At 43.5% G+C, this 52,729-nt stretch carries 55 protein-coding genes, 1 tRNA gene and 2 pseudogenes; 36 read left to right on the top strand and 22 right to left on the bottom strand.

Annotated features, from left to right (window positions below):
* The 11 genes from NT178_10085 to rpoC all read left to right on the top strand — a co-directional run.
* The coding region (locus NT178_10085; GenBank protein ID MCX5812876.1) for an elongation factor Tu at positions 1-121 on the top strand (121 nt) is incomplete at its 5' end.
* Positions 122-133: 12 nt separating this feature from the next.
* Complete coding sequence (gene rpmG / locus NT178_10080; protein MCX5812875.1) at positions 134-283, top strand: 50S ribosomal protein L33; 150 nt, start codon at positions 134-136, stop codon at positions 281-283.
* Between the two features lie 2 nt (positions 284-285).
* A tRNA-Trp gene (locus tag NT178_10075) sits at positions 286-359 on the top strand.
* Positions 360-376: 17 nt separating this feature from the next.
* Positions 377-580, top strand: coding sequence for a preprotein translocase subunit SecE (gene secE, locus NT178_10070; GenBank protein MCX5812874.1), 204 nt, complete (start codon positions 377-379; stop codon positions 578-580).
* A 31-nt stretch (positions 581-611) separates the two neighbouring features.
* Complete coding sequence (nusG, locus tag NT178_10065) at positions 612-1,145, top strand: transcription termination/antitermination protein NusG (GenBank protein MCX5812873.1); 534 nt, start codon at positions 612-614, stop codon at positions 1,143-1,145.
* Between the two features lie 12 nt (positions 1,146-1,157).
* The gene (gene rplK, locus NT178_10060; GenBank protein MCX5812872.1) at positions 1,158-1,586 is read left to right on the top strand and encodes a 50S ribosomal protein L11; all 429 of its coding nucleotides are present in this window, start codon (positions 1,158-1,160) and stop codon (positions 1,584-1,586) included.
* Positions 1,587-1,681: 95 nt separating this feature from the next.
* Complete coding sequence (gene rplA / locus NT178_10055; GenBank protein MCX5812871.1) at positions 1,682-2,386, top strand: 50S ribosomal protein L1; 705 nt, start codon at positions 1,682-1,684, stop codon at positions 2,384-2,386.
* A 116-nt stretch (positions 2,387-2,502) separates the two neighbouring features.
* On the top strand, positions 2,503-3,024 hold the full coding sequence (gene rplJ / locus NT178_10050; GenBank protein ID MCX5812870.1) for a 50S ribosomal protein L10: 522 nt from the start codon (positions 2,503-2,505) through the stop codon (positions 3,022-3,024).
* 14 nt (positions 3,025-3,038) lie between these two features.
* The gene (gene rplL, locus NT178_10045; GenBank protein MCX5812869.1) at positions 3,039-3,428 is read left to right on the top strand and encodes a 50S ribosomal protein L7/L12; all 390 of its coding nucleotides are present in this window, start codon (positions 3,039-3,041) and stop codon (positions 3,426-3,428) included.
* Between the two features lie 90 nt (positions 3,429-3,518).
* Positions 3,519-7,637 carry a DNA-directed RNA polymerase subunit beta gene (rpoB, locus tag NT178_10040; protein MCX5812868.1) on the top strand — a complete coding sequence of 1,373 codons (4,119 nt, stop codon included), beginning with the start codon at positions 3,519-3,521 and terminating at the stop codon, positions 7,635-7,637.
* A 100-nt stretch (positions 7,638-7,737) separates the two neighbouring features.
* Entirely contained in the window at positions 7,738-11,940 is a 4,203-nt protein-coding gene (rpoC, locus tag NT178_10035; protein MCX5812867.1) for a DNA-directed RNA polymerase subunit beta', read from the top strand.
* Here rpoC and ybgF read toward each other — a convergent pair.
* The 3 genes from ybgF to NT178_10020 are packed head-to-tail and all read right to left on the bottom strand — an operon-like array spanning position 11,917 to position 14,702.
* Positions 11,917-12,789, bottom strand: coding sequence for a tol-pal system protein YbgF (ybgF, locus tag NT178_10030; protein ID MCX5812866.1), 873 nt, complete (start codon positions 12,787-12,789; stop codon positions 11,917-11,919). The two genes, rpoC and ybgF, sit on opposite strands and share 24 nt — an antisense overlap.
* Positions 12,790-12,792: 3 nt before the next feature.
* Positions 12,793-13,353: a peptidoglycan-associated lipoprotein Pal gene (gene pal, locus NT178_10025; protein ID MCX5812865.1), complete on the bottom strand. Its 561-nt coding sequence runs from the start codon at positions 13,351-13,353 to the stop codon at positions 12,793-12,795.
* Positions 13,354-13,412: 59 nt separating this feature from the next.
* Positions 13,413-14,702 carry a TolB family protein gene (locus NT178_10020; GenBank protein ID MCX5812864.1) on the bottom strand — a complete coding sequence of 430 codons (1,290 nt, stop codon included), beginning with the start codon at positions 14,700-14,702 and terminating at the stop codon, positions 13,413-13,415.
* A gap of 301 nt (positions 14,703-15,003) precedes the next feature.
* Between NT178_10020 and NT178_10015 the strand changes: the two genes are divergently transcribed.
* From NT178_10015 to NT178_09995, 5 genes are all read left to right on the top strand, one after another.
* Entirely contained in the window at positions 15,004-15,684 is a 681-nt protein-coding gene (locus NT178_10015; protein MCX5812863.1) for a septal ring lytic transglycosylase RlpA family protein, read from the top strand.
* A gap of 49 nt (positions 15,685-15,733) precedes the next feature.
* Complete coding sequence (locus NT178_10010; GenBank protein MCX5812862.1) at positions 15,734-16,951, top strand: MFS transporter; 1,218 nt, start codon at positions 15,734-15,736, stop codon at positions 16,949-16,951.
* A gap of 97 nt (positions 16,952-17,048) precedes the next feature.
* Positions 17,049-17,441: a DUF948 domain-containing protein gene (locus tag NT178_10005; protein MCX5812861.1), complete on the top strand. Its 393-nt coding sequence runs from the start codon at positions 17,049-17,051 to the stop codon at positions 17,439-17,441.
* 19 nt (positions 17,442-17,460) lie between these two features.
* Positions 17,461-17,769 carry a YtxH domain-containing protein gene (locus tag NT178_10000; protein ID MCX5812860.1) on the top strand — a complete coding sequence of 103 codons (309 nt, stop codon included), beginning with the start codon at positions 17,461-17,463 and terminating at the stop codon, positions 17,767-17,769.
* A 29-nt stretch (positions 17,770-17,798) separates the two neighbouring features.
* Positions 17,799-18,824 carry an AI-2E family transporter gene (locus tag NT178_09995; protein ID MCX5812859.1) on the top strand — a complete coding sequence of 342 codons (1,026 nt, stop codon included), beginning with the start codon at positions 17,799-17,801 and terminating at the stop codon, positions 18,822-18,824.
* Between the two features lie 40 nt (positions 18,825-18,864).
* On the opposite strand, the gene rpoD is transcribed toward NT178_09995, so the two are convergent.
* The gene (rpoD, locus tag NT178_09990; GenBank protein ID MCX5812858.1) at positions 18,865-20,379 is read right to left on the bottom strand and encodes an RNA polymerase sigma factor RpoD; all 1,515 of its coding nucleotides are present in this window, start codon (positions 20,377-20,379) and stop codon (positions 18,865-18,867) included.
* Between the two features lie 195 nt (positions 20,380-20,574).
* Between rpoD and NT178_09985 the strand changes: the two genes are divergently transcribed.
* From NT178_09985 to NT178_09975, 3 genes are all read left to right on the top strand, one after another.
* Positions 20,575-21,021, top strand: coding sequence for a universal stress protein (locus NT178_09985; protein ID MCX5812857.1), 447 nt, complete (start codon positions 20,575-20,577; stop codon positions 21,019-21,021).
* 70 nt (positions 21,022-21,091) lie between these two features.
* Positions 21,092-21,982 (top strand): ParB/RepB/Spo0J family partition protein, encoded by an 891-nt coding sequence (locus NT178_09980; GenBank protein MCX5812856.1) that lies wholly within the window; start codon positions 21,092-21,094, stop codon positions 21,980-21,982.
* Positions 21,983-22,063: 81 nt separating this feature from the next.
* The gene (locus NT178_09975) at positions 22,064-22,270 is read left to right on the top strand and encodes a hypothetical protein (GenBank protein MCX5812855.1); all 207 of its coding nucleotides are present in this window, start codon (positions 22,064-22,066) and stop codon (positions 22,268-22,270) included.
* 324 nt (positions 22,271-22,594) lie between these two features.
* Here the strand turns inward: NT178_09975 and NT178_09970 are convergent, their stop codons facing one another.
* The 16 genes from NT178_09970 to cysK all read right to left on the bottom strand — a co-directional run bounded on the left by NT178_09970 (position 22,595) and on the right by cysK (position 38,048).
* Positions 22,595-23,611, bottom strand: a complete 1,017-nt coding sequence (locus NT178_09970; GenBank protein MCX5812854.1) for a TRAP transporter substrate-binding protein — start codon at positions 23,609-23,611, stop codon at positions 22,595-22,597.
* Positions 23,612-23,696: 85 nt separating this feature from the next.
* Positions 23,697-24,998: a TRAP transporter large permease gene (locus tag NT178_09965; GenBank protein MCX5812853.1), complete on the bottom strand. Its 1,302-nt coding sequence runs from the start codon at positions 24,996-24,998 to the stop codon at positions 23,697-23,699.
* Complete coding sequence (locus NT178_09960; protein MCX5812852.1) at positions 24,991-25,473, bottom strand: TRAP transporter small permease; 483 nt, start codon at positions 25,471-25,473, stop codon at positions 24,991-24,993. The genes NT178_09965 and NT178_09960 overlap by 8 nt, the downstream gene beginning before the upstream one ends.
* A gap of 433 nt (positions 25,474-25,906) precedes the next feature.
* Positions 25,907-26,059 carry a hypothetical protein gene (locus NT178_09955; protein ID MCX5812851.1) on the bottom strand — a complete coding sequence of 51 codons (153 nt, stop codon included), beginning with the start codon at positions 26,057-26,059 and terminating at the stop codon, positions 25,907-25,909.
* A complete protein-coding gene (gene radA, locus NT178_09950; protein MCX5812850.1) occupies positions 26,043-27,362 on the bottom strand; it encodes a DNA repair protein RadA in 1,320 nt (439 codons plus the stop codon). The genes NT178_09955 and radA overlap by 17 nt, the downstream gene beginning before the upstream one ends.
* Before the next feature lies 1 nt (position 27,363).
* Positions 27,364-28,155 (bottom strand): sugar phosphate isomerase/epimerase, encoded by a 792-nt coding sequence (locus tag NT178_09945; protein MCX5812849.1) that lies wholly within the window; start codon positions 28,153-28,155, stop codon positions 27,364-27,366.
* Positions 28,152-29,324: a Xaa-Pro peptidase family protein gene (locus NT178_09940; protein MCX5812848.1), complete on the bottom strand. Its 1,173-nt coding sequence runs from the start codon at positions 29,322-29,324 to the stop codon at positions 28,152-28,154. Before NT178_09940 ends, NT178_09945 begins: the two co-directional genes overlap by 4 nt.
* A 4-nt stretch (positions 29,325-29,328) precedes the next feature.
* Positions 29,329-30,099, bottom strand: coding sequence for an enoyl-CoA hydratase/isomerase family protein (locus NT178_09935; GenBank protein ID MCX5812847.1), 771 nt, complete (start codon positions 30,097-30,099; stop codon positions 29,329-29,331).
* A gap of 169 nt (positions 30,100-30,268) precedes the next feature.
* A complete protein-coding gene (gene oah / locus NT178_09930; GenBank protein MCX5812846.1) occupies positions 30,269-31,417 on the bottom strand; it encodes a 6-oxocyclohex-1-ene-1-carbonyl-CoA hydratase in 1,149 nt (382 codons plus the stop codon).
* 28 nt (positions 31,418-31,445) lie between these two features.
* The gene (gene had, locus NT178_09925) at positions 31,446-32,555 is read right to left on the bottom strand and encodes a 6-hydroxycyclohex-1-ene-1-carbonyl-CoA dehydrogenase (GenBank protein MCX5812845.1); all 1,110 of its coding nucleotides are present in this window, start codon (positions 32,553-32,555) and stop codon (positions 31,446-31,448) included.
* Between the two features lie 50 nt (positions 32,556-32,605).
* Positions 32,606-33,358, bottom strand: a complete 753-nt coding sequence (locus NT178_09920; protein ID MCX5812844.1) for a 3-oxoacyl-ACP reductase FabG — start codon at positions 33,356-33,358, stop codon at positions 32,606-32,608.
* Positions 33,359-33,639: 281 nt separating this feature from the next.
* Positions 33,640-33,816: a hypothetical protein gene (locus tag NT178_09915; protein MCX5812843.1), complete on the bottom strand. Its 177-nt coding sequence runs from the start codon at positions 33,814-33,816 to the stop codon at positions 33,640-33,642.
* A gap of 270 nt (positions 33,817-34,086) precedes the next feature.
* Positions 34,087-34,749, bottom strand: coding sequence for an MBL fold metallo-hydrolase (locus tag NT178_09910; GenBank protein MCX5812842.1), 663 nt, complete (start codon positions 34,747-34,749; stop codon positions 34,087-34,089).
* Positions 34,749-35,756 (bottom strand): 7-cyano-7-deazaguanine synthase, encoded by a 1,008-nt coding sequence (locus NT178_09905; GenBank protein MCX5812841.1) that lies wholly within the window; start codon positions 35,754-35,756, stop codon positions 34,749-34,751. The genes NT178_09910 and NT178_09905 overlap by 1 nt, the downstream gene beginning before the upstream one ends.
* Before the next feature lie 117 nt (positions 35,757-35,873).
* Positions 35,874-37,100 (bottom strand): homocysteine biosynthesis protein, encoded by a 1,227-nt coding sequence (locus NT178_09900; protein MCX5812840.1) that lies wholly within the window; start codon positions 37,098-37,100, stop codon positions 35,874-35,876.
* A gap of 15 nt (positions 37,101-37,115) precedes the next feature.
* Positions 37,116-38,048, bottom strand: coding sequence for a cysteine synthase A (gene cysK / locus NT178_09895; protein MCX5812839.1), 933 nt, complete (start codon positions 38,046-38,048; stop codon positions 37,116-37,118).
* 340 nt (positions 38,049-38,388) lie between these two features.
* Between cysK and NT178_09890 the strand changes: the two genes are divergently transcribed.
* The 7 genes and pseudogenes from NT178_09890 (at position 38,389) to NT178_09860 (ending at position 44,149) form a co-directional block, all read left to right on the top strand.
* Complete coding sequence (locus NT178_09890; protein MCX5812838.1) at positions 38,389-40,167, top strand: PAS domain S-box protein; 1,779 nt, start codon at positions 38,389-38,391, stop codon at positions 40,165-40,167.
* A gap of 129 nt (positions 40,168-40,296) precedes the next feature.
* Positions 40,297-40,491: a hypothetical protein gene (locus NT178_09885; protein ID MCX5812837.1), complete on the top strand. Its 195-nt coding sequence runs from the start codon at positions 40,297-40,299 to the stop codon at positions 40,489-40,491.
* Between the two features lie 45 nt (positions 40,492-40,536).
* A complete protein-coding gene (locus NT178_09880; protein MCX5812836.1) occupies positions 40,537-41,073 on the top strand; it encodes a flagellar brake domain-containing protein in 537 nt (178 codons plus the stop codon).
* Between the two features lie 8 nt (positions 41,074-41,081).
* Positions 41,082-41,222, top strand: a complete 141-nt coding sequence (locus NT178_09875; protein MCX5812835.1) for a hypothetical protein — start codon at positions 41,082-41,084, stop codon at positions 41,220-41,222.
* Between the two features lie 54 nt (positions 41,223-41,276).
* Positions 41,277-43,184 (top strand): PAS domain S-box protein, encoded by a 1,908-nt coding sequence (locus tag NT178_09870; protein ID MCX5812834.1) that lies wholly within the window; start codon positions 41,277-41,279, stop codon positions 43,182-43,184.
* A gap of 38 nt (positions 43,185-43,222) precedes the next feature.
* The gene (locus NT178_09865; GenBank protein MCX5812833.1) at positions 43,223-43,885 is read left to right on the top strand and encodes a response regulator; all 663 of its coding nucleotides are present in this window, start codon (positions 43,223-43,225) and stop codon (positions 43,883-43,885) included.
* Positions 43,886-44,020: 135 nt separating this feature from the next.
* A pseudogene (locus tag NT178_09860) lies at positions 44,021-44,149 on the top strand (toxin-antitoxin system HicB family antitoxin).
* A 35-nt stretch (positions 44,150-44,184) separates the two neighbouring features.
* Here NT178_09860 and NT178_09855 read toward each other — a convergent pair.
* The gene (locus tag NT178_09855; protein ID MCX5812832.1) at positions 44,185-44,589 is read right to left on the bottom strand and encodes a hypothetical protein; all 405 of its coding nucleotides are present in this window, start codon (positions 44,587-44,589) and stop codon (positions 44,185-44,187) included.
* 577 nt (positions 44,590-45,166) lie between these two features.
* Positions 45,167-45,487 (bottom strand): helix-turn-helix transcriptional regulator, encoded by a 321-nt coding sequence (locus NT178_09850; protein ID MCX5812831.1) that lies wholly within the window; start codon positions 45,485-45,487, stop codon positions 45,167-45,169.
* Positions 45,488-45,829: 342 nt separating this feature from the next.
* Here NT178_09850 and NT178_09845 point away from each other — a divergent pair, with 342 nt between their 5' ends.
* From NT178_09845 to NT178_09800, 10 genes and pseudogenes are all read left to right on the top strand, one after another.
* Positions 45,830-46,375 carry an arginine decarboxylase, pyruvoyl-dependent gene (locus NT178_09845; protein ID MCX5812830.1) on the top strand — a complete coding sequence of 182 codons (546 nt, stop codon included), beginning with the start codon at positions 45,830-45,832 and terminating at the stop codon, positions 46,373-46,375.
* 20 nt (positions 46,376-46,395) lie between these two features.
* The gene (locus NT178_09840; protein MCX5812829.1) at positions 46,396-47,640 is read left to right on the top strand and encodes a saccharopine dehydrogenase NADP-binding domain-containing protein; all 1,245 of its coding nucleotides are present in this window, start codon (positions 46,396-46,398) and stop codon (positions 47,638-47,640) included.
* Between the two features lies 1 nt (position 47,641).
* Positions 47,642-48,127 (top strand): SET domain-containing protein-lysine N-methyltransferase, encoded by a 486-nt coding sequence (locus NT178_09835; GenBank protein ID MCX5812828.1) that lies wholly within the window; start codon positions 47,642-47,644, stop codon positions 48,125-48,127.
* Positions 48,111-48,641 carry an SET domain-containing protein-lysine N-methyltransferase gene (locus NT178_09830; protein ID MCX5812827.1) on the top strand — a complete coding sequence of 177 codons (531 nt, stop codon included), beginning with the start codon at positions 48,111-48,113 and terminating at the stop codon, positions 48,639-48,641. Before NT178_09835 ends, NT178_09830 begins: the two co-directional genes overlap by 17 nt.
* A gap of 16 nt (positions 48,642-48,657) precedes the next feature.
* Positions 48,658-49,215 carry an SET domain-containing protein gene (locus NT178_09825; GenBank protein ID MCX5812826.1) on the top strand — a complete coding sequence of 186 codons (558 nt, stop codon included), beginning with the start codon at positions 48,658-48,660 and terminating at the stop codon, positions 49,213-49,215.
* Between the two features lie 90 nt (positions 49,216-49,305).
* On the top strand, positions 49,306-50,112 hold the full coding sequence (locus NT178_09820; GenBank protein ID MCX5812825.1) for an EamA family transporter: 807 nt from the start codon (positions 49,306-49,308) through the stop codon (positions 50,110-50,112).
* A gap of 29 nt (positions 50,113-50,141) precedes the next feature.
* The gene (locus tag NT178_09815; protein MCX5812824.1) at positions 50,142-50,729 is read left to right on the top strand and encodes a hypothetical protein; all 588 of its coding nucleotides are present in this window, start codon (positions 50,142-50,144) and stop codon (positions 50,727-50,729) included.
* 129 nt (positions 50,730-50,858) lie between these two features.
* The gene (locus NT178_09810; GenBank protein MCX5812823.1) at positions 50,859-51,767 is read left to right on the top strand and encodes a hypothetical protein; all 909 of its coding nucleotides are present in this window, start codon (positions 50,859-50,861) and stop codon (positions 51,765-51,767) included.
* A 443-nt stretch (positions 51,768-52,210) separates the two neighbouring features.
* A pseudogene (locus NT178_09805) lies at positions 52,211-52,366 on the top strand (IS3 family transposase).
* Between the two features lie 25 nt (positions 52,367-52,391).
* Positions 52,392-52,729: hypothetical protein (locus NT178_09800; GenBank protein ID MCX5812822.1), on the top strand; the 338-nt coding region annotated here is incomplete at its 3' end.

The following is a 52,729-nucleotide window of genomic DNA, read 5'->3' as shown; positions in this document are numbered from 1 at the left end:
TAATGTAACTATCATTGTTGAGCTTGTTACCCCCATTGCCCTTGAGAAGGAACTCCGTTTTGCTATCAGGGAAGGTGGAAAGACTGTCGGAGCCGGTGTTGTCACTGAGATTATAGAGTAGAGGGGAAAAAAAATGAGGCAACTGGTAATACTTGCATGTTCGGATTGTAAGAACAGGAATTATACAACAACAAGGAATAAACAAAAGACGCCTGATAAGCTTGAAATGAAAAAATATTGCAAGTCTTGTAAGAAACATACATCACACAGAGAGACAAAATAAGAAGGCCAGTAGCTCTAACGGATAGAGCACCGGACTCCAAATCCGGGTGTTGGGGGTTCGAATCCCTCCTGGCCTGTAAATTATGGAGATTTTATGGATGTCAAAGCTAAAGTGGACGGTATCAAGGAATACTTCAGAGAAGTTTATATGGAAGCTAAAAGGGTTACATGGCCGTCGAAAAAAGATGCTGTAAAAGGGACTTATGTAGTTTTGATAACAGTTGCAATTGCGGCTATATTTCTTGGTATTGTCGATGTAGGATTGGCAAAGATTATACAGGTGTTGCTGCGTGGATAATCAAGATAAAAAAATGGAAGTGGAAGAGATAATGGAAAAGAAGTGGTACGTTGTACATACATATTCCGGTTATGAACAGAAAGTGAGAGAAGGCCTGGAAGAGAACATACGGAACGGTAAAATGGAGTTATATTTTGGAGAGATTATTGTACCATCAGAGATTATTATGGAGAGGGTTAAAGGACAGGTTAAGAAGTCTCAGAGGACGGTTTTCCCCGGATATATTATTGTAAATATGGTAATGAACAACGATACATGGTATCTTGTGAGAAATACGCCAAAAGTAACCGGTTTTGTAGGATATGACAAGATGAATCCACCACCTTTACCTGAAAATGAGGTGAATGAAATCCTCAGCGCCATTCAGGAAGGCAAGGGTAAGATTAAGCCGAAAATCAGATTTGAAAAAGGCGACGGCGTTAAGGTAACCGAAGGACCTTTTACAAATTTTACAGGTAGCGTAGAGGAGATAAAACCCGAAAAAGGTAAGGTAAAAGTGCTACTCAATATTTTTGGGAGAACAACCCCGGTTGAGTTGGATTTTATTCAGATAGAGAAAATATAAAGGAGCTGTGAGATGGCAAAAAAAGTTGTGGCTATGGTGAAGTTACAGTTACAGGCAGGTCAGGCGACTCCATCACCACCTGTAGGGCCAGCCCTTGGTCAGCATGGTGTAAATATAATGGAATTCTGTAAGGCATTTAACGAAAGGACTAAATCCCAGGAAGGAACTATTATACCGGCATCGATAACCATTTTTTCTGACAGGACTTTTAGCTTTATTACAAAAACACCTCCTGCCACGTTCCTTATAAAAAGGGCGGCTAAATTGGCTAAAGGAGCCCATAATCCAAAAAAAGAAACGGCTGGAACCATAGCAAAGTCGCAGATAAAAGAGATTGCCCAGTTGAAGATGCAGGATCTGAATGCAAAGGATATTGACGGCGCAATAAAGATTATTGAAGGCAGTTCGAGAAGCATGGGAATAGAGGTTGTGGAAGGATAACGAAGCAGGCGAAAGGCATAAGGCAAAAGGCTAAAGGATTAAACCCTTTGCCCTTTTCCATTAGCTCTTAGCCTAAGATAGAAGGAGTAATGTAAATGGCAAAAGTAGGGAAAAAATATTCAGAGGCACGGAAAAACATAGATAGAGAAAAAAAATATGATATGGATGAAGCCCTTGAACTGCTTCCACAGATTTCTTTTGCAAAGTTTGACGAGACTGTTGAGTTGGCTTGTCGACTCGGCGTCGATCCTAGACATGCCGACCAGATGGTCAGAGGGAGCGTTGCACTCCCTAACGGACTTGGAAAAGAAGTGAAAATAGTTGTTTTTGCAAAGGGCCAAAAGGAGAAGGAAGCAGAGGAAGCCGGTGCAGATTTTATTGGCGCAGAGGATTTGATTGAAAAGATTCAAAAAGGATGGCTGGGTTTTGATAAGGCTGTTGCTACCCCGGATATGATGGGAGCGGTTAGTAAGCTTGGCAAGATACTTGGTCCGAGGGGTCTTATGCCCAATCCGAAAGTAGGGACAGTGACTTTTGATATAGCTAAGACCGTAAAGGAAATGAAAGCAGGAAGAGTGGAATTCAGAGTAGATAAAGCAGGGAATCTCCACGTTCCGGTCGGTAAACTCGGTTTTGGAAAAGAGAAGATAATGGAAAATATTAATTCACTCATCGAAGCTGTTATCAGATTAAAACCACCTTCAAGCAAAGGAGCTTACTTTAAGGGGTTGGCCGTTTGCACAACAATGAGCCCAGGTATAAAAATAGATCCTGCCTATGTGAGGAACTTGACTAAATAGGGAAAGAGTCAGAGAAAGCAGGTGCAAATATGTTAAACGATTACGGCCTGCTGAGACTTTACATTATTTGTCTCCCTGACTTTCCATACATTCTATGAAAGGAGGGATGAAAACCATTGGAAAGAACAAAGAAAAAGAAGGTAGTTGAGGAATTAGGGGCTAAACTCAACCGGATGAATTCCATGTTTATTGCGGAATACAGCGGCTTAAAAGTGTCCCAGATGACAAAGCTCCGAAAAGAGCTGAGAAACGTGGGTGTAGAATTTAGTGTTGTAAAAAACACGCTTTTAAATATTGCATCCGAAGGAACAAGAGCGCAAGCCCTGAAAGACAAATTTTCAGGTCCGAATGCAATTGTATGCATTTATAAGGACCCGGTGAGTGCAGCGAAGACAATAGTTAGTTTTTTGAAAGAGATGCCCCAGCTGAAGTTGAAAGCAGGCTTTCTTGGAGAACAGGTAATAAGACCTGAAGACATTCTGAAGCTTGCTACACTGCCGTCGAGAGAAGTACTTATAGCGAAGCTTCTGGGTTTACTGCAAGGTGTGCCTCAGAGATTCGTGTATGTGCTTTCCGGTAATTTGAATAAACTTATGATAACCTTGAATGCAATTAAAACTAAAAAAGAACAAGCCTGAAGGAGGAATATTAAATGAGCGTTACAAAAGAAGATGTTATACAGTTTATCGAAAACATGACAGTCCTTGAACTCTCTGATTTTATAAAGGTCCTGGAAGAGAAGTTTGGCGTTTCAGCGGCAATGCCGATGATGGCGGCTGCCCCGGCAGGCGGAGGCCAGGCTGCTGCTGCGGAACCGGTAGAAGAACAGACAGAGTTTAACGTTATACTCACAGGATATGAAGCAGAGAAGAAGATACAGGTAATAAAAGTTGTAAGGGCTATTACAAGCCTTGGACTGAAAGAAGCAAAAGACCTTGTCGAAGGCGCCCCAAAACCTGTTAAAGAAGGTGTTTCAAAAGATGAAGCTGCAAATATCAAGAAACAGCTTGAAGAAGTGAGCGCACAGGTAAAAGTAGAGTAATATCGTTAGTATAGAGCATAGAGCAAAGAGCTGAAATTTTCAGCCCTCTGCTCTATGCTCTACGCTAAAAAACAAGGAGTGAATGAAAATATGAGGCAGACTTTCCATAATAGGATATTCAGGAAGAACTACGGTAAGATAAAAGAAGTTCTCGATATTCCCAACCTGATTGAAACCCAGCTTGATTCCTATGAGATTTTTTTACAAAAGGATATTCGGCCGGATAAAAGAGAGAACATGGGACTGCAGGCGGTTTTCAACAGCGTGTTTCCCATAAAAGACTCGCATGAGACTACGACACTCGAATTTGTAAAATACGAAATAGGTGACCCAAAGAATTCAGAAGAGGAATGTATCTTTCGGAGTGTAACATATGCAGCGCCTATGAGAGTTGCTATACGTCTTGTAGTATGGAATGTTGATCCTGATACAAAAATCCGGGATATACGGGCAGTGAAGGAACAGGATGTATATTTCGGTGAGATCCCTCTTATGACCGAAAGAGGAACTTTTATTATAAATGGCACGGAAAGGGTTGTAGTAAGCCAGTTGCACAGATCGCCCGGTGTTTATTTTGATTGTGATCAGGCAAAGTCAACCCTGGGGGGAAGCCTTTCATACAGCGCACGGATAATTCCATACAGAGGCTCCTGGTTAGACTTTGAGTTTGATCATAAGGAGCTTGTTTATGTGAGAATAGATAAGAAGAAAAAGATGTATGTCACGCTGTTTTTAAAAGCGCTTGGATATACCGAAAAAGAGATACTTGATTATTATTATGATAAAGAAACGGTTGTTATAAAGAACGGAAGGTTGTATAAACAAACGCTGCTTGCACTTCTTATAGGGCAGAAAGCGCCTTCCGATATTCTTAATGAAGAGACAAAAGAAGTCATTGTAAAAAAGCATAAAAAAATTACTAAAGCAGTTATTAAAAAAATGGAGTCTGCCAATATAAAAGAAATACCGGTTGAAGAAGGTGATATAATCGGCAAAACTACATCGGAAAATGTTATAGACCCTAAAACAAAAGAGATTTTAATTTCGATAAATAGAGAGATTACAAACGATGATATTGAAAAGATAATAAGCAAAAAAGTGAACAGTTTTGATATCCTTTTTATCGATAATCTGAATGTAAGCGCCTCCTTAAGTAAAACATTACGTGAGGACAGCGTGAATACCAAGGATGAGGCGCTGCTTGGGATATACAGGAAGCTCAGGCCGGGAGATCCTCCTACAACAGAATTTGCTGAAGCCCTTATCCACAATATGTTCTTCAGTCCCGAAAGATATGACCTTTCAAAAGTCGGCAGACTCAAAATCAATCACAGACTTAACCTTGGTATCCCTCTGGAAGAAACGGTTTTAAGGAAAGAAGATATCCTTGAGGTTGTGGGGCATTTACTCAGGCTTAAAGATGCCAGGGGCCCCGGAGACGACATAGATCATCTTGGAAACAGAAGGGTAAGGACAGTGGGAGAGCTTCTTGAAAATCAGTTCAGGATGGGGCTTGTGCGGATGGAAAGAGCTATTAAGGAGAGACTTACATTTCCGGAGATGGAGACATTGATGCCGCATGATCTGGTAAATCCAAAACCTGTTGCGAGTGCGGTAAAAGACTTCTTTTCAAGCAGTCAACTTTCCCAGTTTATGGATCAAACGAATCCACTCAGCGAGATTACACACAAACGTAGATTGAGCGCCCTTGGACCAGGAGGCTTAACTCGTGAAAGGGCGGGGTTTGAGGTCAGGGATGTTCACCCTACACATTATGGAAGAATATGCCCCGTTGAGACTCCTGAAGGTCCGAATATCGGCTTGATAGCCTCACTTTCTACATATGCAAAGGTCAATACCTTCGGGTTTATAGAGACACCATACAGGGAAGTGGTCAACGGCAGGGTAACAAATAAAGTTAAATATCTGAGCGCACTCGAAGAGGAACCGTACTATGTTGCGCAGGCAAACGCACCCATTGATAAGGAGGGAAGGTTTACCGCAGATCTTATAACTGCTCAGAAGGGCGGGGGATTCTATTTGGTAAGCCCGGAAGAGGTAAATTTTATGGATGTCTCCCCGAAGCAGCTTGTAAGCGTCTCCGCATCGCTAATCCCCTTCCTGGAGCATGATGACGCAAACCGTGCGCTTATGGGTTCAAACATGCAGCGGCAGGCAGTGCCGTTGGTTATTACAGAGGCGCCGATTGTTGGAACAGGCATGGAAAAGGTTGTGGGCAGGGATTCGAGAGTGACTATAACAGCAAGGTCTGCCGGTATTGTAAAAAGTGTAGATGCAAACAGGATCATTGTCCAATATGAGGAAAAAGACAAAAATGAAGAACCGACTGTTAAGATAGATGTATACAATCTTCTGAAATTCAGGAGATCAAACCAGGATACCTGTATAAACCAGAGAGCAATTGTGAATGAAGGTGACTATGTAAGCAAGGGAGATGTACTTGCGGACGGGCCTTCTACAGACAGAGGGGAGCTTGCCCTTGGAAAGAATGTGCTGGTAGCGTTCATGCCGTGGAGGGGGTATAATTATGAAGACTCGGTGCTTGTGAATGAACGGCTTGTCAAGGAAGATTTATTTACCTCTATCCATGTTGAGGAGTTGGAGTGTGTTGTAAGGGATACAAAACTTGGTAAGGAAGAGGTTACGAGAGATATACCGAGCATAGGAGATGAAGTCCTTAAAGATCTTGATGAGAGCGGTATTGTAAGAGTTGGTGCAACGGTAAAACCAGGGGATATCCTTGTAGGTAAGGTTACCCCAAAGGGGGAAACCCAGCTTACGCCGGAAGAAAAGCTTCTGCGTGCAATATTCGGTGAAAAAGCAGGCGATGTGAAAGATACATCGCTCAGGGTACCGCATGGCATCGAAGGTATAGTCATTGATGTGAAGGTGCTTTCGAGGAGGGGTATTGATAAGGACGACCGGAGCAGGCTTATAGAAGACATAGAAATATCAAACATTTTAAAGGATCAGGAAGAGCAGGTAAAGATTATTCTGGAGAGTACACAGGAGAAACTGGAGAGCATATTCCTCGGAAAAAAAGCCCCTGTTGATATAAAGGATGATAAGGGGAAGATAGTTATCAAGAAAGGCGAAGTGCTGAATGTAGGAAAAATAGGTTATATGAGCCTTCATAAACTTCAGAGCATTGATTTTGGCGATGATGAACTGGAGGCAAAGATTTCTAAAATTCTTGACAGCAAGGAAAACCAGATTGAGATTATTAAACTTTACTATGAAGACAAGATAAACAAGATTAAGAAAGGCGATGAACTGTCCCCAGGCGTTATCAAAACGATCAAAGTATATGTAGTTATGAAAAGGAAGATCGCTGTGGGTGATAAAATATCAGGCCGTCACGGGAACAAAGGGATTGTATCGATAATTCTCCCTGAAGAAGATATGCCCTTTACGGAAGACGGGACACCGATTGACCTTGTTCTTAATCCTCTTGGTGTTCCATCCCGTATGAATGCAGGACAGATATTGGAGGTACACCTTGGATGGGCTGCCAAAGAGCTCGGCAAGAAGATAGGCGAACTGGTTGATAACTATTACAAGAGTACCTCTTCCCCGAAGGCCATTAAGGCTCAACTGAAAAAGGTTTTCAATCACGGGGAACTCGATAGTTTTATAGATAAGTTGAGCGATGAGGAAATAATAGAGTTGGCAGACAGGATGAGGAACGGTGTTAATGTGGCGGTGCCTGTTTTTGACAGTGCAGACGAGAGCGAGATAAAGGAACTGTTTGAGATGGCGGGATTGTCGGATAACAGACAGGCTCTGCTTTACGATGGCAGAACAGGAGATATGTTTCATCACAAGATTACTATAGGCAACATGTACTTTTTGAAGTTACACCATCTTGTTGACGACAAAATTCATGCCCGCTCCATAGGACCTTATTCTCTTGTTACTCAGCAGCCTCTTGGCGGAAAGGCGCAATTTGGCGGGCAGCGTCTCGGAGAAATGGAAGTCTGGGCCCTTGAGGCATATGGGGCTTCTTATTCTTTGCAGGAATTCCTCACAATTAAATCTGATGATGTAAATGGCAGGATAAGGGCTTACGAAGCTATTGTAAAGGGTGAAGACGTGCTTGAACCAAATCTCCCGGAATCCTTTAATGTATTGGTAAAAGAGCTGGAGGCCTTATGCATAAATGTAGACCTTGTTAGGGAAGAGCAATAAAGGCAATGTTGAATCTTAATTATGAATGTTGAGTTTTTTAAGATTATAATTCAAAATTCAACATTTAAAACTCAAAACCGTTTTATACGGAGGTATAAGATTGGAAGATTACTATAAGGTTTTTGAAAAACAGAAAGACCCTTTGGGATATGCAGCTATCAGGTTATCGCTTGCATCTCCGGAAATCATTGAAAAATGGTCCTGTGGCGAGGTAAAAAAGCCTGAAACAATCAATTACCGGACTTTTAAGCCGGAGAAGGACGGACTATTCTGCGCCAAGATATTTGGTCCTGTAAAGGATTATGAATGCATCTGTGGAAAATATAAGAGAATGAAACACAGAGGTATTATTTGTGAAAAATGCGGGGTAGAAGTCATTCAGTCAAAGGTGAGAAGAGAAAGAATGGGACATATAAAACTCGCATGTCCTGTTGCACATATCTGGTTTTTGAAGAGTATGCCGAGTAAGATCGGAACCTTACTTGAATTAACGATAAAGGAAGTAGAAAGAGTTCTCTATTTTGAGATGTATATTGTCATTGAACCCGGTTCATCTCCATATGAATTTTGTGAATTGATGAATGAGGAGAAATATATAGAGGCAAAGGGAAAGTATGGTGATACATTTGTAGGCGGAATAGGCGCCGAGGCAATGCGAGAATGCTTGAAGAAAATAGATGTAGAGGAACTTACAAAGACACTCAGGATTGATATGCGTGATACGGCAAGCGAGGCAAAGAAGAAGAAGCTTGCGAGAAGACTTAAGGTAGTGGATGCATTCAGGGTTTCAAAAGTAAAGCCTGAATGGATGATACTCGATATTGTCCCGGTGCTTCCACCGGAGCTTCGGCCTCTTGTTCCTCTGGACGGTGGAAGGTTTGCAACTTCAGACTTGAATGACCTTTACAGAAGAGTGATAAACAGGAACAACAGACTGAAAAGATTAATGGAGCTGAATGCACCGGAAATTATTATACGGAACGAAAAAAGGATGCTCCAGGAGGCAGTTGATGCGCTTTTTGATAATTCAAAGCGTGGACGTGTTGTCACAGGGGCAAGCAAGAGACCTCTTAAGTCTTTGAGTGATATGCTCCGGGGTAAACAGGGAAGATTCCGCCAGAACCTTCTTGGGAAAAGGGTAGACTACTCCGGCAGGTCTGTTATTGTAGTAGGCCCTCATTTGAGGCTCCACCAGTGTGGTCTCCCTAAATCCATGGCTCTGGAGCTTTTCAAACCCTTTGTGTATAACAGATTGATAAAGAAAGGGTTTGCTACAACAATTAAGAACGCAAAAAAGATTGTTGAAAAAGAGAGGCCCGAGGTCTGGGATGTCCTTGAAGAGGCGATAAAGGAACACCCTGTGCTTTTAAACAGGGCTCCAACATTACACCGGCTTGGGATTCAAGCCTTTGAACCGCAACTTATTGACGGAAAGGCAATCCAGTTGCATCCTCTTGTATGCACAGCCTATAATGCTGATTTTGACGGAGACCAGATGGCGGTTCATATCCCGCTTTCGATTGAGGCGCAGACTGAAGCGCGGGTACTCATGATGTCAACGAACAATATTCTTTCGCCTGCAAACGGGAAGCCTATTATCGTTCCCACGCAGGATATTGTACTCGGTCTTTACTATCTAACGATCGAAAGAAAGTATGTAAAAGGTGAAGGGAAAATATTTGCTGATCCCGAGGAGGTGAACATTGCCTATGACTGCGGGGAAATGGATTTGCACGCACGGATAAAGGTGAGATTGGACGGAGGAAAGCTTATTGATACAACTGTCGGTAGGGTCATATTGAGGGATGTTATTGAAAATGCCCTGATGGAACTCAATGCAGATCAGCGAACGTTGATTATGAACGAAATGTTTGAACTGATCAACAAGGTGATGGACAAGAAAACAATAGCCCAGCTTGTTGATAAATGTTACCGGGTAGCCGGGGAGAAGGGTACGGTAATCCTTTCCGATAGATTAAAAGATCTGGGTTTTTATTATGCAACAATGGGCGGCATTTCCATCTCGATAGACGATATGATAGTTCCAGCTAACAAACAGGAGCTTATTGAAAAGGCATACGATGAAGTTCGCATTGTTCAGAAACAGTATGCTGAAGGGTTGATTACCGATGGTGAGCGATATAATAAGGTTATCGATATATGGGCGGATGTAACCGAAAGAATTGCAGATGAGCTTATGAGGGAACTTGGTACTGAAAAGGTTATAAGTCCTGACGGAAAGGTAGAATATCAGAATAGCCTGAACCCTATATTTATAATGGCAAATTCCGGTGCAAGAGGCAACGCTCAGCAGATTAGACAGCTTGCGGGTATGAGGGGGCTTATGGCAACGCCTTCCGGCGAGATTATTGAAACGCCGATTACGAGTAATTTTAGAGAAGGATTAACCGTTCAACAGTACTTTATATCCACCCATGGCGCACGGAAAGGCCTGGCCGATACTGCCCTCAAGACGGCAAATTCAGGATATCTCACTAGGAGGCTTGTTGATGCTTCCCAGGATGTGGTGGTATCGGAACATGACTGCGGTACTTTTGACGGAATAGAAGTCGGTTCGCTGATAGAAGGCGGTGAGGTAATTGAACGTCTTGATACGAGGGTCCTCGGAAGGGTCGTGCTTGAAGACCTGAAAGACCCTGACGGAGAGATTATAGTTAGAAGAAATGAAGAGATTCGCGAAGAACACCTGAAGAAGATCGAGGAAGCCAGCTTTGAAAAGATAAAGATCCGTTCTGCTCTTACCTGCAGATCAAAGCGCGGCATCTGTGTGCTTTGTTACGGAAGAGATCTTGCACGAGGCCGTCTTGTAAGCATCGGCGAGGCGGTAGGCATTGTTGCTGCCCAATCTATCGGGGAACCGGGGACACAGCTTACAATGAGAACATTCCATATCGGTGGGGCGGCATCCCGAAGGGTAGAGCAATCTACCTTAGAAGCAAGAAATGACGGGTATGTAAAGTTATTAAATGTAAAGTTAGTAAATAACAGGGAAGGCGTTCCTGTTGTGATGAACAGAAACGGCGAGATTTCTATTGTAGATGAAGCAGGCAGGGAAAGAGAAAGATATGCCGTCATATATGGAGCCAGGCTTGTTTATGGTAATATTGAAGGCACCATACAACCCGACTTTGCTGAAATAAAGGAAAAAGGACAGTATATCAAGGAAGGCCAGATTCTGGCCGAATGGGATCCTTATACAATTCCGATTCTTTCGGAGGTATCCGGAAAAATCAAATTTGGGGATATTGTTGAAGGTGTGACGATGCAGGAGAGCAAAGACGAGATATCTGGGCTTTCTTACAGAGTCGTTATGGAGCCAAGGGATCAGGACCTGCGGCCACGCATATCAATAAAGGATGATAAGGGCAAAACGATTAATATACCCGGCAGCACGAGTCCTGCCCGTTATATTTTGCCTATCGGAGCGCATATTATTGTAAATGAAGGAGATGAAATCCACGCAGGCGATGTTGTGTCGAAAATACCGCGAGAAACTACTAAGACAAAGGATATTACCGGCGGTCTCCCAAGGGTTGCAGAACTTTTTGAGGCAAGAAGACCGAAAGAAAATGCAACGGTAGCCGAGGTAAACGGGTTTGTTTCCTTCGGTAAGACCACAAAGGGCAAAAGGGAGATATTCGTAAAACCCGAAAGAGGCGAGCCGATAAAATATATAATCCCGAGAGGTAAACATATAGTTGTCCATGAAGGGGATTATGTTAAGGCAGGAGAACCGTTGATGGACGGTCCGGTAAGTCCTCACGATGTGCTCCGCATACTCGGCATCAAAGCCCTTGCCCGTTACCTTGTAGACGAGATCCAAGAGGTTTATCAGCTGCAGGGCGTGAAGATAAATGACAAGCATATAGAAATTATCGTAAGGCAGATGCTTAAGAGGGTAAGGATAAGAGATGTGGGTGATACGAATTTCATCATTGATGAGCCTGTTGAATGGTGGGTATTTGAAGAAGAAAACAAACGGGTTTTGGAAACAGGTGGAAAACCTGCCAAAGCAGAGCCGCTATTTTTAGGGATTACAAAGGCATCTCTTATTACGGACAGTTTTATCTCGGCAGCAAGTTTTCAGGATACTACGAAGGTTCTCACGCAGGCCGCAATAGAAGGGCGGGTGGATTACCTGAGAGGACTGAAGGAGAACGTGATTATGGGAAGAATCATCCCTGCCGGAACAGGCTATTCAAGATACAAAAACTATGATATGGCCGTTCTTGAAAAGCTGGACGAGGACACGGAAAAATTACCTGAGGCCGAGGTTTCTTAATTTTCTCTCTGCTATAGCAGCCTCTTCTGTTTTCGGATAGAGTTCTATGACCTTCTTCAGGACGGTTTTAGAACTCTTTGGGTCTTTAATGATGCCGAAGGCTTCTGCCTGTGATAGAAGCGCCCTTGAGGCCTTGTCGCTCTTGGGGTATTTATCAATCACTTCCTGGAAGTTGACAATTGCTTTCTCATAGTTTTTAAGATTCAGATAGCTTTCTCCCAGCCAGTAGTATGCATTTGAAATGAGGGGTGTTCCAGGATAGACATTGATAAAATCTGAAAATTTGACGGCTGCCTCTTCGTAAGCGCCTTGCTGAAATTTATCAAAGGCTTCTTTGTATGTGGTTTCATATTTCGGATCAACAATTTCCTTAATAATTGATGTCTGTGTTGGATTATCTATGATCGGCGGCTTGACGTTTCCGGTTTTTAATGCACTAATCTCTGCTTTGGTGTCTTTCCAATATGTCTGAAGCTGATGGTCCAGTTCTTCAATCCTCCCTAATAATGTCCGGTTTTTATCATCTCTGTTTTCAACTGATGTGGACACTCCCATAAGCTGCTTCCTCAAGCTTTCCTGTTCTTTTGCAATAGCGAACAATTTAGTATTTGTTTCACCCTTGAGTTGGTTAAGATCGTTTGATATTGAAATTATGTTGCTTTTCAGTATTGTTATTTCGTCTGTTGAGGCACAACCGAACAGAGAAAGGGTAATTGTGAAAACGATGCTAAAAAAGAGAAGATGAAAGGTGAAAGGTGAGAGCTTGCAGGAAAGGAATGATGTTTTTTGTTTTTTCGAATCCAACATCCGACATCCGACATCCAAAATTTTATTTAATGATGTTCCCATAATCTACCCCTTTTGATCAATTCTAAAGCTTGCCCGTCTGTTTTTTGCCCAGGCATCTTCTCCATGACTTGAATCAGCGGGAAGCTCTTTCCCGAAAGATATTGCCTTGATGCTTGCTTCTTCCACACCCAGTTTAATCAGATAGTTTTTTACTACCTCGGCCCTTTTTTGGCCAAGGGCAAGGTTATATTCAATAGTTCCTCTTTCGTCGCAATGCCCTTCAATGGTTACTTTTATGTTCTTGTATTGTTTCAACCAATTCCCAATCTCGTTTAATTTTGGAAAGTAGTCTGATTTGATTATGTAGCTGTCAAATTCAAAATAAATATCTTTGAGAGGAGAGCTTTTCTTAATTTCTTCAAGTGACCATTCTCTTGCTTTATCTCTTCGTGCAAGCTCTTCTTCGGTAATATCCGTTTTTTTATTGCGATCTTTAAGTATATCCTCTCCTCTCTGAAGTGCCTGGACCTGTTTCTGCTCTGTCGGCGATAGCTGGACTGCTTTTTGGGCGCACCCATAACTTATTAAGATTGCAAAAGCAAAAAAAATTGTTAAATATTTCATGTTGCCTCCTTCTCATGTTGACGGACAGGTTTTATGTATCCCATAAGACCTGTATTTATTTACGGTGCAAATTTGGGTTGCGTCTCTTCGCCGTCGGTAAATTTCAGCATTTTCTTGTTTTCACCATTGGATAGCATTAAATATATATTATATTTCCCACCCTTATTTGACGAGTATATGATATACCTTCCGCATGGTGAAAATTGGGGGGAATCGTTTATGCCGCCGACTGTTAAAACGCGCTGGTTTGAACCATCAAGATTCATTGTGCATATCTCGAAAGCCCCCTCGAACTTGGCAACAAAAACGATCAGGTCGCCCTTTGGCGATAAAGCCGGTGAAGTATTGTAGGTGCCTGAATATGTCAGCCTTTTTGGGCTGCCGGAAGGCAAATCTTTTATAAAAATCTGGGCGGACCCGTGCATATCGGACACAAAAACCATTTTTGTACCATCTTGTGTCAAAGACGGTGATGTTGCTATCCCGTCGTTTCTCTGAACAGTATTTTTATCCTTATTTTCAACATTAAGTGTATATATAGTTGAATACCTCCCCGAAGTATGTGAGTATCCGAAGGTTGTATCCCCTATCCATGCTGTTCCGGTCTTCATCCCATCTGCCCGGTCCGTGTATACCTCTTTGTTTTTCTCAATGTCCATAATATAAAGGTTGGGCTTGCCTTCCTTGTATGAAGTATATGCAAGATACCTGCCGTTAGGGGATATTGAGGGGGATAATGTAATATTCCGGTAGTTTGTCAGCCTTTTCAGGTTAGATCCGTCAATATCAGCCATATAAATATCTTTCCGGTTTTTGCCTCCCGAGGCAAAGACGATCTTTGAACTCATAATGCCTTTTTCACCGGTAATGGCGAGCATGATATCGTCTGCCAGCCTATGAACGATTTTTCTCCAATCTTCTGTCTTAGTTCTATAGCGTTTTGCAAGCATTAAAGCTCCGTCGAGCGTATCGTAAACAAATGCTTCGAGTACCAGATCATCGTTTATTTTCTGAATTTTCCCTTTGCATAGCAGTTCAATACCGATCGATTTCCAATTACTGAATTTTATTTCCTGTTTTTCAATACCTTCATCGGTAAGCTCCTTGTCCATTAAAGATTGTGGGGCTACAATGAAAAACCCGGACATATCAAGGTCTTTATTCAAAAGTTCGCTCATGTCCATCCTTGACCTGTCTATATTTTCGTCTTTAAAAGGCGGTACGCCTATTGTTATTTTCTTAAAGCTCTTCCCGAAAATATCAAGATATACCTTTGCATGAGCCATAGTTGCTGTAAAGAGGAGTGCTATCATGACTAATGCGATGAGTGTCATCCTGTGTTTTGTCATTCTTTCTTCTCCATTTATTTCTTAACAATTTGTTATTCATTATGAGGCGAGTATTTTATGGATTATATTCTCCTACATGCGCCAAATAATAAATATGACATATCTTACTCTAATTCAAGAAAAATAAACAATATTGCTGAAAAAGGCTGAAATATCTGATTACAAACTATGAAATAATTGCTTGCGCTATATTATTTGGAATTATTTTATTGAACATATAAATATGATACTCTATGTTTTAACAATGATCAGGATTACTTCAATGCAAGGTATGTTAAACTTCAGGGTTAAGCGACATTGCATGTTTGTTGCGTTAATGTTCTTTTCCTGCCTTATCCTTGGAGGTTGCTGGGCTATTACAGCCCCATACAATGTAGTCAAGGGAACCGTAAAGGGCACCTATTATGTGGTAAAAGGAACCTATAATCTCACTGCGGGCACAACGAAAATCATATACAATATTGGGGCCTTTACCTTCACGGTAGTAAAGGCGCCCCTTGACTGGGCACTTGTTAACGAGGATATTGACAGCATCGACGGCCTGCCTCCCAAAGAGGCCATTCGCCATGACCGGGTAAAAAATGCACCCTATACCGTTAAAGGCAGAAAATATTATCCCATGTCTGTTGAACAATCCACCTCTTATGAAGAAACGGGTATAGCATCGTGGTATGGCTATGAAACTGTGCGGCAAAAAGGAGGCCGTATGACTGCCAATGGCGAGGTTTTTAACCCGGAGTGGCTGACGGCGGCGCATAAGTATCTGCCCCTGCCGACTCATGTCAAGGTTACCAATTTGGAGAACAACCGCTCAATCATTGTGAGAGTGAATGATCGGGGACCCTTTCCCAGTGATCGTAATCCGGATTCTGTCAACAGGATCATTGATGTTTCTTCCGGTGCTGCAAAGAAACTTGGTTTTTATAAAAAAGGTCTTGCCAAGGTTAAGGTTGAAACGATAGAGTTGAGAGAAGAAAGTTGACGGAAATTAATGATGAAATTTAAGAATGAAAAAGAGGAGGGATCGAGATATGAATAAAAAACATTATGCATGGATTATTGCATTTACAGGAACTCTTGTAACAATCCTTGCCCATGGGTTTGGCAGGATGTCATATTCTGTCATACTGCCATCTATGAAGGACGGTCTCTCTCTTAATTATACCCAGATTGGTCTTATCGGAACGGGAAATTTTATAGGTTATCTTTCCCTTGCAATAATCGGCGGTTTTCTTGCAGCCCGTTTCGGAGTAAGGAGGGTGGTTTTTGTATCCCTTATTATTATAGGTATTGCCCTATTTTTAACAGGTTTCTCCGAATCGTTCCTGTTTGCTTTTATCATGCGGTTGTTTGCAGGGGCAGGAAATGGCAGCAGTTACGTCCCTATTATGGCATTGCCTGCTGCCTGGTTTGCTGCAAAAAACAGGGGGCTTGCAACAGGTATAGTTTCAGGCGGAATAGGTGTTGGCCTTTTCCTGTCAGGAGTTATTATTCCACCGGTTATTACACATTTTGGTCACGATGGATGGAGATATGCCTGGTTTTTTATGGGGATTGCAGTATTTGTTCTTGCTTTTGTCTGTTACGCTTTTTTAAGGAACAACCCGAAAGAAAAGGGACTTTCCATGTATGGGGGTGATGAAGAACAAAAAGGCGGGGTCAAAGTTACACTTTTTTCTGCATGGAAGGATATTATCAGAGAACCCGAGATATGGAAGCTTGGCTGTGTCTATTTCATGTACGGCTTTTCTTATATCATATACCTCACATTTTTTATCGCATATTTAACAAAAGAGATCGGGATTTCACCCTCAACATCAGGGGCGATATTTGCCGTGCTTGGCGTCTTCAGCATTTTTTGCGGTGTTGTGTGGGGAAGCATATCTGATGTCCTAGGAAGAAGATATGGTTCAATGCTTGCCTATATAACCCTTACAATATCTTATCTTATCTTCGCTTTTTACAAAGTTGAAGCCGGTTTTTACCTCTCTGCTTTTGTATTCGGAATATCTGCCTTTTCAATACCTACCATTATGGCTGCCGCTGCAGGTGATGCAGTCGGAGGCAAACTTGCACCTGCAGGGCTTGGCTTTATCACGCTTTTTTTCGGCGTGGGGCAGGCGTTGGGTCCGGCAATTGCAGGGTGGATTAAGGATACAACGGGAACATTTACGAATGCATTTATCCTCTCTGCCATTGTGTCGCTTGTTGGTGCGGTGGGTTCGCTCATATTAAGGAAAAAGGCATAAAGATTAATAACACGTATTTTTTTGCTTAACAAATTTGCTGATAATGTTATAATTAAACAAGGAATGTAAAAAGGATTATATTTATGGGGGAATCATTATGAGCAACATCTTTTTTGGTATAATAACTCTCTCAATTGTTGCAGCAGCCTGTGTCTTTGTTTATGTTATGATTGAGGTAAGAGGAACAGTAAAGGCTATAAAGGAATTTTTGAAGACCACGGAAGATAGCCTGAATCCAACGCTTGAGGAGCTACGAAAGAGCCTGAAGAGCATGAGAAACGTGACTGATAATGCAACAGCTATTACAGAAGATGTAAGAACTCTTTCGGCATCGGTAAGAGAAGTCGGTAAGGATATAATGCACGTAAGTAAGCTTGTGAGTGGCGCGGCCTCATCCCCGTTTTTTTGTATACCCGGTTTAAAGGCAGGGATAAAAGCTGGTATAGGAGCTATTGTAAAAGGTGTTTTAAGTAAAAAGGCAAAAGCCTAATTAAGAGGAGGAACAACATATGGCAGAGGAAGGAAAAGATTTTAGCGCTGGTTCAATGCTCCTTTCATTTTTTCTGGGAGGGCTGGTAGGTGCAGGCATTGCACTGCTGATAGCTCCTAAAGCAGGTGAAGAAACGAGAAAGATGATAAAAGATCTGGCAGAGGATGCAAAGAAAAGGACAGAGGAATATTTTGAAGAGGCCAAAAGCAAGGCGACTTCTGCAGTGGAGAAAGGAAAGGAATTCATAGAAAAAGAGAAGAATATTTTCGGTTCGGCTATAGAAGCCGGCAAGGAAGCGTACGAAAAAGAGAAGGAGAAAACAGCGTAGCAACGAATAGATTTTATAACATTGTTTTAATTTTTCTTGTTACTGTCCTGGGTTATTTAAGCTACAGGATTTTAGCACCTTTTCTATCTGCCGTGGCGTGGGCCATTGTGCTATCAATAGTATTTTATCCACTGTACAGCCTTTCCCTTAAGTTAGTGAAGTGGAAATACGCAGCTTCTTTTTTTACCCTTTGCATGATACTCCTTTTGATCTTTGGCCCCTTCTCTTATTTTTCTTATCTGCTTACCCAGGAATTGAACTCCCTGATAGAGTATATTAAAGCCGGTAAGTTTGATACGATAGACAAGATACTTCAACACCCCGGCATAAGAAAGATTGTTTATAAGATATTGTCATTATTAAATATGTCGGAAGGAGATCTCCAAAATACTATTACAAACAACGTATCCGAACTGGGGAGGCAATCTATCGTTATTATTAAAAGCGGAATAGGCAATGTTGCAACAGCCGCAATAGATTTTGTTTTTATGCTTCTGTCTACCTTTTTCTTTCTTGAAGACGGCCCGGCATTTCTGGAGAAATTCAGCAGCTATATGCCGTTTTCAAAAAAAGAGAGGGAAAAACTTACGAAACAGGTGAGAGACATCGTTATATCAACGATTTACGGGGGAATTACAGTTGCAATAGTCCAGGGATTGATCGGTGGGATTACACTATCTCTACTTGGAGTGCATTCTCCTGTCGTATGGGGGTTGGCAATGTTTATCACCTCGTTTATCCCGTTATTGGGTACACTTGTGGTATGGGGTCCCATAGCCGGTTACCTTTTTTTTCAGGGGCTTTTTCTCAAGGGCGTTATTCTGGTCCTTGTCGGTATATTCGGGATAAGTATGGCAGACAACATCCTGAGACCTCTCATAATTAAGGGCAAAATGAAGATGCCTACTCTTGTTATCTTTTTCAGTATACTCGGCGGCATAAAACTGTTCGGCTTTATAGGATTTATCATGGGACCGCTTGTATTGGCATTATTTATGTCGATAGTCGAGGTCTTCCGGTACTCGGAGGAACGGACATCGGGTGATGGAAACTGAACTTTCGATGAAACCGAACTGTCCTTGCATGTAGAAGGATTTACTCCAGGAAGCTTTCCAGCCTTTTCCGTCTTGATGGGTGCTTCAGTTTTCTTAAAGCCTTAGCCTCTATCTGCCTGATCCTCTCTCTTGTGAGTCCGAAAACCTCTCCAACCTCTTCAAGGGTATAGTCGGTTTTTTCCCCTATACCGAGCCTCATCCTGATTACCTTTTCTTCTCTTGGTGTAAGGGTTGACAGAACTTTATCTATCTCTTCTTTCATAGAGATGCCTACAAGTTCCATAAAAGGCGAAGGAGATTTCGGGTCGGCTATAAAATCGCCGAGCTTGGATTCATCATCTCCGATCGGGGTTTCAATGGATATAGGTTCGTTAGAGACCTTCATGATTTTTCTCACCTTTTCGAGGGGAAGCCCGGCTTTGTTAGAAATTTCATCAAGATTCGGTTCTCTGCCGAGTTCCTGAAACAGGGATATGGTGACCTTGGTAATTTTGTTCATTGTTTCAAGCACGTGGACAGGGACCCTGATTGTTCTTGCATAATCGGCAATAGCCCTCGTAATTGCCTGTCTTATCCACCATGTCGAATATGTAGAAAACTTGTACCCCTTTTGATAGTCATACTTCTCTGCGGCCTTCATGAGGCCCATATTCCCTTCCTGAATAAGGTCGAGAAAAGAAAGACCTCTATTCAGGTATTTTTTTGCAATATTAATAACAAGTCTTAAATTTGCCTGAATAAGCCTGTTTTTAACAATCTTTAAACCGTTCTCTATCTCGCCTATCTCCATCAGTTTGAGTTTTACGGTCTTCGCTTCGTTCACATCCATGAACCTTTGTTGCTTCGCGATCTTTCTTATGACCTCTTCAAGGATCTTCTTGTTCAACTTAAGACTGACCAGTGTTTCCTCAATTTTACTGTCGATAGCCTTGAGCTTTTTCTCTAATTGTTTTTTGTTCTGCTCATCGGCCTTCGGCAATTTCTTTCTTAATTCCTCTTTTTTATCAAAGAGACTTTTTACGTTGTTTATTAAAGTGATAGCCTTTTTCTTATATTTTTCTTCATCTTTTTTTGTATAATTTATCTCATCAATATTCTTGATGACATCAATAATGCTGATAGTCTCTTTTCTAAGCTGTGACCCTATCTCCTGGAGTTCGTGAACAGACTGAGGCAGGTCAAATAAAAGATTTCTTATCTTCTTTTCGCCTTCTTCTATCTTCTTTGCTATCATATACTCTTCGTCGGATGTTAGGAGGGATACCCTGCCTATATCTTTTAAGTATGCCCATATGATGTTATCCGTTCTTTCCGACGGAAATTTATCTGCCTCTCCCCACTCCTGTGCCTCCTCCTCCGGTGTCTCAATCTTCTCTTTTATTGTTTCAACGATATCTATATTTGATTCGGAAAGAAAATCGAATATATCTTCTATGTCTTCAGGCGAAAATATATTTTGCGGCAAGAAATCGTTTATTTCATCAGGCGTGAGATATCCCTTTTCCATGCCGATATCAATAAGATGTTTTATTTCCGTGAAATTTTTTATGCTCATGTTAACCCCAAAATGTAAAGAATGCCCTTTCATTCACAAAAGGGCATTCATGGCTCTTTATCAGATATCTTTATAATGTTTAACTATAACAACAATATAACGTTTAGTCAAGCCAGTTTTGAAATGGTACAGAAAGTATTTGACTAAACATAAAATACCATATATAAAAAACAATAAAATATTATGGAGGTTGACATGTTCAAAAAAATTGTTTGCCCGATAGATTTTTCTGAATTTACAAATGATATTATCAAATATGCCGTCAGTTTAGCAAAAAAATATGATGCAGAACTCCATTTTTTCCATGTAATACCGAATCTGAATTACTTTACCCCATACGAATCTTTCCTTACCCCTGAGAACCTTGTTTTAATCGAAAAAAATATAGAAAAAGAGGTGGAAAAAGACTTTGAAAAGATAATAAAAGGGATTGATATATCAGTGATAAAAGTCATTAAAACGGGTGTCACATTTATTGAAATTATAGATTATATAAAAGAAGAAAACATCGATCTTGTGGTTATGGGGACGCATGGAAGGAGCGGTATTGAGCATATCCTGATAGGGAGCGTTGCTGAGAAGATTCTAAGAAGATCACCATGTCCTGTCCTCATAATAAGACCAAAAGGAAAAGCACTTTAATAAGCCGTAAACTAAAAAAAGGGGGGGATTAGCAATGGCCGCGTAGAAGAAGACTGAAAGTCCGGAATTTTTGTACCTGCCTCTGGAAAGCATTATTGTGGAAGAACAGATTCGGTCAGGTATTGATACGGAGAGTGAATCCTTCAAGGCTCTTATGGAGTCCATTAAAGACCGGTGCGTTCTTGAACCTGTCCTTGTAACACCTAATGACGATAAATACCTGCTCCTCTGCGGAGAACGCTGTTATCTTGCTGCCTCAAAGCTTGAACTCCCATCTATTCCGGCACGTATCATCAATACAATCACCCAAAAAGATGAAATCCTTGCATATCAGTTGACGGAAAACCTCCAACGGGAAGACCTTAATCCCATTGACCAAGCAAAGGGGATATTGGCATATATTAAGGCGAAACATCCCGACAAGGGGTATGATGAGGATGGGGTGATGAGTATATTGATGAGCTTCAATCGAAGGCCCGAAGACCTGCCGGAAGAAATTGCTAACACTGTGATAGCAATTTCTGAAATCGTCGGAAAGTCAATAATGACGCTGCATCGCACGGTTTCACTTTTAAAACTTTCTTCTGAGATTCAAGCCGAAATCCGGGCAGGGAACCTCCCTGTTTCCCAGGGGTATCTCTTCGCTGCAAACCCTGATTGCCCTGATCTTAAAAAGATATTCACGGATATCATAAAGACACCGGTAACTAATGCCACATTGGAAAGAATGTTCACCGCATACAAAAATGTCAAACCTGACCCCGGCAAAACGAAGCCCATACCTGTGAAAAAGTATGTTGCCGGTCTTGCATCTATGAAAACAGGTTTTGAGAAAGACCTTGGAACCTATGTAAGGGAAGATGTTGAAAAATTTCTCTATGAACTGCAGGTTTTCTGTGATTATGTGCAACAACAGATACCTATAATCCCATACGGCAAAAAAAGACCGCCACAAGTGTGAGAGTACTTCACGCGCCTTCGATTTGAGGGAAGAGGGGATTAGCACGTCGGCGCAAAAGAGCCCGTATCGCGGGTATCATAAATGGACGACGAAACTGGCAGGGTGTCGAACCTGAAAGTGCAGCGGGATTACTACAATGCTATTGAGCTGGTCATGCAGCGGAGTCAGGCAGAAGGCAGGGATTTACTCCAAAAAAGACTGAATATGGCGAATGATCATATGCTATATTTACAAGAAGAAGATACTTTTGAGGGAAAGAAAAACATACAAAAGGAAAACAGGATGTAAGTAACCAATATTAAGAGAGAAAGTAGGATTTGTTACGTATAGCTTCCTGCAACTGAGTATTTGTATTTCTTGACTCATATGCAACATTTCTCTCCGTATTCGATAATATACCTGTATGTTTAGCTTGAAAATAGATAGAAATTGCAGGATGATAATAGGCTTGGCACATTTGTTAAGAGAGGTTTATAATACTCCTGTATGAAACTGGCACTCATTTTAGCCGCTGTAGGCCAATGGTAAATACCGTGATGAAATGATCTGTAGGATTAATGTGTGCAGTGAGGGGGATAGAAAAAGGGTGTCCCCCCTCACTTTAGGTTTGTTCTATTTCTGATTTTTTATAAGGTAATCCTGGCAGAACTTCAATGCCTGATCGCCGGGCAGCCCCTTCGCTTTCATGTTCTTAAGGTACTCATCCAGTATGGGGCTTAATATCGCCGCCCAGCGGGCGTTCTCTTCTTTTGTGAGAACGGTGACCTTGCCGCCTTTCTGAATGAACACATCTTTTCCCTCTTTATCGAGTTCATCCCAAAGCTTTCCCATCTTCTCCACCCATTCCTGGTTGATCTGCTCAATGATCTTCTGGGTGTTCGCCGGAAGGGAGTTCCATTTATCTTTGTTCATGAGTACATAATTGGCATTAATGTACGCGGAACCATACTCGGTGCTGTTGTCTACGACTTCAGCAAGCCTGAATCCCTTCATGGGTTCATATGGACCTATGATACCCTGAGCAACCCCTCTGGAGAGGGCATCATAGGCATCCGACATGGGCATCGCCACAGGGGCGCCGCCCAGAGCCTTAACGACCTTCGCACTTGTACCGGTGGATCGTATTTTGAGCCCTTTCAGGTCTTCGAGGTTTTTAACCGGTTTTTTTGCAAAGAGCATGTGGGGTGGTGAGGTCATAAGAAAAAGGACCTTCACGTCGTCCAACTCCTTGGGCTTGAACTTCTCGTAGAACTCGTTTGCCAGTTTTGTGCCCGTATAACCACTCTTGTAACCCAGAGGGAGATCAAGCACTTCCATGAAGGGAAAGCGCCCCATGGTATACGAGAAAAAACTTAATCCTATATCAGCTACCCCTCTTGTTACACTTATGTATGTTTGAGCTGGTGGAGTCAAGGTGCCTCCTGTGAATTGGGTTATTTTCACTGTGCCATTCGTCTTCTTCTCAACTTCTTTGCACCACTGATCCATCATAACACTGACTTTATTATCCGGGGGAAAGAAGTTGGCGAACTTGAGGGATACCACCTTTTCCTGGGCCTGTACCGGGAAGCAGAATAACCAAACTGATGAAAATAGAACCGCCAACAATATCACTACCATTCTTTTCATAGGAACTCCTCCATGATTATTTTGTTTCCACCACAATTGGATTCTATGTGGACTTCTCCGGGCATAAATTCTGTTTCGTTCCCCTTTATTGCCTCAAGAAGGAAGGAATGAAGAGGGCAAGCTTTGGGAACACAAACAACAAAAATATAATAAAAACAAAGCTAAGCAAAAATGGGGTCACGCCCTTGTAAATAGTACTGAGAGAGTCGTGCGTGACATTTCTTACCACAAATACGTTTATGGCTACAGGCGGGATTATTACTCCAACCATTACAATGAGTTGTATGTACACGCCGAACCATATGAGGTCATAGCCCAGTTTGAGGATAACAGGATAAAAAATAGGAGTGGCAAGTATCATGAACGCAAGGTCGTCAATGAAAGAACCTCCCACAAGATAGATCAAACCGATAAGGACTACGATCAGAGCCGGGTGAAGGGGGAGTTGCACAATCCAATCTGCTGCAATCATAGGAATTTTTGTAACGGTGATGAAATGGCCGAAAATAACGGAGCCTGCAATGAGGAATAGAACCATACAAGCTGTTACCAGGGATTCCTCCAATGATTTTAAAAGCACTTTAAAGTTGATGGCTCTTGTGATGAAAGCCAGGAGGCCTACGGCAAAGGCCCCGATACTCCCGGCTTCTGTGGGAGTGAAGAAACCCTCCAGCAACCCTCCCATGACCACGACAAAGATTATGAGTACTCCTACGATCCCCTTAAGGGATACTATTCTTTCCTTCCAGGAGGACCTTTCTCCCTTAGGGCCCAGGGAAGGATTAATCCTGCACCATACATAGATAATCGCAAGAAAGAAGAAAGCAACAAGAATGCCCGGGATTAAGGAGGCAAGAAACAGCTTGCCAATGGACTGTTCTGTAATAATGCCGTATACAATCAAGGGTACGCTTGGAGGAATAAGACAGCCGAGAGTCCCCGCGGCAGCAACAGTCCCGGTGGAGAGCACCCTCTTATAACCGTAGCGGTCCATCTCCGGGATGGCAACACTGGAAAAGGTTGCAGCCGTGGCAGTTAACGAGCCGGTTACACTGCCGAAGGCTGCGCAGCCCCCTACAGTTGCCATGGCTAATCCTCCGGGAACGTGTCCGATGAACCGGTAGGCTGAATCATAGAGCCTCTTGGCAATGCCCCCATTGAAGGCAATCTGGCCCATGAGGATGAAGACGGGGACCACGGTGAACCCATAGGCGGAAAGGGTGTCAAAAATATCCTGAGCCACCATACCGCAACCGGCTTTGACCGTGACTAAAAAGCTGTAACCCAGAAAACCGATGATGGCCATGCAGAAGGCAAGCTCCAACCCGCTAAGGAAAATAGCAATTAATACAATTAAACCAATTATTCCTACTAAGGTTTCACTCATATTCCCCCCTGAGGACCTTTGCGATATCGCAGAATAGTACTATGCATTCAAAGAAACAGGAAGCCCCAATTCCGTATAGCACCGGGTAGAATGGGATGTGACGGGTGGGTGTTACTTCTCCGGCCTTGGCCAAATCCATGCCAAAGACTATGAGATTCCAGCCTATGAGAAGGAACAATCCTATCCCCAAACATTTTGCCGCAATGTTGACAATCCTCCGTATTGTGGGTGGGAGCTGCATAAGAAAAAAATCGACCCTGATATGGCCCCTTATCCACGTGGTAAAGGGGATTGAAAACCCGATCAGGACTGCTGATAGTAATCCAACAATCTCGTATGTACCCACGATGGGCATTCTTGCAGACCTCAGAATTACATCCGCTACAGTGAGGAGAATCATGAAGGCGAGCATTACCGCAGCTATGACGTTCAGCCCTTTGCTTACCTTATAGACAAAGCTTAACAGTTTTTGCATGGCCTTCCCCAAATATTTAAATTTTGCGAGTCAGAATTTCTCATATAATCTTAATAAGAAACCATAGCAAAAAAGCTATTTTTGGTCAATATGTTTCTCTCGTGACTAAGCCGATCACGCCTTGTCGTTTTCCATCACAACACAATACCCTGTACCGACACCAGGATTTCATCCCAGAACCCCCTTTTTTTTAATGCCGGTTTTCTCCCTATCCAATGTGCTCGGGGTAATACCTGCCTGCTTAAGTAAATACTTCCGCCATATTCTCCGGAGCTAAATCCGGCAGAATACATTTGGAATACACTTCGTGGAGAGTACTTTGCCAATCGTGTATTTGACTCTCTGGATGCAGCCACCAGGCAGGCCGAGCATGGTCTTCTGGAAATGGCCGCAAACAAGGCAGCAATTCGTCAACTAACCAACTGGCCATGGATTAGTGCCATTTTGAAAACATGATGTAATAAGAACATGGCTCAACCTGAAAAGCAGGGGGTATGGGGACGTCCATGAAACGTCCATAAAATATAAGACCGGCATTCCAGGCATTAAACTTGCCCCAACGGCACCAGCTAAGAAATATGTCCATAGAGTTCCTTGACGTTTTTCAAAGGGACGATTTCAATCCCCCCTGTCTTTTCTACCCCTTTCGGGCAGAAGACCTTCTTTATGCCCAGCCTTTCACATTCTTTCAACCGGATATCCATGCTCATGACCTTCCTTATTTCGCCTGTCAAGCCTACCTCTCCGAACAATGCCGTATCTGCACCGACATTCACATCTTTATAGCTTGAAATGATTGATGCAGCGACAGCAAGATCTACAGCCGGTTCATTTACCTTAAGACCGCCCGTTATGTTTACATAGACGTCCCTGTCAAAAAATGGTTTGCCGAGCGCCTTTTCAATGACCGCTATGATAATGAATAACCTGTTAGGATCGTATCCGAGGGACACCCTTTTTGGAATGGAAAACATTGTCTTTGGTATTACAGACTGCACCTCAAGCAATATGGGTCTTGAACCGGTAATATGAGGAAAGAGCGCACTGCCGGCACCGATATCGCCCCTCTCAGAAATAAAAAATTGCGATGGGTTTTCTACATCTGCCAGCCCGTCTTTTTGCATCTGAAATATCCCTACCTCGTCAACAGGCCCGTACCTGTTTTTTATTGCCCTGAGCATCCTGTAGGGCAGCATCTTGTCACCCTCAAAATAGAGGACCGTATCAACCATATGTTCAAGCACCTTAGGCCCGGCGATAGCACCTTCTTTTGTTACATGACCTATGATTATATGGGTGGTTTCACTCTTCTTCATCTCCATAATCAATCTTGAAGAGACATCTTTTATCTGGCCTATACTCCCGGGAAGCATGGGGAGCATTGAATTGTAAACAGATTGAATCGAGTCTATGATTACAAGACGATATGCTTTATCGGATAATGCCCCCAGTATATCTTCAAGCCGGTTCGTAGTAAGTATCGAAAAGGGGTCTTTTATGTTCAGCCTTCTTTTCCTGGAGGATAATTGTCTTAAGGACTCTTCGCCTGATACGTATAATACTTCATATCCAAGTTCAATCATCCGGGAGGCTATCGCAAAGCATACAGTGGTTTTGCCTATGCCGGGATCGCCCCCGAGGAGTATGGAAGACCCGCATACAAGGCCGCCGCCCAGAACCCTGTCCATCTCGGCAAGACCGAGGATAACTCTTTCTTCCGGCAGCTCATCATCAGAAACCGTCACCGGTTTTTCCGTGATGCGAGCTTCTTCATTGTCCTGTTTGTACTCTTTTATAGTATCCCATGAAGCGCATCGCGGGCATTTCCCCATCCACTTGAGTGTTTCATAGCTGCATACTTCACAAACAAACATTGCCTTTTTCGACATCCTAATCCTTTTCTAAATGTAATCTTAAAAAAGCCGCTTGATATTTTAGCAGTTTCTTCGTCCACTCCATTGTCTTCGGGAACTCACCAGGGGAGAGCTCAAGCGTTACCATTCCATCATAGCCCAGTCTCCTCATGGTATTCAATAATTTTACAATCGGCAGATCTCCCCTGCCAAGAAAAAGATGGCTTTTAAAGGATTGACCGTCGCTTATATGGATATTTTTTAGTCTCTCTGTTTTAAAATAATGGAGAAAAGCTACAATCAGGTCATCACCGCATGTTGCTATGTGTGTTGTGTCGAAGGCAAAAAAGAGGTTTTTTTTCATGCCGAAGGCTATCAGGTCACGGTAATTATACAGCACATAAGGGGCAAGCATCAACCTTTTCCCGACACGAGGCATATTCTCTATGGTCAGATATACATCATCGTAACCAAATGCTTGTTGAAAGTCATTGATGTTTCTAAACCATTTTAAGAAAGCAAGCTCAAGTGAAAACCATGAGGGCGGGTGAAAATTAACCAACTGTGCACCCAATATTTTTGCAACTTCAACGCTCTGTATGAGGGCGCCTTTATGCGTTTTCCAAATATCTATTTTTGCAAAAGGTGCATGTACGGAGTATATAGGCAATATTTCAAGACAGGCCACGACCGATTTAATATAATGCGCATCATTAAACCTGCCGTCAATTACAAGGTCACAGCCGTCAAAACCTGCTTCTGCTGCTAACAAAAAAACTTCTTTTATAGGCAGATAATAAAGACATCCTGTAGAAAAAAGGATTTTCATAAAATCATAATTGATTCATCATTATCCGTAAGCACCCTGTAGCGGGAATTTTCAATCAAAACCGTATTTTCTATGCCGCAAGCGCCTTTTTTGGGAAAGACCATCTTGGGTTCAATGGCAAAAACTGCCCCTTCTTCTATGGGATAGGTGTGGCTTGCTGCGATAAAGGGGAGTTCTGCCAGCTCAATGCCGATCCCGTGAGCGAGAAACCTCACCTTGTGGGGCTTGTAGCCGAGGTAATAATCCCCGTAACCAAGCTTTTCTGCGAGTTTTTTCGAGTATTCGAAAAGTTCGTTGCTTACCATGCCTTCAAGCACCTTATCAAGTACACGGTAGTGTATTTCTCTGCAAGCCTCAAAGGCTCCACCGAAAGGCTCAGGCATTGAACCTATGGCATACATCCTTGTCTGGTCAGCCTGATAACCGTGATAGCAGATACCAAAATCGATAAGAATGGGTTCACCTTTTTTAATCTTCTTCATGCTGGCGCCTACAGGAAAAGCCGGTGAAAGCCCCAGCCCCCCCATGGGGGAATCCGACTGGCTTACAATGCTTCCTGTGCGTCCGCTTATAACATGCCATGAGTATGCTTCATAATTCATAGAACGGACACGCAACAGACCTTCGTGCCCGAGTTTTTTTGCATATGCCTCAAGCAGCCCGCCCAGTTCAATCTCTGTCATACCCTCTTTCAGTATTTCCGGCACCTGTTGATAGACCTTTTTTTGTATCGCTGCTGCCCGCTCCATAATCTTTATTTCAAACGGTGATTTTATCTTTCTCAGTTCCTTTGTGAGAGGAGAGACATTTACAAACTCACATTTACCCAACAGGTCTTTGAATTTGATCACATCGTTGTAGGGCATTACATCGAGCTGTAGCCCAATCCTTTTTACAGGTTTTATGTAGGGAAGGATGTCCTTTATTGACCTTACGGGAACGATCTCTTCAAGGGGGGACTCCCTGCGTGCCCTTGATATCTCCCTCTTAATAAACAAAACCGGTTTTCCTTCGAGGGGTACAAAGAGAAGTGAATCCTGCATTGTGCCCGAGAGGTAGTAATAGTCTATTTTGTAGTGGAAAAAGGCCCCATCGATAGAGGCCTTTTCCATTAAATCTTTTAATTTGTAAATTCTGTTATCAATTTCTTCTTTTGATGCGTAGAGCATACAATTATTTATCCTTCCAGACAGGTTTTCTCTTATCCATAAATGCGCCGATACCCTCAACAGCGTCTTCTGTTTTCATGCATCCATGGAGATAGATGATCTCCGATGCCTTCAGAGCTTCTGTGAAATTCAGGCCGAGCCCTGCCTTGATGGCGCGTTTTGTCCAGATACTGACCGGTCTGCTCTTGTTCAGATATTCGGTAAGATATTTATCTACTTCAGCCTTGAAGTTTTCAACAGGAAGGACTACATTCACAAGACCGATGGCCTCAGCCTCTTTTGCGTTCAGGCTTTTACCGGTAAGGAGAAGCTCATATGTTTTTTTGAGGCCGATGATCTTCGGGAATAATGCAGCGGCAACAGGCGGGAACACGCCTACTGCAATCTCCGGCTGCCCGATTTTTGCCTTTTCAGAGGCGATGACGATATCGCAGAAACTTGAGAGTTCACAGCCGCCACCCAGAGACCTGCCGTTTACCACTGCAACGGTAATAACATCCATCTCTGCCATGTGCCTGAACATCCCGTGAAAGACATCGATCATTTCATCTACTTTATCTTCTGTGTGGTCTGCAACATCTACGCCGTCACAGAATGCCTTCTCTCCTGCATGATCGAAAACGAGAAGTTGTACGGACTGGTCTTTTTTTACCTCAACGAGGACTTCGTTGATCTCTTTCATCATGTTAATGGTAAGCCAGTTTGATGGCGGTGTATTAAGCGTTATCTTTGCAACCTTATCCTTTTTCTCATAAACTATACTATTGAAACTCATGGTTATTCTCCCTTGCTCTTATTTTGGATTTTGGATTTTGGATTGCGGGTTGACCTGCCTTTGGCGAAATCAAAGTTCAATAATTCAGGATTTTAAAATCCAAAATTTGCAATCCAAAATCCAAAATAAAAAAAGGGGGGATAAACCCCCCTTAGGTTTGTTTCCCTTATTACTTCGCCTGCGGTTTGCCCATAACTTCTGCCATGAAGGCTTCGTTGACAAGCTCGCCCTTTGCGATGAGCTGACGGTTCTTGATGAAATCGATGGTGTCTTTGCCGGTGATCTTCTTGGTGTTGAATGCACCGAAACCAAGGAAGGCCTCGCCCATCATGTTTGTTGCCAGCCAGTATCTGTGATCGTTCTTGATCTGATCCCAGAAGAATTTTTTCTTCTGTCTGATACCGTCAATGGACTTATTTAAGCATCCGGGAAAGAGGTTTGCGAAAATCCAGATAACCCTGTCAACCTCTGCATCGAGGAGTGAGAAGTCATAGGCGTTGTTTTTAATTTGCTCGCCTACCCATGCCCGCGCGTCCTTTGCTTCCTGACCTGTCTTGTTCTCGCCGTATACGATCTCGCCGTCTTTTACGTAAACATCGGTGATAACCTGCGGATTTCTTACCCAGACACCCTTGTCGTCTTTCAGGACAGGGATTGCCTTGGAAATGAGGTTTTTGGCCTTCATCTTGTATGCTGAAAACATTTCACAGCTTACGCAGCTCCACATTGCATCCTCAGCGCTTAAGAACCAGGGGAGGAAGTCAGAGGAACCGCCCACAGGTGCTGAACCGTGTCTCGGACCAGCCTGGCCGAAGATGGCAAGTTCGGAAGAGATAGCGATATCACATGCAAGGCCGATTTCCTGACCGCCGGCAACTCTCATACCATTTACACGGCAAATGACCGGTTTTTTGCACATAAGGATGCTGTCAACCATGTTGTTAAAGAGTTCCATGTATGAGCCGTATTCTTCCGGTCTCATGCTGTAGTATTCTGAATATTCTTTTGTGTTGCCGCCTGTACAGAAGGCGTTTGCGCCTGTGCCGGTAAAAACTACGGCAACTACTTCGCGGTCAGTGGAAGCATTCTCAAAACCGGCGATGACGCCCTTTACCATCTCTGTTGTGTAGGAATTGAACTGAGACGGGTTATTGAGTCTGATCCATGCATTGTAAAGACCAGGTATTACGTTGCCCTTCGGATCTTTGAGGGGTCTCTTTTCATATACAGTACAAGGAGCATCTGTGCCCCACCACTGTGTACTATGTCTGCTGTGATCCTTCATTTCGTGTTCTCTTGGCATCCATTCTAAACCCATACTTTCCTCCTATTAAATTATTTTTTCATTAAAAATCTGGTGTTAATACAACCCTCTTTGCAGGGGACCCAGCTTTGTGAATCTCATCAAATGTTGCTGCAATCGTGCTCATCGGTCTAACTTCTACAAACGGATCAATGACGATCTTCTTTGAAAGAACCATATCAAGCACTATCGGGTAATATTCAGGCAAGCAACCCCATGTTCCGATAATTTCTGCGTCAAAGGCCATAAGCTTTGAAAACATATATTCGCTCTTCGCCATACCGAAACCGAGAAGTATCAATTTTCCGACAAAAGAGAGCAGATCAAGGGCGAGTTCCTGTCCTGCCTTTGCGCCTGTTACCTCAAAAATCTTCCAGCCTGTGTTGGCAAGGCCGTTTGATTTGCAAATAGTTTTCCATTCGCCGACAAGTGTCTTGTTGTCTTTATCCAATGTGCTGATAACAAAATCGCAGCCGTAATCAAGAGCCCTTTTCAGTTTCTCGGGGTTCCTGGCAATACCGATAACGGTCTTTGCGCCCAGGGCTTTTGCTGTCTGAGCCATGTACACGCCTACGCCGCCTGTTGCGCCGATGATAATTACATTGTCGCCAGGCTGAAGGTCTGCTCTTTTTGCAGCCTGATACGGGGTAGTTACGGCATCTGCAACAACTGCAAGCTGTTCAAGGGCGTATCCTTTTTTGTCAGTGACCAGACAAAGGTCAATTGTAGGTACGGGTATGTGGCTTGAGAATCCGCCGTATACTCCGATGCTGTTGCCGGGCATCTTCTGGGCAAGGCACCTGTTGCCTCTTCCTGTTTTGCAGAGTATGCACTGTCTGCACGGCATAACGGCCGGTATGATAACTTCTTTTCCTATCCATGCGGCGTCGCCGGCAACAACTGTTCCTGCGATCTCGTGGCCAAGGGCCAGCGGCGGCTTACTGACGGTAGGGACGCCATCATAAAAATACCCGAGGTCTGTGTGGCAAACACCACAGCCTGCAACCTCTACCAGTACTTCCCCTGCCTTGAGTTCCGGTACCGGTATTTCAGCCACAGCCAGCTTACCGGGTGTAGTTTCCTTTGTTTCTCTGTTAAATACTGTTGGTTGAACCATCTGCCACTGTTTTATTGTCTTTGGTACATCAGCCATTACAACACCTCCTAATATATTTTAAATATTGGATATCGCCTTCCTATTTCTTACGTCATTCCATAACCACCGTCTACACAAAGGAGCTGCCCTGTGACGTAGCGTGAATCGTCTGAAGCAAAAAATACAAAGGCTGGAGCAACATCTTCCGGCTCGGCATATCTGCCGAGAAGAATTCTTTTTGTATAAATTTCTTTGAGCTTTTCGTCTGTTGAGATTGTATGGGTCATCTCTGTGGTGACAATGCCGAGGGAAATAACATTCGCCGTAACATTAAACTTTGCGAGTTCCCTTGCCATTGATTTTGTCATAGAAACTACCCCGCCCTTGGCGGCGCTGTAATTTATCTGTCCTATGGTGCCTACTATACCGGCAACAGAAGTAACATTGACTATCCTGCCATAATTCTGCTGCATAAAATATTTCGATGCTGCCTGAGCACAGAGCCAGGGGCCTCTCATCTGGATATTGACAACCTCATCCCATACTTCTACCGACATCTTGTGCATCATGGCCGGTTTTGAGATACCTGCATTGTTTATAAGAATATGTATTGTGCCGAAGTTCTCTACACAGGTATTAATTATTGTTTCTGCATCTGCTTTCTGGGCGACATCGCCCTTTACAGCAACCGCTTTCCTTCCCATACCCTTAATTATTTCAACCACCTCATCGGCTGCTTTACTGTTGGAGGCGTAGTTTACCACAACATTTGCACCTTCCTGTGCAAAGGCAATACTGATAGCTCTTCCTACACCCCTTCCGCCACCTGTAACTACAGCATTTTTTCCTTCTAATTTCATTTGCACCCCTCTTTAAAATTAATCGTTTGTGAAATATTTTATTAGTGTAATATTATATGTTAATAAGAATTTATGTCAAGATAAAAAACATACATATCAATAAAATATGTGATATCGGTTAACCGGCATTTATAGTAATGTTAACTGAATAATTATGTATTGAATGCACGGTGTTAACTTGCTGATATGGGCAGGGAAACTAAAAAGTCAATTTTTAATGAAAAAATTCACTTTACAAATATTAAATGTTAATTAATCCTGTGATTTATTATTATAAAAGCTTATCTCAGTATAATGTTGGTGCTGAAGTTGTAGGCCTCCTCATCCAGGAACTCATCATAGCTTATTTCTTTTGCGACCATGCTGCTCCCGCATTCGGGACAAAAAATATTCACGGTTTCTCCGGACAGAAACATGAATCCGCATAGATCACATACATATTCATCTGGTATTTTCAAATTTGTTCCTCCTCATTTTCCTACAGTCCTCTTTCTCCATACACAGTGCATGTATAACACATTGTGTTATGTATTGGCAGTAATCACCCGGATGTGGACAGGGGCTTTTATCAATATCTATATCTTCCTTGTATTGCCCATCGGGTTTAATACCCCGAAGTTTGCTTCGAAAAGTAAATCTGTTCAAAATTCCTTGTCGATACCTCAAGGCTTGCCTCGGGGTGATTCATTATATGCATAGCAAGGGAGAATGTCAACTTATGTTCACCATCAATGCCTGTCGAAGAATTCTTCCAGGATTAACTTGAAATTTCTGCTTATTGCCTCTTCTCCATTTAGTATTTCACCGTGTCCAGGGATTAAGTATTCCATCTTGAGCCCTGACAGTTTTTCAACGCTGTTTGCCAGTGCATTGATATCGCCGCCTTGAAAGTCTGTTCTCCCTACCCCCATGTAGAAGACCGTATCTCCCGAAATGAGTGCCTTTTTTTCTTCCCAATAAAAGCAGACAGAACCGGGTGAATGACCAGGAGTCGGGATGATCTGCAATGTTTTGTCCCCCAGTTTGACCATGCCTTCCTGAAGAAATAATTTGAAAGGTGTCTGAGGCATGTGGCAGCCTGTTGCAAGAAATAACTCCTTGCCGCCGTTGTGCAGATACTCATATTCTTCCCTGCTGATACCTTTCAATATTTCCTTGTCGAATGAGCTGATTGCCTCAATGTGGTCAGGGTGACTATGGGTGCATAATATACTTTTTACACGATCTATTGCCTTCCCGTCTCTTGCCATACCCTCGATAATGTGGTTAAAAAGATGCCTGTGCCCGGGATCGATCAGTGTGGGCACCTCACCATCTATAAAAACCGTATTGCAATTGTTTTCCTGATAAGATGTCCAGGGATATACGTACAGGTCATCGGTTATTTTCATTATGTCTCCTGTGATGCTCCTACCAATAAACCTTCGGGGATCAGGTTGCGTCTCTCTACAGCATGACTGTTTACTATGCCGTTGTTTGATTCTATTGAAATAATCGTGGATTCATTTTTTCCGTAATATCCCATAATATTTGCTACCGTATTGATGATCTTGTCGTCGAAAACGCCTTTCAGAATAGCGCTGGGGCCCCTGAATCCTACAGGGTGAAAGGATATATAAGGGGGCTCCCAAAGGGAGATAAGTTTATTGTTCTCTATTTCGTTCCTTCCGACCACGAGCTTTGTGTCGGTCTGCAACCTGAAGTGCCTGCCGATACTTAATAATTCCAGGTCCTTCATGGTAAACGCCTTATCATATTTAAAAAGATCCTTGAGTTTCTTCGTAAAAATCGGATCAGTAAGGAGGCACCCTCCGGCAGGGGATCCGAACTCTGTGAGGTTATATTTTTCGGCAAGCCTGTATTGCGGCGCCCTTGACCTGCCGGTAAAACCGAGTAATTTTTCTCTGTCCAACAACCCTTCCTGTTCAGGTATTGAGGGCAAAAAATGCATGGCCGAGAGGGGTCGGACTATCAGACCTTCAAGTCCGCTGGCCTTTTCGATGATTCGTATCGTGTCCCTTCTTTGCGACATCGGTCTCTGACCAAGGACCTCCCCTGTCACAACAAAACTTGCCTGTTCTTCTGCCATAATCTCCTTTGTCTTTTGCAGCATAAATATTCTACAATCAATACAGGGGTTTATGTTTTTGCCATAACCATATTTCGGCGACCTGACAATATCAATATACTCAAGTCCTTTATGCTTGAGTATCAACCCTATCCCAAGTTCGCTGATTGTCCTGACAGCCTGCAAGCCCCGTTCTTTTTCCTTCCTGCTGTTGAAGGGAGATGTAAAATGCAGGGCTATGACTTCTATACCCTGTTCCATGATAACCTTGGTTGCAAGTACACTGTCCAAACCGCCGGATAATAGGGAAATCGCTTTTCTGTTCATCATTATTTTATACCAGATAGCTTCATAGCATATTGCTCATAATTGATGGTTGACAACAAAACCATAAACTATGAGCTATGATCTGAGAGCCGGGTTTTTTTCACGCCCTGCGCTGTTTGTTCATTCTAAGCTGTCTGTAAATACCTCCGGGATTCTTTCTTCAAGTGTATTCATTTTTATACCGGACTCAACGCCGGGCAATGGCGCAACCGGGTTTGTAAGGAGGAATTTGCCGGAGCCTATCCAATCCTTCAATATCATGGAGATTTCCCTTGCCTTTGAATAGCTTGAGATCGGGAATGTTGGCACTTCGTTGCCGTTAATGAATATCCTGCCGGATTTCAATTGGGCATAATTTACTTCACAAATGCTTTTAGGTATCCTGTTTGGATAATCGTTGCCATAGTCAACAACCTGTGCCCAGAAATCCTCATCACTTCTGGACGTAAAATAGGCCATTTCTTCGTCAAGTATCGGAATAGGGATTCCGAGACCTATAAACATGGTTGCTCCGTAACCGATAAAACTTGCACCTTTCAGGAAGTTACCGCTCATCTGTTTTGCATCTCCGACAGTAGCAAGCGTTCCTGCGCCTGCCCTGGGTAGACCGTCGGGGCTCCTCAACACATCAGGGTTATGCTGTGTTCCGCTCCATGCCACATAGCCAATACCGCCGCCAAAAAATATCCTTGTACCTATGCCGATGGTTCTGTATTTCGGGTCTTTCAAGAGCGGGGAGAGTTGACCGGCACTGCAGTAATTTGCGCTGTGCATTTTCGGCTTCAATATCCCCATATATGTATAAATCACCTTGTTGGTGAGATTTACGGCAACATTGTAGTTCTGATAGGCATTCCTCGGGTTATAAAGATACGCCTCGTTTACATTATCCTTATTTATATAAGTCTCAATTTTTTTATTGGGGTAGCAGTCTGTTCCGTATGCTGTCGCAAAAAGGCGTATATCCTTCCCGTTCACAAAGTCCTCTATTACATGACCGCCGCCATATTTAAATGCACCGGGATACACCATATTCCTCGGATCATCATCCGGCATTGCAGTGGCGCCTATATATACGTCTACTGCTGCAATCCCGCAATATGCAGGTACGTCGTTGAGGAGGCATTTGCCTCCGCCTATCTTTATCCTCGGTTTCGTATGCCCTACATTTATAAACATGCCGCTGCTGCACATGGGTCCGAATGTACCGGTTGTTACTACATCCACATACTCCGATGCTTTTTTTGTGCCCTTGTCTTTTGTAATCTCTATCATCTCTTCAGCAGTTACAACAACTACCTTGCCGCTTTTTATCTTTTCATTGATTTCATCGATTGTCTTCAATATTGCCTCCCTTACCCCTTATTTTATGGAGGAACCAAATAATTCTGTTGAAAGATACCTGTCGCCGAGATCAGGTATAATAACAACAATCAATTTACCTTTAAATTCCTTCTTTTTTGCGATATTAATTGCTGCCCACATTGCTGCACCGGATGATATGCCGCAGAAAATCCCCTCTTCTTTTGCGAGTCTTTGTGCAATATCAAAGGCATTATCATTGGAAACCTTTACGATCATGTCTATGACATTTTTATCCAGGATATCGGGGATAAAACCGGCGCCAATGCCCTGTATCTTATGGGGTCCGGGCTGGCCGCCCGAGAGCACAGGCGATGCTTCAGGTTCAACCGCTACTACCTTGAAAGACGGTTTTCTTTTCTTCAAGGTTGTACCTATGCCTGTAATGGTCCCGCCGGTTCCAACACCTGCAACCAGAACATCTGCAAGACCATCCGTGTCCTGCCATATCTCTTCGGCTGTTGTTCTTATATGTATTTCCGGGTTTGCAGGATTTTTGAATTGTTGAAGCATGATAGCCTTAGAATTCTCTTTTATAATTTCTTCAGCCTTGTCTATTGCCCCTCTCATGCCGAGTACACCGGGTGTTAGAACAAGTTCGGCGCCAAATGCCTTCAGCATATTCCGCCTTTCCACACTCATTGTTTCAGGCATTGTAAGGATCAACTTGTATCCCTTAACAGCGCACACAAAGGCAAGGGCGATGCCGGTATTACCGCTTGTGGGTTCGACTATCGTTGTATCACTATTTAAGATGCCTGCCTTCTCAGCGGCCTCTATCATGCTTACCCCGATCCTGTCTTTTACGCTTCCGCAGGGATTGAAAAATTCAAGTTTTGCAACTATCCGGGCATCAAGCCCCGTTGCAAGCCGGTTAATCCTCACGAGAGGCGTATTCCCTATAAGCTTGGTTATATCATCGGCTATTCTCATCGTATTCCTGCTTGCAAGATTATACACTAATTTCGGCATAATTTTAACAGCTTTTTAAAGACAGGCAGTTATAAGCCTTGATTCCTCTGCTCTTTTGTATCTGGTGGGATGAGAGGGCTATAGAAGTCCCTCTCCCATCATGTCCCTGTTTATGCAGCGGAGCCAGGCAGAAGGCAGGGATTTACTCCAAAAAAGACTGAATATGGCAGACGATCATATGCTTAGCAGAGGCAACTATGTTTTATACGTATATCCATATTGACACATTAACATATCTATTATAGTATTCGTAATGTTCTGATATATTTCTACATTATTTATCATCATGGGGGTAGAACAGATGAAATATCCATCCAGGACACATCAGGAACTGCTCGAAGAGATATCCGCCTTAAAACAGAGAATCAAAGAACTGGAACAATCAGGATCAGACCACAAGGATGAGTCGCTACGGGAGAGTATAGAGCGGTTTCGCGCAATCGCTGACTATACATACAACTGGGAAAACTGGATTGGACCCGACGGAAAACTTATTTGGATCAATCCTGCTGTTTTACGTTTAACAGGGTACTCTGTCAATGAATGTTTGGCCATGAATGATTTTCCTATACCTCTTTTCGATGAAACCGATTGCGAAAGAATGACCCGGATCTTTACAGAAGTAGTTCAGGGTGCAAGCTGCAACAACGTCGAGTTTCATATTCGATGCAAAGACGGGAGTATAAAATGGGGGGAGGTATCATGCCAACCCATCTATAATGCAACCGGAACCAGCATAGGACATCGTTCAAGCATTTGCGACATCACCGAGCGGAAGGAAGCAGAAAGGGCGCTTAAGGACAGCGAGAAAAAATACCGGACTATAGTGGAGAATACAAATGATGCGATCTACATCCACGACTTAGACGGGAACATTATTGATGTAAATGAGAATGCGTGCAGGATGGTCGGGTACACAAGGGATGAGCTTATCGGGGCCAATCTTGCAAAGATTGACAAAGCCTGGCAATTCCCCGAAAACCCTGAGTGTGAGCAGCTTATTGAAAGAGGCAGCACTGCCTTCGAGCGCGAAAATGTTCGTAAAGACGGATCCGTGGTGTGCGTTGAAGTCAACGTGAAAATCGTCAATCCTGAGGGAAAGGGCATCGTACAGGGATTCGTAAAGGACATCACCGACCGTAAGCAGGCAGAGGATGAACTGAGACAACACCATAATCACCTTGAACAATTGATTAAGGAACGGACTGCCGAATTAATGCAAATGAACGAAAAACTCAAGCTGGAAATCATTGAACGAAACAAAGCACAAACCATGCTCAAGGGAATTCTTGATTCGTTGATAGATTATATAAGTATGATAGATGAAGATTTCAACATCGTGTGGGCGAATGAAATCGGAAAAGAGTTATTTGGAAAAGACATGATTGGCAGGAAATGCTATGCAGTATATCATGGCCGCAAGGCCAAATGTACTAATTGTGCCATAAGCAGGACTTTTCAGGACGGTCAGGTTCATGAGCACGAATCAAAAATAGTTGATGCAAATGGAAATGCACTTTATTTCTGGTGCACCTCTGCTGTTGTGAGGCGTTATCCGGATGGGAGAGTAAAGATTGTTCTTGAGATCTCACGCGACATCAGTAAACGTAAGCTGGCTGAAATGGCATTAATGAAAAACAAAGAAGACATTGAAGCCAAATCCAAAAGCCTTGAGGAACTCAACGCCGCACTAAGGGTACTCTTACACCAAAGAGAAGAAGATAAAATTAATATGGAAGATCGGGTTGCATCGAATGTGAAGAGGCTTGTGATCCCTTACATAGAAAAGATAAAAAAGGGCAGGCTCGATCCGCAGCAGCACTCCCACTTCGGCATCCTTGAAACAAATCTCAACGAAATCGTATCCCCTTTCCTCCACACCATAAGGCAGCTCAACCTTACCCCCAGGGAAACCCAGATAGCCTCTCTCATAAAGGACGGCAAAACAACAAAAGAAATTTCAGAGATAATAGGAGCGGCCACCAGCTCTATTGATTCTTATAGAAACAACATCAGAAGCAAGCTTGGCCTGAACAATAAAAAAATCAACCTCCATTCTTATCTCCAATCACTTAAATAATATGGTAATTAACTCCATATTATAACCACAATAAAACAACAACATATCTTTATTTATTTAGTATACATTTATGCAACTTGTTTGATGCCTCTGTGAGGAACCTGCAGGGGGGATAGGAGGATTGTCTGCATGGAAACGATTGAAACAGTATTTTCTCCGTTAAAGGATGACCACAGCAACGACAGGGAAAGGGCAAACGCGGGAACCATTACATGTCCTTACTGCAGCAGGAATGTCACGCTTGTTTCCTACGGTGACGGATGGGTAGGAACATGCTGCGACAGGGTTGTTTTTAATAATAACCAATTACCGCCCGACCATTAAAAAAAACTGTGAAAACATCTTTATTGCAATGGAGAGAAACAACCAATGAATACCGATGAATTAACACAGAATGTTCAGATAAATCATGTAGCCCTGGGCGTAGAATGGGGGATGTCTCTGGCGATCACCCTGAAAGGACATGCCGAGTCTCATAAGGCCACTCTTTTGGGAATGGAAAGAGGCGGCTATCTCATCTGCAACGTTCCTTCTTCCCGCGGAAAGGGCATCTGGACCACGATGCATAAAGAGAATCATATAATTGTAAGGTATCTGCATATGGGAATCGTTTACGGATTTCCATATACACTGATAGGCGCCCTGGAGTTTCCGTTTAACCTTCTTGTTTTGTCATACCCGGAACAGATAGAGACTGTAAATCTTCGACAGCATAGCAGAATACCCTGTTTAATTCCTGCTGCAATGAGAATAAACGACCATACGTATAAAGGAGCAACAATCGATATAAGCATGAGGGGGTCTTGCTTTGTTTTTCACCTGTCCGCCGGGGATGAACCAGCACAGGTCCAACGCGGAGACGATGCGCCCTTTCCCTGCAAATACCGGGATCACAAAACGAAGTAACGATCAAAATGGACATAGTCGCTATCAGAACAGATAATAACAAGGTCACCCTCGGCACCCGGTTCAAGGAGGTGGCCGCTGACATATTGAATGCGATACAGAACTATCAGGCCATGGCAGCCATGGCCATGGCTGCCATAAACGAATAGACGTCACGTGTTTTTGTTGCTTCAGGAAGGCTGACAATGGTAAAAAGGCTATAGATGTTGAAAGACAAATTCATATCAGTCGGAAAAGAAAGGCGCGACATCATCATCGTCATCGCCATTACACTTCTTCTGCCCCTCTTCAGCATGTATATTCACTTTAGTGAACGATTGTACGATTTTTCTTCAGAATATGAACTTCTGGGTATAACAGAATATTTGATTAATTTTTCCTTTCTCTATCTGTCAGGGCTTCTATACCTTACCTATCGCCGCTGGCTGAAGGCTGAAAAGAAGAGAAAAGAGCTTGAAAACATCATCTCCAGCATCAACCCCGATGTGCTTCTGGTTGTTGACCAGCGAAGACATATTATAGTGTGCAACAATACAGTACAACGAATGTTCGGCTATGATGTGAATGAAGTAATCCAGCAGGCGACAGACCTCCTCTATTTCGACCGGCGTTCTTATCCCGAAGACAACAAGCACGAAATCTACGAAACGCTTGAAAGGGAAGGTTTTCATGTCGGCCTGGCAACGGGAAAGACAAAAAACAATGAGACCTTTCCTCTGGAGATCATCACGGGGAACTTAAGCGGGGAATACGGCGCCGTTCTTCTGCTCCGCGATATTACCGCCAGGAAAAAGGCCGAAGATGCCCTTCTCAAGGCCCATAATGAACTGGAGATGCGGGTCCGCGAAAGGACCGAAGAGCTTACCCTTCAGAGCATTGCGTTATCTGATGAGATTGTCATGCGGAAGCAGAAGGAAGAAGAATTACAGATGGAAAGGATAAAATTCCAGATCCTCACCGAGAATGCGCCTTTCGGTATGGCATTAATCGAGGCAGACGGGACATTCAGGTATGCTAACGCCGGTTTCCTTGCCCTATACGGCTACGATTCAGATGAATGCCACTCCTGGGTGTCGTGGCTTGAACGGATAACACCTGACAATCTGACTTGGCACGATTCCGGTTTCGACTGGGACGATATACAGCAGGAACTCTCCCTGTCCGTAAAAATAACGCGGATGATGAAAATAACCCGGAAAGACGGGGCAGAAAAGACCGTATCCTGCTCCATCGTTCCCCTTGAAGCCGGAAAATATCTGATGTCCTGTGAAGACATAACAGACCGGAAAATCGCCGAGGACAGCCTCAGCGAGAGCGAGGAACGTTACCGGACCGTCATTGAAAACTCAAATGACGGGATTGCGATCGTCAGAGACGAGATATTCACTTTTGTAAATAGAAAATTTTCTGAGATGTTCGGTTACGAATCGCCTCAGGAGATAGAAGGGAAACCCGCTCTTTCCGTCGTTCACCCCGATGACGCAACAAATGTCAATCAAGCGCTCCTCCTGCGTCAACTCGACGAAAAAATTGTTGCCCGGTATGAATTCCGGGGTTTGAAGAAAAACCTTGAGCAGATATTCCTTGAAGCTTCCGAGACAAACATCACATTTTTCGGGTTGCCCGTATCTCTGCTTTATGTGCATGATATTACAGAACGAAAGAGCCTGGAATCTCAATTGCTCCATGCGCAGAAGATGGAAGCTATCGGTACTCTGGCCGGAGGAGTCGCCCACGATTTTAACAATATCCTCACTGCCCTGATGGGATATGCTACCCTCATGCAGATAAAGATGGATAAGGATAACTCCTTGCGGACATATGTGGACCAGATACTCTCCGCTTCCCGGAAGGCAGCCGATCTCACACAGAGTCTTTTGACTTTCAGCAGGAAGCAGCCTGTCACCCTTGTCCCCCTGGATATAAACAACACAATAAAAGTGACGGAGAAATTACTTAAGAAGCTCATCACTGAGGATATTGAGCTGCGCACATTTCTTACGCAGGATGATATGATTGTCATGGCCGATAAGTCGCAGATGGACCAGATACTCTTTAACCTTGTTGCCAATGCGAGGGATGCCATGCCCAAGGGGGGGCGCTCACCATAGAGACGGATATTACCACTATAGACAGCGAGTTTATCCGGATGTACGGGTTCGGAGAGCCCGGGAGATATGTGCTGATAAACGTTTCTGACACTGGCGCCGGCATGGACGAGACAACAAAAGCAAAGATCTTCGACCCCTTTTTCACCACAAAGGAGGTCGGAAGAGGAACCGGTCTTGGCCTTGCTACGGTCTATGGTATCGTAAAGCAGCACAACGGATACATCACAGCAGACAGCGAACCGAATCAGGGTACCGCCTTTCGTATCTATCTCCCTGCAGCAATGGCAAAAGTCGATAAAGAACAACAGAAGACAGCCCCTGCTGTCATAATGGGGAAAGAAACGATCCTTATCGCTGAAGATAACGAAGAGGTAAGGCGCTTTATGCGGGAAGCCCTCCAACTGCATGGCTATACAATAATTGAAGCGATAGACGGTGAAGATGCGGTTGATAAATTCAAACAGCACCGGGACATAGACCTTAGCATCATCGACTCCGTGATGCCGAAAAAGAACGGACGGGAGGTCTACGAGGAGATGCACGGGATAAACCCTCATGTCAAGACGCTCTTTACCAGCGGGCACACAAAGGACGTTATCCTCAATAAAGGGATTGAGGATAAGGAATTCGACTTTATTGCTAAACCATTGTCACTCAACAATCTTCTTCAGAAGGTCCGTGAGATGCTGGACAAGGAATGAGTACCTTGCATGCATCCATCTGAACCCTGTGTTAGCACAAGATGTATCAGCAAAAAAGTATCAGGTCGAAGAACTGCGTGAGTGGTTGAGACAACTGGAAGTGACACCATGAAAAACGTAATGACCTATGATGGGTATACGGCTAAGCTGATGCTCCGTGTTTCTCCTGAGGTTCATGCCAGAGCCCTTGCCACAGCAAAAACCGCAGGGAAAAGCCTTAATCAATGGGCAGAAGAGGTCCTGGGCGAAGCCGCCCACGTTTGAAGAAGAGTGGTAGATGGCAAGGGCATGGAAACTTTTTAAAATTCAAATCGGTAAGCAACCTTTGCCCCCTTCCCGTTATTATCAATACTAACCTGAATTTTATTATTTACATAGTTTGAAATCAATGCCCCGACTAAAGCTCCACCTGCATTCGCTGCCATGTCACCCCAATCAAAAGAATTGTTCTTCTGACGATCGTCATAGAGTTCTTTGAATATGCCGGGAACAATACCGAGAAACGTACTGCATGCTATTCGCTGGGGAGTTTCGAGCTTGGTATTGTAATGGAGATACGTCTCGCTTGCCGCGCCAAAGACCCCTGATATACTAAAGTGCCAAATTTTATCGTATTCATTAAAAGCAAAAGAAGAGGCCGGAACCGCAAAAAGCATTACAGCTATAAGCAGTCTTGACATAAGTTTTTTAATATTATGGTTCATTTCAGTTACCCTCTATAGGTTATTATTTTAAATATTACATTAGAGATAGCACAAAATACCAGCAAAAGAAAGGTGATTTAATTATAATCTCCTGCCGACACAGTCCTGATTGTTGCATGCCTGCCTGTCCGGTTCCACATAGATATGACGGGAAAAGATGCAAAGCCGGCTCTATTGGAACGTGTAAATAGGTAACTACATTTTTGAGGAGAAATAATGGCTGCAAACTTCCTTTCAAAACGTAATACTCAATTTTATATTGAATGCCGTATGCGCGATATAGGCAGGAGCACGCAATTTTCAAGTTTGATTAGATTTAGAAATCCATTTTCTGCGATGTGCTTCCTGTAATCCGCAATCCGGCAACCATGGCAAAGATGCAGGACTTCGTGTGGCATTCAATAGCCCCATCGGAAATTTTAGCTTGCAAATTATATAAAATTGCAGGTGAATCAAGAAAATGATGTTGGGGATCAACAATAAATGGTCATTGTAAGACCCCTTTTGCTTTTCCAGGAGGAACGTCAAACAGTTTCCAACTTTTTAGGATATCCCCTTATTCCCCTGTTTTGTGACTTCAATATGTAGTTGCCTTTAAGAGCCTGAAAATTAGCTTAAGATTTGATTTATCACTTTCCAGCAGAATTTTGTTAATATTTTCGACCAGTTCCTTTTCTTCTTCATGGTGTTCGAATTCAAAGAAATCTTTCAACTCAACCCTTAATGCATTTGCTGTTTTTTCAAGAGTATCTAATGACGGATAGCTGTTTCCAACCTCTATTCTGCTCAAATGCTTGGGGTCTATGCCTATCATTTCGGCCAGTTCCTCCTGCGACAAACCGCGTACTTTTCGTAATTCTTTTATTCTCATGCCCAACAATTTTTTTACTGTTGCCATTAACCCTCCAGCGATAGATCAATCATCTGATTTTTCAGAGGGGTTTAGAACAACACTAAATATAGAATAAAATTGACAAATCTACATTCAATATGGAATAATCAATATCAAAAGTTGATTTTTATATAATATTCGCTCTTTTGCGTAGAATAAAGCAAAGAGGTATGTGAATCATGTCCGGGCTCTCTCGACTCGGATGTAACGATAATCGGGAGACCCAAGAACGGGGTGTCAGACGATACGAAGAATAGCGACAAAGTTCTTATTGTTTTAATCTTAATGCGTCACGATCTGTTTTTAATTGGTGTAGTCCTGTGGGAAGGATAGAGAGGGGGGATAAAAATGACTCCAAAAAATATTTTCTTTACAAAAGGGGTGGGTGTCCATAAAGACAAACTATCGTCCTTCGAGGTTGCCTTGAGAAATGCAGGCATTCAGAAATGCAACCTTGTGTATGTATCAAGCATATTCCCACCTGAGTGCAAGATCCTTTCAAGGGCTGCCGGTGAAAAGCTTCTCCGTCCCGGGCAGATCACTTATTGCGTAATGTCCCGAAATGAGACAAATGAACCGAACCGTCTTATCTCTGCGGCCGTTGGTTTTGCCCGACCTACGGATTACTCCCAGTATGGTTATCTCTCCGAGCACCATGCCTTCGGTGAAAAAGCCATTGTCTCCGGGGAATACGCAGAAGACCTCGCAGCTACAATGCTTGCGACAACGCTCGACATTGATTTTGACCCGAACCAGGCATGGGATGAGCGTAAGCAGTCTTACACAGCGAGCGGCCACATATTCAAAACTAAAAATATCTGCCAGTCTGCAGAGGGAAATAAAGACGGTCTCTGGACCTCGGTATTAGCGACAGCAGTATTTATTATAGACTGAAATGGCAGCTAATTTGAAATATGATTAAACTTAACAAAAAACCTAATCTGCTGATACTTGGAGCATCCGGAGGGGTTGGAACAGCGTCGCTTATTTACCTTGTTGATCATCGGGAATTATTTGACAAACTGATTCTCCTCGATAAGAGCAAAAGAATACTCTCCAATGAATTTATCGATCACAAGAGACTCGATTATCTGTTCCTGAACGAAGCTATCTCTTTGCCCCGGGATGAGGATCGCTATAAACGCCTGTTGAAGGACAGCGATGTGGGTATTGTCCTTGATGTCACGGACGATGAAACCCTTCCCATATTATATGCCACAGACAGGGCTGGTGTGAGTTACGTCAATACAAGCATCAACGGGCCGAAAAAAACCCATGAGCATGTTCTTGAATTCTGGGCCAAAAGAGAGGAATTCAGGAATGCCGTGCACATCCTGAGTACCGGCATGAACCCCGGTGTTGTGAACATGTGGGCAAGGCACGGGATCGAAAAGTTCGGCGTGCCACAAAAGATAGTTGTTTTCGAGTATGACACCTCGCAGACCGCGACAAATGAGCACCCCATGGTTACCTGGTCCGTAAAGAAGTTTCTGGAGGAGGTTTCAGAGGAACCGTCTATTGTGATGATGGGAAAGGACAATCCAATGGAGTATCTTCCCAACGCCGTTGAAAACAGGAAAAATATGGAGGCCATACTGTCTCCTATATTGTCCCTTAAAGAATACCCGGAGGGGTTTATCGTACCCCACGATGAGATAGTCAGCCTTTCGCAGAAATACGATCTGACGGCAAAATTCGTCTATGCGATCAATATCCAGACCATGCGGGCATTGATCAACACATACCGGAAGAAGGGCAGGCTGCTTTTCGAGGATGTTCTGCTCGGCGATAATACATGTCTCACGCTGGACGGGGCGGACAATATCGGCGTATTGATGGAATATTCCGATAAGACGGTATATTACTTCAATTCCATAGCAAATAAAACCATTACAGGCACAAATGCAACTTATACCCAGGTGGCAACCGGGGTCATTGCGGCGCTCCTGACACTGATTACGGACAAACTGGAGAAGGGCGCCTATTTCGTGGAAGATTTATATGGCGCTTACTTTGGAACCTATGTATTTAACAGGATGCAGGTGCAGGAATTCGTATTTGAAAAACATGAAAGCGGACTGTGCTTGTCATCCCACAATCCGAGAATCACGCAGGAATATTCCGGCAAATCTCAGCCCTGTGGCGGAAATAGTGGATAAAATGTCGATAGAAAAACACAAAAAGGTATATGTTGCGCCCACCGGGCATATTGGCAAAGGTCTTTTTGCCAAAATAGATATTAAAGAAGGTGAAATTGTTTTTGTTGCCAAAGGGACTCTCGTAGAAGATGACTACAATGACGATTACCTGACAGGACCCTATTGGCTCTGGATACGAGAAGGCCTATGGCTCAGCCCCTTTGATGTAAATCCCTGGCGCTACATCAACCATTCATGCGATCCGAATGTGGGTATACAAGGCAAAGTCACTGTTGTGGCCATGAAGGATATCAGGGGGGGGGAGGAAGTAACGATTGATTACTCCATCACTGAAGATGATCCTTACTGGGAAATGGAGTGCAGATGCGGGAAGAGAGGATGCAGGAAGATCATCAGGAGCATCCGGTTCCTGCCGGAAGAGATGTACAAGAAATATGAACCCTATGTTCCGCGAGCGTTGAGGAAGTCATATGAAAAGTATAGATAAAAGCCTGCCCGACCTCATCTTAAAAGATGCAAAACACGGGAAAGGTGTATTTGCAGGAAGGAAATTCAAGGCCGGAGAAATGATCATTGAATTCAAGGGGAATTTCATGACGTATGAAGAACAAGCCGACCTTTGTTTGGTGGAAGACCGCTATGTTCAGGTAGGCCACAACCTTTTTATGGGGCCTTCAGGCGATATCGATGATTACATTAACCATTCCTGTAACCCGAATGCGGCGCTGATCATTCCCGCAGGCGATGCGGTCAGGGGGGGGGTAGCATTGATTGCCCTGAGAGAAATAAATGAAGACGAAGAAATCACCTTTGACTATTCAACTACAATGGATGAAGACGACTGGGAGATGGACTGTGGTTGCGGCAGTGAAAAGTGCAGGAAGCGGATACGGGATTTCAAGTATCTCCCCGAGGATACTCAGGAGAAATACATCAGACTGGGCATTGTGCCGGATTATATTATGAAGAAGCTAAAGAATGCCATCGGCATTAAAGAGTGATTCTGGAGAGATGGTTTTGAGCGAACCAAGACCCAACGCATGCACCGGCGAAGGCAATCCTGTTTTGATTTTAAAAGATTGCAAGCACGGGAAGGGTGTTTTTGCCGGAAAGAAATTCAAGGCTGGAGAAACGATCTTCGTATGCAAAGCCGAGTTATGCACTTACGAACAACTCCCTTACCCCTATGATGCAACGGAAGATAGATGGGTTCAGGTAGGCGACAACCTTTACATGGGTCCGACAGGCGATTTCGATGATTTTATCAATCATTCCTGCGATCCGAATGCGGCATTGATCATTCCCGCAGGCGATGCGGTCAGGGGGGGGGTAGCATTGATTGCCCTGAGAGAAATAAATAAAGACGAAGAAATCACCTTTGACTATTCAACCACAATGGACGAAGACGACTGGGAGATGGACTGCTGCTGCGGCAGCGAAAAGTGCAGGAAGCGGATACGGGATTTCAAGTATCTCCCCGAGGATACTCAGCAGGCATATATAAGGCTTGGAATTATACCGGAATATATTATGAAAAATCTGAAAAAATTGTCCAACCCCAAAGGGCAGTCTTAAGGGAGCGGGTCTGGGCACATCAATCCTCATACCTTTAACCTGCGCCATCCTCGCCCCTTTCTTCGAAGGAATGATGAATATTACGGACAAATATGCTGTTTCAAAGAAGTAACAAATACGGCCAGTTATACCGTCATGTCCGGGGCTGTCATGCTCATCGCAGGCCTCATGTTGGCGATATTTCTCGATTGGAGCGTTGTCTCTTCTCTCAGAGATTTACTTTTCCCTGCCCTCGCCGGTTTCATCTATGGCAGCCAGTATTTCGCATATTATTACTTGTTCTCCAAGGAGGACGCCTCCAGCATCATCGGTCTTTTGTACCTCTACCCGATCATGGTTGCGATCCTTTCGTTTTTCTTTCTCAATGAGAGATTTTCACTACTCACCTATGCCGGGATGGGCCTGGTCATTCTCGGCGCAATAATGCTGTCCACAAGGATCAACAATCTTAAAAAAGGTGTCACAAAGTGGCTAATAGCTTCTATGATAGTCCTTGTGGGGTTGCACGAATTCTTCATCAAGATTGCCACAACCAAACTGCCGGAATTCAATGGCCTTGCAGTGGGCCTAATAAGCATTGGTTTAACCTTATTGGCCGGCTTATTTCATACCTCCACGAGGCGAGGCATTCGGGGGGAGTTCAAGAATCTGAAGTGGCTTGTTTTGAGTGAAGGCTTCGCGTTCGGCGGATTGGCGACAATCTATTTTGCCATGGCGGGGCTTCCGGCTACGATAGTCGCAACAATAGCGGCAACTCAGCCGCTTATTGTATTATTCCTGGAGAAACTGTGCCATGCCGCGGGGCTCGGCATCTGCAGCGATCAACCCCTGTTGGCAAAGCTGATACCTATCTCCATAATGGTTCTCGGTCTTCTCATGCTCTATGAAATAGTGTAGCTTCATGGCTTGTGTTCAGGAGGAAGTAAATGGAACCCATAGAGTTTGAAAAACTCCACAGCATGTTTGACGGCATGATGTTCGATTTGTGCGTCGAGTGCGGGGGGGGGTGTGAAAAGAATACTATCACCTATTTTTTGCCTGGAGAAGCCGAATTCGTTTCAAGGAAGCTGGAAATCCCCTTTATGAATTTCATCGACAGGTTTTGCAATACTTTCCCATATAAAGGTCATAAAATTTACGGTCTGGTCGGGGATTGCCACTTCCTGGATATAACTGAAGGCAGGTGCCGGTTGGAAACAAGAAACGCGAAACTGATGCTGTGTCTCGCCTATCCTGCCATGATAGGATATCCCGGCGACATAAGGAAGATTTTCATCGATGACATAGACTGCTCTATGGCACATCGCGTTAGCGATGAATTCAAGAAGAAGGCATTTGAAGTTCTCGAACTGGCCCTGGAGCACTTGCCTGATTGGTGGCTCGAATTCAACCTGGAACATGGCTGGCCTATTTATGATTATGAACTGTTGGCGGCGCTTAAGGGACGGAAAGAGATTTCCATAGAAGAACTGAGGGCGTGTGCAATCGTCCGAGGTACAGAGGGAGAACAATAAGGCCGAATCAGGGTTTTGCGATGGGGTGGTCTTTTGCCCGAAGCCTGTTCCGGACGAAGCCAAGGGGTGCCGGAGGTGATCAGTGCATAGGGATCGAAGAGGTCGAGCCGACAGGGGAAACAAATTCAAATGCGAAACATGATTGAGAGATCAGGAACAAAAATGAGATATTCATTCAGACAGAAATCGGATCGCCGTAAGGCATCACTTTTTATCGCAGTACTGGCAATCCTGTTTATGGTCGGGAATTCATATGGGTCAGAAGTAAACAAACCTGAGAAACAGACAATAAAAATGAGCGCATCTGTTGGCGTTTTCAACAAATACATCTTCAGGGGTTATGAACTGAGCAAAAACAGCATGGTAATTCAGCCGTCTGTTGCCGCGACCTTTAAGGGTTTTGAAGCGTCAGTGTGGGGCAATATGGATAACAGTCAACACAAAACCCAATCCTTTGATCCGGGAACTTCCGAAGGGCGTGTTGGATTCAATGAAGTGTATGCAACGCTGAGCTACAAATACAATATTGACAGATTGAGCTTGACCGGAGGATATACCCATTATGATTTCAAGCACTGCAATAATACGGACGAGCTTTTTATAAGCGCTGTTTACAATGTACTCATGAAACCTGCGCTGTCCATCTATCGCGATATTAATGCCTATCCTGCCACTTACATCAATCTATCCTTCGAACATTCATTCCGTCTGTACAAAAACACGACCCTTGACCTCGGCGCTTCTGCCGGGTATTATGCGGGAAGTGGGAGTTACTGGCAGACCTATGAGCGATCCACTGGCGGATATACCGGCCAAAAATACAATGGATTCCACGACGGCATGGTGAAGGCAGGATTCACGATCCCTTTATTTAAAAAACTGACTATTCAGCCAGTAGTGGAATACTGGTTCCCCCTTTCAAGCAAGGCAGGAAAGACAATGAGGTATAACACAACAGGCGACAAAATATCTTACAATCCCGATGGTTATGTTGGTTATAACTTAGTAGCAGGGGTAAATATCGCTTATCAATTTTAGGTAAGTCGGGCCGCATTTTGATTCACACCGCCGCAGTCAAGGGGCATACTTCACAAGCCATCCCTTCGGACAGGGCATTCTCAGCAATATCCATATCGTAATATCTCGCCGATTGAGGTGGTGTTTTGTGCATGGAAAATGGCCAATTTCAGGGCTTAAAGTGCTGTTTTTTGGATATTTGAAAAAGAATTAGCGTCTTGTTTTTATGCATCAACTACGATGCGGTAAACCTCCTTTACATCAACGGCAGAGTGTAGTATCAATTAAGAGTGTTTCTTGTGGACATTCCAAAAAGACTCTTCTGGTGCCGGGAAGCATAAGGGATGCCTTCTCTCCTTTATGTCAGGCTATTCTGAATAATAGCCTTTATACAGGAGAATAAGCTAAAATGACAGAGATCAAAGATAAGATAGAGAGAAATATTTCAAAGATAACATAAAGACCTTATAATGCAGTCCCTATTCAGGGCAGTATCGGCCAAAGGGCCGGAACCGGGCCTCATCCATCACCCAGACCGGGGAAGCCATTACTGCTACCATGAATATGGAAAGATCCTTAATCAGTTCGGCATGAAGACGTCAATGAGCAGAAAGGGTAATCATTCAAAAAACAAGAGGTGAAGTTATGGCAGAGCCAGAACAAATCGTTCCAGAAAAAAAAGCAGACGGGAAAAAGGCATTGGATTTTGTTAATATCGTAAAAGCTTTAAGGGTTTTGGTAACAAAAGAAGAATTCCCTTATGACAGGATCACCAAGCTGTTAGGGATGGCCGAAAGACACGGTGATTGTTTTTGCGAAAGCTGCCAGGAAAAAAGAGGGAAGGAAAATCAGAGATTTAGTCGGTCTTTATCAAAAATAGTGCGGTTCAGGCAAGAGTATTATAAAGCCGGGCGTCATGGCGAGTTTGAGGAAATTGTTAAGATTGCCAGAAAAGGAACAGAACTCCTCTTTTCCCTTCAGCG

The sequence above is a fragment of the Pseudomonadota bacterium genome, from assembly GCA_026388255.1.
In the GTDB taxonomy this organism is placed as follows: domain Bacteria; phylum Desulfobacterota; class Syntrophorhabdia; order Syntrophorhabdales; family Syntrophorhabdaceae; genus JAPLKB01.
Note: the sequence above shows the minus strand (reverse complement) of the source record. Positions and strands in the feature narration are given on the sequence as shown.

Bases quoted from the DNA above. Each gene is read 5' to 3' on its own strand.
- rpmG (MCX5812875.1), top strand. From the start codon at position 134: ATGAGGCAACTGGTAATACTTGCATGTTCGGATTGTAAGAACAGGAAT.
- secE (MCX5812874.1), top strand. From the start codon at position 377: ATGGATGTCAAAGCTAAAGTGGACGGTATCAAGGAATACTTCAGAGAA.
- nusG (MCX5812873.1), top strand. From the start codon at position 612: ATGGAAAAGAAGTGGTACGTTGTACATACATATTCCGGTTATGAACAG.
- rplK (MCX5812872.1), top strand. From the start codon at position 1,158: ATGGCAAAAAAAGTTGTGGCTATGGTGAAGTTACAGTTACAGGCAGGT.
- rplA (MCX5812871.1), top strand. From the start codon at position 1,682: ATGGCAAAAGTAGGGAAAAAATATTCAGAGGCACGGAAAAACATAGAT.
- rplL (MCX5812869.1), top strand. From the start codon at position 3,039: ATGAGCGTTACAAAAGAAGATGTTATACAGTTTATCGAAAACATGACA.
- rpoB (MCX5812868.1), top strand. From the start codon at position 3,519: ATGAGGCAGACTTTCCATAATAGGATATTCAGGAAGAACTACGGTAAG.
- ybgF (MCX5812866.1), bottom strand. From the start codon at position 12,789: ATGGGAACATCATTAAATAAAATTTTGGATGTCGGATGTCGGATGTTG.
- pal (MCX5812865.1), bottom strand. From the start codon at position 13,353: ATGAAATATTTAACAATTTTTTTTGCTTTTGCAATCTTAATAAGTTAT.
- NT178_10020 (MCX5812864.1), bottom strand. From the start codon at position 14,702: ATGACAAAACACAGGATGACACTCATCGCATTAGTCATGATAGCACTC.
- NT178_10015 (MCX5812863.1), top strand. From the start codon at position 15,004: ATGTTTGTTGCGTTAATGTTCTTTTCCTGCCTTATCCTTGGAGGTTGC.
- NT178_10010 (MCX5812862.1), top strand. From the start codon at position 15,734: ATGAATAAAAAACATTATGCATGGATTATTGCATTTACAGGAACTCTT.
- NT178_10005 (MCX5812861.1), top strand. From the start codon at position 17,049: ATGAGCAACATCTTTTTTGGTATAATAACTCTCTCAATTGTTGCAGCA.
- NT178_10000 (MCX5812860.1), top strand. From the start codon at position 17,461: ATGGCAGAGGAAGGAAAAGATTTTAGCGCTGGTTCAATGCTCCTTTCA.
- rpoD (MCX5812858.1), bottom strand. From the start codon at position 20,379: ATGAGCATAAAAAATTTCACGGAAATAAAACATCTTATTGATATCGGC.
- NT178_09985 (MCX5812857.1), top strand. From the start codon at position 20,575: ATGTTCAAAAAAATTGTTTGCCCGATAGATTTTTCTGAATTTACAAAT.
- NT178_09975 (MCX5812855.1), top strand. From the start codon at position 22,064: ATGGACGACGAAACTGGCAGGGTGTCGAACCTGAAAGTGCAGCGGGAT.
- NT178_09970 (MCX5812854.1), bottom strand. From the start codon at position 23,611: ATGAAAAGAATGGTAGTGATATTGTTGGCGGTTCTATTTTCATCAGTT.
- NT178_09965 (MCX5812853.1), bottom strand. From the start codon at position 24,998: ATGAGTGAAACCTTAGTAGGAATAATTGGTTTAATTGTATTAATTGCT.
- NT178_09960 (MCX5812852.1), bottom strand. From the start codon at position 25,473: ATGCAAAAACTGTTAAGCTTTGTCTATAAGGTAAGCAAAGGGCTGAAC.
- NT178_09955 (MCX5812851.1), bottom strand. From the start codon at position 26,059: ATGGACATATTTCTTAGCTGGTGCCGTTGGGGCAAGTTTAATGCCTGG.
- radA (MCX5812850.1), bottom strand. From the start codon at position 27,362: ATGTCGAAAAAGGCAATGTTTGTTTGTGAAGTATGCAGCTATGAAACA.
- NT178_09945 (MCX5812849.1), bottom strand. From the start codon at position 28,155: ATGAAAATCCTTTTTTCTACAGGATGTCTTTATTATCTGCCTATAAAA.
- NT178_09940 (MCX5812848.1), bottom strand. From the start codon at position 29,324: ATGCTCTACGCATCAAAAGAAGAAATTGATAACAGAATTTACAAATTA.
- NT178_09935 (MCX5812847.1), bottom strand. From the start codon at position 30,099: ATGAGTTTCAATAGTATAGTTTATGAGAAAAAGGATAAGGTTGCAAAG.
- oah (MCX5812846.1), bottom strand. From the start codon at position 31,417: ATGGGTTTAGAATGGATGCCAAGAGAACACGAAATGAAGGATCACAGC.
- had (MCX5812845.1), bottom strand. From the start codon at position 32,555: ATGGCTGATGTACCAAAGACAATAAAACAGTGGCAGATGGTTCAACCA.
- NT178_09920 (MCX5812844.1), bottom strand. From the start codon at position 33,358: ATGAAATTAGAAGGAAAAAATGCTGTAGTTACAGGTGGCGGAAGGGGT.
- NT178_09910 (MCX5812842.1), bottom strand. From the start codon at position 34,749: ATGAAAATAACCGATGACCTGTACGTATATCCCTGGACATCTTATCAG.
- NT178_09905 (MCX5812841.1), bottom strand. From the start codon at position 35,756: ATGATGAACAGAAAAGCGATTTCCCTATTATCCGGCGGTTTGGACAGT.
- cysK (MCX5812839.1), bottom strand. From the start codon at position 38,048: ATGAGAATAGCCGATGATATAACCAAGCTTATAGGGAATACGCCTCTC.
- NT178_09890 (MCX5812838.1), top strand. From the start codon at position 38,389: ATGAAATATCCATCCAGGACACATCAGGAACTGCTCGAAGAGATATCC.
- NT178_09885 (MCX5812837.1), top strand. From the start codon at position 40,297: ATGGAAACGATTGAAACAGTATTTTCTCCGTTAAAGGATGACCACAGC.
- NT178_09880 (MCX5812836.1), top strand. From the start codon at position 40,537: ATGAATACCGATGAATTAACACAGAATGTTCAGATAAATCATGTAGCC.
- NT178_09875 (MCX5812835.1), top strand. From the start codon at position 41,082: ATGGACATAGTCGCTATCAGAACAGATAATAACAAGGTCACCCTCGGC.
- NT178_09870 (MCX5812834.1), top strand. From the start codon at position 41,277: ATGTTGAAAGACAAATTCATATCAGTCGGAAAAGAAAGGCGCGACATC.
- NT178_09865 (MCX5812833.1), top strand. From the start codon at position 43,223: ATGTACGGGTTCGGAGAGCCCGGGAGATATGTGCTGATAAACGTTTCT.
- NT178_09855 (MCX5812832.1), bottom strand. From the start codon at position 44,589: ATGAACCATAATATTAAAAAACTTATGTCAAGACTGCTTATAGCTGTA.
- NT178_09850 (MCX5812831.1), bottom strand. From the start codon at position 45,487: ATGGCAACAGTAAAAAAATTGTTGGGCATGAGAATAAAAGAATTACGA.
- NT178_09845 (MCX5812830.1), top strand. From the start codon at position 45,830: ATGACTCCAAAAAATATTTTCTTTACAAAAGGGGTGGGTGTCCATAAA.
- NT178_09840 (MCX5812829.1), top strand. From the start codon at position 46,396: ATGATTAAACTTAACAAAAAACCTAATCTGCTGATACTTGGAGCATCC.
- NT178_09835 (MCX5812828.1), top strand. From the start codon at position 47,642: ATGTCGATAGAAAAACACAAAAAGGTATATGTTGCGCCCACCGGGCAT.
- NT178_09830 (MCX5812827.1), top strand. From the start codon at position 48,111: ATGAAAAGTATAGATAAAAGCCTGCCCGACCTCATCTTAAAAGATGCA.
- NT178_09815 (MCX5812824.1), top strand. From the start codon at position 50,142: ATGGAACCCATAGAGTTTGAAAAACTCCACAGCATGTTTGACGGCATG.
- NT178_09810 (MCX5812823.1), top strand. From the start codon at position 50,859: ATGCGAAACATGATTGAGAGATCAGGAACAAAAATGAGATATTCATTC.